The following is a 44,401-nucleotide window of genomic DNA, read 5'->3' on the forward strand; positions in this document are numbered from 1 at the left end:
CTGATCGCCGGCATCGGCCTACGCGTGGCCGCCGCCTCCGGCACCCTGATCATGGCCATGATGTGGCTCGCCGAGTTCCCCCTGGCGCAAACCACCGCCGCCGGCCAGCCGTCCGGGTCGACGAACCCGATCACCGACTACCACCTCATCTACGCCGTCGTCCTGATCGTCCTGGCCGCCGGCTACGCCGGACACACCTGGGGCCTCGGCCGGATCTGGGCCCGCCTACCCCTCGTCCAACACAACCGCTGGATGATCTAGATCCCCAGCGTCGAACGTGCCGGACCGCCTCCCAGGCGGCCCGGCACATTCACGTTGTGGGGGGCCGAATGGCCACAAGAGTCTTACCCCCTTGCTGACACCAACCGGAGGCCGTGATGACTCGCAAGCCGCTCTGGCACAAGCATCCCGCTGTCCGATCTGGCGGCCAACTGACCCGAGGCGAGCGGGCCGCGGACCGGCTCCGTAGCGTGATGGGTTCCTGGGCCTTCGTCTTCGGCGCGTTGTTGTTTCTCGCCGGTTGGATGACAGGCAACGGCAGCCACGGCTTCGACCCTTACCCGTTCATTCTGCTCAACCTCGTGTTGTCCTGCCTGGCCGCGCTGCAAGGAGCCATCCTGCTGATAGCGGGCCGCCGCGCCGACCAGATCTCCTCGGAGCTGGCGTTGCACGACTACGAAGCCGACAAACACTCCCAGGAAACCGTCGACGCCATCTACCAGCTGACCGCCGAGATCCACCGAGCAGCCTGCCCATCGGCGATTGATCCGGCTGACCCGGATCGGCCCGCATCGACGCGGCACGCCACGGCATGACGCGACTGACAGACACTTCGCGTTGCGTGACGGCCTGGCTTCGAGCGGCCGCGTCCGTACGCGGTGGCGAGGATGAGCACATTGGCGAAGGTGGGCGCTGAGCCCGCGCCGGTCGCCGGCGCCCACCCCGCCGTCCGCGCTGCCAGGCTGCCGGCGACCGAAGCCCTCAGTGCTCCCTGGTGCCGTCCACACCCGTGGCGAGCGCCTGCTCCACCGCCGCCCGCAGGCTCACCGGTGGGCGGCCGAGCAGCCGCGCGAGGTCGTCGGTCTGGCGCTCCAGGGCGCCGGCGCGGGCCAGCCCCATCAGGAAGCCCATCGGGCCCTCGACGGCGGCCTCCTGGTAGTCGACCGGCTTGCCGCTCACCGCACCGAGCGCGGCGGCCAGCTCCGGATAGGTCCACAGTGGACCGGTCAGGTCGTAGTCGCGGCCCAGATGCTCGTCTGAGGTCAGCACGGTCGCGGCCGCCGCCGCCAGGTCGGACCGCAGCGCCGTGTTGAGGCCGCGGCCGCCGGTCGCGCTTTCCAGCCGGCCCGACGCGACCGCCGCGGCCAGGCCGGCGTTGACGAACGCGTCGGTGTAGAACGGGTGGCGCAGGATCGTGTAGGCGAGCCCGCTGCGGGCCACGGCCTGCTCGGTCTCGTGGTGCGCGGCGTTCATCGGGTCGCCGGCGCGGTCGGCGCCGAGGAAGCTGGTGTAGGCGATGGCGCGTACGCCGTTGTCGGTTGCCGCCTCGATGACCGCGCGGTGTTGCTGGATCCGCCGTTCGGTGGCGAGTTCGGGCGACGAGACGAGCAGCACCCGCTCGGCGCCCCGCAACGCCGACCGCAGCGAGGCCGGGTCGTCATAGTCACCGCGCCGCGCCTGCACCCCCGCCGGGGCCCGGGCCGGGTCCCGGACGGCGGCGACGACGTCCGCACCTCGAGTCTGGAGTTCCGAGACCACCAGCCGGCCGAGCGCACCCGACGCCGCACACACCACGATCATGCGAGCAGGCAACACCGGGCGGTGTCGTTCGCGCCACCCAATATCCCGATGCGAGGGCCGCTCGGGTTAGATGAGGCCATGCGCTATCGCAGGCTCGGATCAACCGGCACCGTCGTCTCGACGCTGTGTCTCGGCACGATGACGTTCGGGAACGAGACCGACGAGGCCGGGTCGCACGCCCAGCTCGACCGCTTCGTCGAGGCCGGCGGCACCTTCCTGGACACCGCCGACGTCTACTCGCGCGGCATCTCCGAGGAGATCGTCGGGCGTTGGCTGCGCGGCCGGCCCGGCGTGCGCGACAACCTGGTGATCGCCACCAAGGGCCGGTTCCCGATGGGCGAGGGCGGCAACGACGCGGGCCTGTCCCGGCTGCACCTGACCAAGGCCCTCGACGCCAGCCTCGGCCGGCTCGGCGTCGACGCGATCGACCTCTACCAGGCGCACGCGTGGGACCCGATGACCCCGATCGAAGAGACACTGCGGTTCTTCGACGATGCGGTACGCGCCGGGAAGATCCGGTATGTCGGCGTGAGCAACTTCGTCGGCTGGCAACTCCAGAAGGCCGTGCTGCTGGCCCGCTTCGCCGGCCTGGCGCCGATCGTGACCGTGCAGCCGCAATACAACCTGCTGGCCCGCGACATCGAGCACGAGGTCATGCCGGTCTGCGTCAACGAGGGCATCGGCATCCTGCCCTGGTCGCCGCTCGGCGGCGGCTGGCTGACCGGCAAATACCGCCGCGACGACCTGCCCACCGGCGCGACCCGGCTGGGCGAGAACCCCAACCGCGGCGTCGAGGCGTACGCCGGCCGCAACGCCGCGGAGCAGACCTGGCAGGTGGTCGACGCGGTCCGCGCGATCGCCGAGTCGCGCGGAGTCTCGATGGCCGCGGTGTCGCTGGCCTGGCTGGTCGATCGGCCCGCGGTCACCTCGGTGATCCTGGGCGCCCGCACCGTCGAGCAACTCGACGACAACCTGACCGCCGCCGACCTGGTGCTCACCGACGACGAGCGCGCGCGTCTCGACGAGGCCAGCGCGCCGCGGGTCGCCGACTACCCCTACGGCCGGGCCGGCGTCGACCAGCAGGCCCGCCGCCTCCCGGCCTGACGGGTGCGCCGCTAGGGTCGAGCTGTGTCGATCTTTCGTTCGCCGCAGGTCATCCTCTTCAGTGCCGACGTGCCGCGGGCGGTCGCGTTCTACACCGGCCTCGGCTTCGCCGAGACGTTCCGGGTGCCGGTGGACGCGGAGCCGATCCACGTCGACCTCGCGCTCGACGGCTACAAGATCGGGATCGCGTCGGTCGCCTCCACCCGCGACGACCACGGCCTGAGCCCGATCGCCGAAGGCCAGCGGGCCGCGGTGATCCTGTGGACCGACGACACGACGCGGGCGTACGAGGATCTCGTCGCCCGCGGTGCGCCCGCGCTCGCCGCCCCGTACGAGTGGCTGGGCCGGTTGTTGATCGCCTGGACCAGTGACCCGGACGGCAACCCGATCCAGATCGTCCAATCCCTGGCCGGCTAGCCGGCCGCACACGGGCATGAACGGCGCCGGACGGGGTATTCGAGACTCACCGACCTAGGGAGGTAGGACATGCTCGGAACCGCTGTCCGGCGGTGGGCGGTCGTCGCGGTCGCCCTGCCCCTGGCCGCCGCCGGTATCCGCAAGGTCACCCAGGTCGTCGAGGCCCGCCGCGGGCCCAGCGGCCTCACCAAGGGCATGCGGCAGTTCGCCGACCTGCTCGGCATGGGCCGCCGCCCCCGGCGCCGGTTCTTCTAGTCACTGTGCGAGCCGGCCGCGCGTCCCCTCGGGGTCCACGCGGCCGAGCGTCGCACGCCTCAGTCGACCCGGCCGCAATAGGCGCCCGAAGTCCGCTGGTGGAGCATGGCGCGGCGGGTGTTGGGTCCATATTCGCCGTCGGCCGCGGTGCCGGACAGCTGCTGGACCCGGCGCAGCGCCCGCTCGGTCTCGGGCCCGAAGTCGCCGTCCACGCCCACGTCCTTGCCCAGCAGGTCCCACATCTGCTGGTGGTAGCAGATGTTCATGTCGTTCTGCAGCTGGCGGACCGCGACCGAGTTGTCGCCCCGGGTCAGCAGGCAGTCGAACGGAGTCCAGGACGGGTAGATGATCGGCACATAGGCGTCGTTGGACTGGCCGACCCGGTTGCAGTGCAGGGTGGCCGCCTGCGACGGTGACTGAAGGACCACCACTGACGTGACGGTGGTGGCGGCCATGGCGGCCAGCCAGAGCCCGATCCGCGCCGCCCGCTTGGTTCGCGTCATCCCCTTTTCCCCTCACGCGGGCCTCGGTCGGGCACCGCACGGGCACCTTGCCGGCCGGACCTATCCGCGGCCTATCCGGCGACCGACCGCGCGGATGGCGCCTCTGCGTGACCGGCCGCTGACCGGTTGCGGGGCTGGCCGGAGCGGCCCCGCGGGTGGATCCTGTCCCGGTGAGTTTCGATCTGGTGGTGGTCGCGATCGATCCGGCGGCGACGCCGGACGACGTGCGCGCGATGGTCGAGCGGTGCCGCGGGCCGTGGCACCCCGACGGCGAACCCGACCCGCGGATCGTCGCCTTCTACACCGACCTGAGGTCCACCTTCCCGGACCGGCCGCCGTTGGACGACGCGTCGCCCTGGACCGGCGTGCCGCTGGATGCCGGGATCGACCACGTCGTGATGTGCATCAGCTACTCACCGGTCGGCACCCGCGCGGTGGAACTGGTCGTCGACCTCGCCGAGAAGCACGGACTGGTCCTCTGGGACCCGCAGCTGGAGGAGGCGTTCGCGTTCGGCGACTGACCGCGGCCGAACGGTTCGGCGCGCTTCGCCGTAGCGGCGATGAACGTCGGATGACCGATCGGCGAGACGGGCTTCGTGACGGTTGGCCGGCCGCCCCGCTGTGAGATCGTCGCAGCGGGAGGTGCGGATGCTTGTCGTCGTGCTGCTCGGCCTGACGGCCGCCGTCCTCCTGTCGGTGGCGGCGGCGTTGCAACAACACGCTGCCCGGCGCGCGGCCGGCGCCGGCCTCGCCGCCGGCGGTCCCCTGCCGTTGCTGAGGGTCGCGCACCGGCTCGTGCGATCGCCGGTCTGGGTTTCCGGCCAACTCACCAGCGCGCTCGGCGCCGGTGTGCAGGCCGCCGCGCTGCATCTGGGTTCGGTCGCGCTCGTGCAGCCGCTGCTGGCCACCCAACTGCTCTTCGCGCTGCCGCTCGGCGCCCGCCGCTCCCGCCGTTGGCCGCGGGCCCGCGACTGGCTGGCCGCCGGCGCGATCGTCGGCGCGCTCACGCTGTTCCTCACCGTCCGCGGCGCGGTGCCGGCGCACGGGCACTGCGACCCCGACCGGTTGCTGGCCGCATTCGCCGCGACGGTCGTGCTCGCCGGCCTGACCGTCGCGGTCGCCACCAGCAAGATCGGGCGCCGAGGGTACGCGACCCTGCTGGCCGTCGGCGGCGCGCTCTGCTCGGCCCTCAGCGCCGTGCTCCTCAAGGTGACGGCCGAGAGCGCGACCGGACGCGGGCTCCTGGCAACGGCGACCCATTGGCCGGCGTACGCCCTGCTTGCCGCGATTCTCGGCGCTCTGCTGCTCGGCCAGCAGGCGTTCGCGTCGGGGTCGCTGGCCGCCGCCGTGACCGCGGGGTCGATCACCAACCCGGTCGCCAGCTACGTGCTGAGCGTGGTGGCCTTCCACGCCGCGCCGCCCCGTGGTGCCGGGCCGCTCGCGGCGCTCGGCGGTGCCGCGCTGCTGCTGCTGGCCGGTGCCTGGGTGCTGGCCCGCTCGGCCGCGGTCGGGCTAGGCGGCGAGCTCGACGCCGGCCCGGGCGACCGGCTCGGTGGCCAGGCCCGCCAGCATCGGCAGGTTCTTGCTGATCACGCCGGTCACGCCGATCGACCGGGCGCGCGCCAGCGCCGCCGGCGAGTCCACCGGCCAGGCGAGCACGGTGTCGGTGGCCCGGTGCAGCTCCTCGACCACGGCCTCGGAGAGCAGCCGGAGCCGGATCGACACGCCGTCCACCCGGCCGCGGCGCAACCGGGCGCGCAGGCGGGCCAGTTGCAGCGGGTCGCTGGCCGAGAGGATGCGCCGCACGTGCGACTGCCCGGCGAACGCGTCGAGCATCGCCCACTGCTTGGTGCACACCGCCACCGGTACGCCCGGCGCGTACAGCCGCAACGCCTCGGCGACCTCGGCGGCGACGTCGAGTGACGGGCCCTTGAGGTCGAGCATCAGGCGGGGGTCGCCGGCGGCGGTGGCGAGCACCTCGCGCAGGTCGGGCACGATCAGGTTGCGGCGGCGGTGCAGCTGCGCCCACCGCTCCCAGTAGAGGTGCGGGCCGAGCGCCTTGCGGTGCCGGACCTCCAGGGCACCCCGGTAGAGGTGCACGTCGGCCTCGACCAGATCGACCCCGGCCGCCAGCGCGGCCTGCAGGTCGAGCAGGGTGTTGCCGGCCCGGTGGGCGACGGCGAGCAGGGGGGTCATGGCCGGAAGGGTAGCTGGCCATGGATGCCAGAAGCGCCGATGTGACACGACCGGCGGTTGAGCACCGGGGAAACAGGGCGAGACCAACCCGTGTGGCAGATGTGAGACGGATTCTCCAGATCCTCATCTTTTGTCCGGCCGTTCGGGCACTATCGGCCGTACGGGCGTGACCGAGCCACATGTCCGGCTCGGGACCGAAGTGACGCGGGTGACTACGGGGGATCAAATGAAGAAACGTGCACGGCTCGGTGCCGTGGCAGTGATGAGCGCGATGGGCCTGCTCGCCCAGGTACCCGCGTTCGCCAGGGTGCAGACGGTGGTGTCCGGCACCGGCACGGACATGTGTGCGGTCACGGACGAGTCCGCATCCGAGTCCGGTGACTGGTCCGACGACTGGTCCGAGCCCAGCGAGGGCGGCGAAGTGTTCCCGGACCCGGCGCCGACCGACGTGCCGGTGCCGCCGCTGGCCGTCGCGCCGCCGGCAATGGCCGAGGCCCCGGCCGCAGCCAAACCGACACCGACGCCGTCGCCGGCCCCCGCGCCGACCGCGACCGCCAAGCCGCCGGCCGCCGCCAGCGGCCCGCTCGCCGCGCCGTCGCCGGGGGTGGCCGCGACCGAACTGCCCAGCGCCGACCCGGCACCGACCGTGACGCCGGACGCCACCGCGCTGCCGCAGGTCGCGCCCTCGGCACCCGACGTCGCGGTCGAGTCCGCACCGCCGTCGCCGCCCAGTGTCGCGGTCGAGTCGGCACCGCCGTCTCCGCCCAGCGTCGCGGTCGAGTCCGCACCGCCCTCGCCGCCCAGCGTCGCGGTCGAGTCGGCACCGCCCTCGCCGCCCGGCGTCGCGGTCGAGTCGGCACCGGCCTCGGTGCCCGGCGTCGCGGTCGAGTCCGCGCCGCCCGCGGTCGAGTCCGCGCCGCCCGCAGTTGAGTCCGCACCGCCCGCGGTCGGGTCCGCGCCGCCCGCAGTTGAGTCCGCACCGCCCGCGGTCGGGTCCGCGCCGCCCGTGGTCGGGTCCGCCGCGCCCGCGATCGCCGAGGCCCAGCCCTCGGCGCCGGGAATCGCGCCGACGGTCAGCCCCACGGCCGACCCGAGCGCCACCCCGGCGGTGCCGGGGATCGCCGCCACCGTCGACCCGACGCCGGCGCCAACGGAGAGCGCGCTGCCGCTCACCGACCCCTATGCGGCACCGGACACCACCGTCGACCCCTACGCCACCACCGACCCCTACCTCGTCCCCGAGGCGTACACGGGCCCGAGCACCGCCGAGTCGACCACCGGCGGTATGGGCGGCGGGCTGGCCGAGCCCGACCCGTTCGCCACCGACCCCTTCGCCACGACCACCGCCGACCCGTTGGCCACCGCCACCCCCGACCCCTGGGCCGCCCCCGACCCCTTCGCCACCGGCACGCCTGACCCGTCCGCGATGCCGGCGCCACCTCCGGTGGCCCTCGTCGATCCCTCCGCCACCCCGTCCGTCGTGGCGGGAACAGTGGCTCCGGTCGGGCCGCCGGACAGCGCCGTCCCCTACGACGCGACCGCGGCGTCGCCGCTGACCGCCGACGAGGGGTTCGTCGACCCCCGCTACGTCGACCCGAGCACGGCCCAGTCCGACTGGACCGGTGCCGAGGACGAGTGGTCGGGCTCGGCCGACGAGAACTGGTGGGGCCAGGACTGGTCCGACAGCTCCGACGGCTGGGGCTGGGCCGGCGAGGACCAGACGAGCACGACCGAGGAATCGGAGCCGTACGCCGATTCCTGGGAGGCGCCGCAGGCCGAGGGCTGCGCGCCGGCCGACGACCGGTCCGGTGAGGACTACACCGAGGGCGGGTGGCATGACGGTTCCTCCTACCAGGAGCCGCAGGCCGAGGAACGCGCGGTCGAGGAGCCGCACTACACCGAGCCGGTCCGGGAGGAGCCGCACTACTACGAGCCGGCACCGCAGCAGGCCGAGCCCCAGCGCTACGACCCGCGCCCCGCCGACCCGGCGCCACATGCCGCCGACCCCGCGCCACATGCCGCCGACCCCGCGCCGCAGGCCGCCAAACCCGCGCCGCAGGCCGTCGACCCGGCGCCGGTCGTACCCGAACCGGTCCTGCCTGAGCCCGTCGCACCCGCGCAGACCGATCCGGCACCGATCGACGCCGGCCCCTGGGGTCCGGGCGCGTCCACCTCGCTGAACGCGGTGCCGGTGGACCCGGACGTCGAACCCACCCGCACCGAGGAGCCGGCCACCACGAGCTGGATGCCCGGCGCCGCCGCCTCGACCGAGGGGACCGCGAAGCCGGATACGAAGGCGGCCAAGCCCAAGGCCACCAGCACCGCGTCGGCCAAGCCCAAGGCCACCAAGGCCGCCAAGGCCACCAAGGCGGCCAAGGCGGCCAAGCCGAAAGCCACCAAGGCCGCCACCGCGACGCCCACGAAGTAAGAGCCCCACACCCGCCGCCCGCAGCCGCCACCAGGCGCTGCGGGCGGCGCGCGTCCCCTGTTACCTTGGAACGGTCAGGTTCCCCGGTTTGCCGCTTCAGCCGACCCGAGGGAATGTGGCATGGGCACCTATCTGGAGACCGACAACAAGACCAGCACGGCCGCCGACGGCGTCACCTACGCCTACCGCGAGAGCGGCCAGGGCAACATGCCCCTGGTGCTGCTCCAGCACTATCGCGGCAATCTCGACTTCTGGGATCCGGCCCTGATCGACGCGCTGTCGGCCACCCGCCGGGTGATCACATTCGACTACGCCGGCGTCGGTGGCAGCACCGGCACCACCGCCGACACCATCGACCAGATGGCGCGGGAAACGGTCGCGTTCATCACCTCGCTCGGCCTCGATCGGGTCGACCTGCTCGGCTTCTCGATCGGCAGCTTCGTCGCGCAGCGGGTCGCGCTCGACCGGCCGAGCCTGGTGCGCCGGCTGGTGCTGGCCTCGACCGCGCCCGAGGGTGCCGAGGGCATGTTCGGTTGGGCACCGGACGTGATCGCCGCGGTCGGTGCCCCCCAGAGCACCCCCGAGGACTACCTGTCGGTGTTCTTCGCGCCCAGTGACAGCAGCCGGGCCGCCGGAGAGCAGGCGCTGCAACGCATTTACGCCCGCGAGGCCGGCCGCGACAAACCGACCACCTGGGACACCCGGCTCAAGCAGTACGACGCCGTCGTGCGCTGGGGCACGCCCAACCATGCCGCGCTGCAACGGCTCAGCGCGATCGACATCCCGGTGTTCGTCGCCAACGGCGACAGCGACCCGATGATGCTGCCCCGCTACAGCCATCTGGTCGCCGGCCTGCTGCCGAACGCCGAGATCAAGATCTATCCGGACTCCGCGCACGGCTTCCTGTTCCAACATTTCCGCGAGTTCGCCGACGACCTGACCCGGTTCCTCGACGGCGAGTTCAGCGTTGCCACCAGCCCGCAGTGATCCCGTCCGGGTCGTAGCGGCGGCGCACCTGGCCGAGCCGCTCCCGGATGTCGTCGGGCCAGCAGGCCGCGACCCGCTCGGCCGTGATCGGCTGGCTCACGACGTTGGGGTTGTTGACGTCGGCGATCCACGGCGCCGCGGTGCGGTCCCAGCGCGCGGCGGCCGCCGGCGCCTCGCTCGCGAACGACTCCGGCGCGGCGGAGACAAACCCGCACGCGAAGCCCGCGCCGCGACCGCCGACGGCCGAACCGCCCGGCACGTCGCGGCCGGTCGCCGCGCCGAGGTGGCGCAGTTCGCCGGCGAAGAACGGCGAGTCGCCGGCACCAGGGCCGACCACGTCGAGGAACGCGGTCCCCAGGCCCTGGTCGACCCGGTCCAGCATGTTCCCGTGCACATAGGCCGGGATCGGATCGGTCGGGTCGTTGTGGATGCGGCCCAACTCGGTGGCCGGGAGTTCGCCGATCATGTCGAGGTAGACCGGTGACGCGGCCCGCAGCGGCGCGATCAGACGTTCGCCCTCGGTGGTGTCGCCCGGGAACGCGAACCGCACGCCGAGCAGGAGCTTGCCGCGCATCGGCTCGGGCACCTCGGGCAGCGGCGGGAACCCGACCACCTGCACGCTGGTGGTGACCCGTTCGTCGGCCCCGGCGGTCCAGTCGATCCAGCCGCGCAGCATCCGCTCGATGTCGGACGTGTCCACGAAGAACGATCCACCGTAGACAGACGTCACCTCGACCAGGCGGACCCGCATCTCGATCACGACACCGAGCCCGAACTTGCCGCCGCGCAACGCCCAGAACAGGTCGGGGTTGGTGTCGGCGTCGGCCTCGACCACCTCGCCCTCGCCGGTGACGACGGTGAACCCGGTCGCGTAGTCGGAGCTGAAGCCGTGGCTGCGGGCCAGCGGGCCGATGCCGCCGCCGAGCAGATAGCCGACCGCGCCCACCGCCGGCGACGAGCCGGTGACCGGGGCCAGCCCGTAAGCGGCGGCGGCGTCGACCACCGGCTTCCAGCGCACCCCGGCGCCGATCGTGGCGGTCCGGGTGTCCGGGTCGACCCGCAGGTGGTCGAGGTGCCGGGTGCTGAGCAGCATCCCGGACTCGATCGGCGCCTCGGCGCCGTGCCCGGTGCTCTGCACGCTGACCCGCATCGCGGCGGACCGGGCGAACCGCACCGCCTCGACGACGTCGTCGACGGAGGTGGCCGTCACGACCAGGTCGGGCCGCGGTGCGAACGACAGGTTGAAGCCGGCGGCCGCGGCGGCGAACCCGTCGTCGCCGGGCTCGTACACGGGTCCGCGTACCCGGTCGGCAAGGGTCCATGTCATGGCGTCACTCCTATCCGTCGTTGTCGGCCGGACCGAGCAACCCGAGTTCGGTGACGTCGAGGGCGGCCTCGAGCTCGCGCATCACGATGTCGTCGATCTCCCGTCGGTCCCGCATGGCGATCACGGCCAGCCGTTCGTGCTCCAGCACGCCCAGCCGCAGCCGGCGCTCGAGCTGCTCGGCGCTGGTCATGCCGGACTCACCGCTGCTACCGCGGGCCTCGCTGGCCGCCGCCTCGTAGTCGGCCCGGACCCGGTCGGTCATCTGCGCAGGCGCGTCCAGCGACCGCGCCACCGCCGGCAGTGCGGCGAGGCCGGCCTCGGCGGCGCGCACCCGGGCGTGCCTGGCCTCGTCGGCGCGGGCGGTGTCGTTGGCCAGGCCGGCCCAGCGGACCACCATCGGCAGGGTCAGCCCCTGCACCAGGATGGTCGTCAGGATCACGACCGAGGTGACGAAGACGATCAGGTCCCGGTCCGGGTACGGGTCGCCGTTGTCGAGAACCGACGGCACGGCCAGGGCCGCGGCGAGCGAGACCGCCCCGCGGAAGCCGGCCCACCCGTACGCCGTGCGCACCTTCCAGTTGAGCCGCCGGGTCCGCTGGATCGCCCGCCGGTCGAAGGTCCGGATCACCAGCGCCATGAAGTGCAGCCAGACGATCCGGGTGGCGATCACCACGGCGGCCGCCGCGAACGCGATACCCACCGCTCGGGCCGTCTGGCCGTTCTCGATCCGCTTGGCTGCCGCCGTGACCTGGAGGCCGACGAGCACGAAGAGGCTGCCGTTGACGATGAAGGTGGCCAGACTCCAGAAGGCGAAGGCCTGCACGCGCGAAGGGGCCCGGATGACCCGCGGCCCGGCGTACGTGATGACCAGGCCCGTCACCACGACCGCGACCACGCCGCTGGCGTGGATCAGCTCACCCAGAAAGAACGCGCCGAACGGGGTGACGATCGACAGTCCGCCCCCGCGCAGCGGGTCGTCGAGGCGGCGCCGGATCCAGATGACGAGACCGCCGCTGACCACGCCGGCGATCACGCCGCCGACGACCGACCAGATCAGGTCGCCGGTGATCGCCAGTTTGCTCGGAACCGACCCGGTCACGACCGCGCCCACCGCGACCGCGAACAGCACGAGCGCCGTACCGTCGTTGATCAGGCTCTCGGCGCGCAGCGTGGTGAGGTTGCGCCGCGGCATCCGTTTCGCGAGTCCGACCACGGCCGCGGCGTCGGTCGGCGCCAGCACCGCTCCCAGGATCCAGGCGGCGCCCGCGGCCACCCCGAGCGCCTGGAGCGAGTACGACAGCGCAGCCATGGTTGCGATGACCAGCCCGATCGCGGACAGCAGGATGACCCGGATGTTGGCTCGGATCTCGCGCAGGCTGGTGTTGAGGCTCTCCCAGTAGAGAATGCCCGGAAGGAAGATCACCAGGACCGCTTCCGGCGGCAGCCGGACGTCGGAAAGCTGGGGAATCAGCGCCAGCAGGCCACCCATGACGATCAGGAGCACGGGTGGGGCGACGCTGTAGCGCCGACCGATGGTGGTGCCGACGATGACCGTCGTGCCCAGCGCGACGATCACCAGCAACCCTTGTTCCACCGCTTCTCCCCCCGGCTCAGCGTGGACCCCATCCAGCATCGCGCGGGTACGACCGTGACCAGGTGTGATCTGGGACCAACCGCAGAGCTATCGGATCCGCGGATGGATCAGCTTCAGTGACAGCCAGGCGGTGGCCACGCCGATGATCACGCCGATCACCGTGTCGGCCAGCCGCAGGATCGGCTGCTGCCACGGCGCCACCGGGCTGATCGCCGACACCACCAGCACCACGGCCGTGGTGATCGCCGCGGTGGTCGCGTCGCCGGGGCGGCCGAGCAGCACCCCGATCCCCGCCGAGACGCCGATCAACAGGCCGAAGGCCCACAGGTGGAACGGGAGGAAGATCAGATAGATCAGGCAGAGTACGAAGCTGACGGCGGTCGCCGACATCCGGGAGATGCCGGCCGTGTAGCTCTCCCGGAACGTCGCCCGGCTGACGAAGATCGTCGACAGCGCCGCCCACATGCCGCCCAGCAGGTCGCTGTCACGGCTGTCGATGTAGAGCCGGGACAGCACGTCGCTGGTCAGCCAGAAGGCCAGCACGCTGGACAGGCCAAGGACCACGCTCTCGGCGACCGCGACCCGCACCTGGCTCGGGGTCGGCGCCCGCCATCCCCGCATGTCCGCAGGCTACCGCCGGGGGTCCGTCAGGACGGCAGGGTTTCCGGGATCTCCACGTCTACTGTGGTCTGCTCGCGCAGCGCGGTGCTGACCGTGCAGTACTTCTCGTGCACCCGCTCGGCGACCGCCCGGAACACCGGCTCGGCCTCGGCGTCGCCCTCGGGCAGCACCACGTCGTACGTCATGGTGATCGTTCCGAGCGTGTTGGGCTTGAGCTTCTCCGCCGTGAGGTCGGCGGCCAGCCGGGTCAGGCGGTGCCCGCGCTGCGCGGTCAGCGGCTCGACGGTGACGATGTTGCAGCCGCCGAGCGCGGCCAGGAGCAGCTCGACCGGGGTGAAGTCGGTGCCCTCCGAGGTGCCGAACCGGATCTCGGCACCACGCCCGTTGCGGGCGATGTAGCCGCCGTCATCCGTGCGCTCGACCGTTACGTGAAAACCCATTCCTTGATCTTCTACCCGTGTGCTTTGCCCCGGCCACCCGGGCCCGTCTTCTTGCGCGGCTTGACGGTGACCGAGATCGGGCTCCCCTCGAAGCCGAACTCCTCGCGCAGCCGCCGCTCGACGAACCGCTGGTAGCCCGGGTCGAGCAGGCCGGTGGTGAAGAGCACGAAACGCGGCGGCCGGGTGCCCGCCTGGGTGGCGAAGAGCACCCGCGGTGCCCGCCCGCCCCGCACCGGGTGCGGGGTCTCCTGCACCAGCGCGGCCAGCCACTGGTTGAGCTGGCCGGTCGGCACCCGGGTCTCCCAGGACTCCAGCGCCTTGCGCAGCGCCGGGGCCAGCTTGTCGACCGCGCGGCCGGTCTTGGCCGAGATGTTGACCCGGATCGCCCACGGGATCCGCTTGAGCTCGCGGTCGATCTCCTTGTCGAGGTAGTAGCGGCGGTCCTCGTCGACCAGGTCCCACTTGTTGAACGCGATGACCAGGGCCCGCCCGGCCTCCACGACCATCGACAGGACCCGCTGGTCCTGTTCGCTGATCGGCTCGGCCGCGTCGAGCAGCACGCACGCCACCTCGGCGGCCTCGATCGCGCCGGCGGTGCGCAGCGAGGCGTAATATTCCGTGCCGCTGGCGTGGCTGACCCGCTTGCGCAGCCCGGCCGTGTCGACCAGTTGCCAGGTCTCGCCGCCGATCTTGACCAGCGAGTCGACGGGGTCGACGGTGGTGCCCGCGACCGAGTCGACGACCGCGCGCTCCTCCTTGGCAAGCTTGTTGAGCAGCGACGACTTGCCGACGTTGGGGCGGCCGACCAGGGCCACCCGGCGCGGGCCGCGCGGACCGTCTTCGACGATCTTGGGCGCCGGTGCGGGCATCGCGGCCAGGATCGTGTCGAGCAGGTCGCCGGCGCCGCGGCCGTGCAGCGCCGAGATCACCTGCGGCTCGCCCAGGCCCAGACCCCAGAGCGAGACCGCTTCCATCTCGATCGCGTTGTTGTCGGCCTTGTTGGCGACCAGGATCACCGGCTTGTTGCTGCGTCGCAGCATCTTCACCGCGGCCTCGTCGACGTCGGTCGAGCCGACCATCGCGTCGACCACGAACAGCACCACGTCGGCGGTCTGCACCGCGATCTCGGCCTGCATCGCGATCGCCTTGGCCCGGTCGCGCGCGTCAGGCTCCCAGCCGCCGGTGTCGACGACGGTGAACTGCCGGCCGTTCCACTGTGCGTCGTAGGGCACCCGGTCGCGGGTCACGCCCGGCGTGTCTTCGACCACGGCCTGGCGCCGGCCGATGATCCGGTTGACCAATGTCGACTTGCCCACGTTGGGGCGCCCGACCACCGCGACGATCGGCACGGGACCGGTGTCTTCGACGTCCAGATCGGACAGTTCCGGGAACGACGAGGAGGCCGTCATGCCGTCACCATGGCGCGCAACCGCGCGACGACGTCGTCGATGCCCAGCGAGGTGGTGTCGAGCACCACCGCGTCGGGCGCCTGCTGCAACGGGTCGACCGCCCGGGTCGAGTCGAGCGTGTCACGGCGCAGCAGGTCGGCCGCGGTGTCGTCGACCGATGCGGCGGTCTCCAGCGACCGGCGCTGGGCCCGGGCGTCGTGCGAGGCGGTCAGGTAGACCTTGAGGTCGGCGTCGGGCGCCACGACCGCGCCGATGTCACGACCCTCGACGACGATCCGCCCGGCCTCCTCGATCAGCTCGCGCTGCCGGGCCACCAGGAGCTGCCGGACCGCGGGCACGGCCGCGACCGCGGAGACCGCGGCGGTCACCTCGGGCCCGCGGATGTCGGCGTCGACGTCGACGCCGTCGGCGCGCACGTGTGGCGCCGCCGGGTCGGTGCCGATCACCAGGTCGAGCCCGCCCGCCACTTTGGCCACTCCCTCGACATCGGCGAGGTCGACGCCGTAGCGCAGGACCGCCCAGGTCACCGCCCGGTACATCGCGCCCGTGTCGAGGTATCGCGCGCCCAGGGCGGCCGCGAGCCGCCGAGACACGGTGGATTTTCCGGAGCCCGACGGGCCGTCCACGGCCACCACACACCGACCGTTAGCCAACTCGTCTGCCACCGTTCCTCCTCGCGCCGTCGACACCTATTCTGCCTGGTCCGCAGAATCAGTCGGCGACGGCCTTGAACAGGGCCGCCACCTCGGCGTTGGTGAGGCGCCTGGTGCGACCCGGTTTGAGGTCACCGAGCCGGATCGGCCCGATGGCGGTGCGGACGAGCCGGTTGACCGGGTGCCCGACCTCGTCGAGCATCCGCCGGACGATCCGGTTGCGCCCCTCGTGGATCACGATCTCGATCTGCGCCGACCGCCCGAACGCGTCGATCAGCCGGAACTTGTCGACCTTGGCGGGCCCGTCTTCGAGCTCGACGCCGGCCAGCAGCTGCCGCCCGACCGAGCGGGGCAGCGGGCCGGGCACCTCACAGACGTAGGTCTTGGGCACCTCGTACGACGGATGCATCAGCTTGTGCGCCAGCGTGCCGTCGTTGGTCAGCAGCAGCAGGCCCTCGCTGTCGGTGTCGAGCCGCCCGACGTGGTAGACCCGCTGGTCGACCCGGTCGAGGAACTCCGCGAGAGCGGTGCGCCCCTTCTCGTCGGCCATCGTCGAGACCACCCCGCGCGGCTTGTTGAGCGCCAGGTAGACCAGGTTCTGGTCGGCGATCACCCGCTGCCCGTCGACGTAGATCTCCGCCTTCTGCGGGTCGACCTTGTCGCCGAGCTGTGCGACCTTGCCGTCGACCGTCACCCGACCCCGGAAGATCAGATCCTCACACGCCCGGCGGGAGCCCACACCGGCGCTGGCCAGCACCTTTTGCAGGCGCTCAGCGTTCGCCATCAGCCACCTCGTCGACGTCATCGGGAAGGAACGGCGCCAGGTCGGGAAGCTGGTCGACCGAGTCGAGGCCGAGCTTCTCCAGAAACAGCGTCGTCGTCCGGTAAAGGTACGCGCCCGTCTCGGGCTCCGTGCCGGTCTCTTCGATCAGACCGCGCGAGGTAAGCGTACGCACCACGCCGTCGCAGTTGACGCCCCGGATGGCCGAGATGCGCGCCCGGGTGACCGGCTGCTTGTAGGCGATCACCGCGAGCGTCTCCAGCGCGGCCTGGGTGAGCCGCACCGACTGCCCGTCGAGCACGAACCGCTCGACGTAGGCGGCGTATCGCGGCCGGGTGTAGAGCCGCCACCCACCGGCGGCCCGGCGCAGCTCGAACCCGTGCCCTTGTTCGGTGTAGCCGGCGGCGATGGCCTCCATGGCGGCCTGCACGCGGTCGGTCGGCTGCTCCAGAACCTGCGCCAGCACGATCTCCTGAACCGGCTCGTCGACGACCAACATGATCGCCTCAAGAGCACCCCGCAGCTCGTCCTCATCGATGACCGCGGGCTCTTCGTGCTGGGCGGTGACCGACGCGGTTGGTTCCCCGTCCGCATCGGGTGCGCGGTCCGGGGCGGGACCGGTGACGTCGGTCGCACTGCCGCCCGCGCTACCGGGATCGGCTTCCTGCGCAAGATCCACCAGGTCGACGTCCGCCGGCGCCTCGGCCAGCTCCGCGGCGACCTCGGGATCCTGCTCCTCCGGGGCGGTCAGGTCCTCGACCTCGCCCACCGCGGCGGCGGCCCTGACGGTTTCGGCCTCCGCCGCCAACTCCGCCTTGGCCTCGGCACCCGGATCGACGTCACCGTCCGCGGCCCGATCGGTCGGGCTGGCGGGCTCCACCTCCGGGGCCGCGTCGGGCTCGACGTCACCGGCCAGGCCGGCCTCGTCGGCCAGCCCGACCTCGTCGATGGCGCGTTCGGCCTCCCCCGCGCCCGCGACCTCGACATCACCGGCGAAGCCGGTCTCGACGGTCGACTCCACGTCGTCGCCGAGGCCGGCGTCGTCCGGGGTCACGATGTCGTCGGCCAGGCCGGCTTCGTCGGCCAGGCCGGCTTCGTCGGCCAAGCCGGCTTCGTCGGCCAAGCCGGCTTCGTCGGCCAAGCCGACCTCGCCAATCGCGGCCTCGGACCCGGCGCCGTCCGCGCGGCCACCTGCGGCCTCGACCTCCGTCGGGGGCTCGACATCGTCGGCCAGGCCGGCTTCGTCGGCCAAGCCGGCCTCGTCGATGCCCGTCTCGGCCTGCGCCTCGTCGGCCGCCTCGGCCGCGCGGGCGCGGTCCCAGGGTGGGATCCAGGCCGCTGCCTGTTCGGCCAGGGACGACTCGCGGCCCGGGTCGGCGCCGCTGCGCTCGGTCACTCCTGCTCCTTCACCGCGTCGGCGGGTGCTTCTTCGGCCGGTTTCTCCGGCGTACCCGCGTATTCGTCGACCTTGATCTCGCCCACCGCGTCGCCGCCGATCCAGCGGACCGTCAGTTCGCCGAGCGCCTGCACCTGTTCGAAGCCGATCAGGTTTTCGCGGTAGAGCTCCAGCAACGCCAGGAACCGGGCGACCACCTCGAGGGTGCTGTCGCAGTCCATGGTCAACACGCGGAACGTCGCCGTGCCGGAGCGGCGGATGCGGTCGCGCAGCAGGATGGCGTGCTCGCGGACGCTGACCTTGACGTCGTGGATGTGCGCGATCGAGACCGTCGGCGGGGCGGCCTTCGGGGTCATGGCCCGGATGGCCAGCTTCAGCAGGCGGTCGGGGCCGATGCCGAGGACCAGTTCGGGCAGCGCCTCCGCGTACCGCGGCTCGAGCGAGACCGCCCGCGGATAGCGCCGGGCGCCTTCCTGCTCCAGCATCGAGATGTGCGCGGCCGCCTCTTTGAACGCCTTGTACTGCAGCAGCCGCGCGAACAGCAGGTCGCGGGCCTCCAGCAGGGCCAGGTCCTCCTCGTTCTCGACCTGGGCGGCGGGCAGCAGCCGGGCCGCCTTGAGGTCGAGCAGCGTCGCGGCCACGACCAGGAACTCGCTGGCCTCGTCGAGCGGCCAGTCGTCGCCCATCGCGCGGATGTAGGCGATGAACTCGTCGGTGACCTTGCTCAGCGACACCTCGGTGACGTCGAGCTTGTGCTTGCCGATCAGCTGCAACAGCAGGTCGAACGGGCCGGTGAAGTTGGCCAGCCGCACGGTGAAGCCGGTCGCCGGGGCGGCGTCGGGCGCCAGGGCGTCGGCCGGGACCGATCCCTCGACGACGACGGGTGACGGCACGGCCGCACCGGGTGGTTCACTCACCGTTCGACCGTAGTCCACCGCCGGAACGGCGCCGCTCACGCCCACCTCACCCGCACCATCAGCACCGGCGATCGCCGGCTGGGAACAGAAGCTCAGCGCTCAGCTTGCGCGGCGATGACCTCTCGGGCGAGCTGGCGGTAGTTGCGGGCGCCGGACGACGCCGGGTCGAGGGTGGTGATCGGCGCGCCGGCCACCGTCGACTCGGGGAACTTGACCGTCTTGGTGATCACGGTCTGGTAGACCTTGTCGCCGAACGCCTCGACCACCCGCTGGAGCACCTGTCGGCAGTGGGTGGTGCGGCTGTCGTACATGGTCGCCAGGATGCCTTCGAGCTCGAGGTCGAAGTTGAGCCGCTCGCGCACCTTGTCGATGGTGTCGAGCAGCAGCGCGACACCGCGGAGGCTGAAGAACTCACATTCCAGCGGGATCAGCACCCCGTGGGCGACGGTCAGCGCGTTGATCGCGAGCAGGCCGAGCGAGGGCTGGCAGTCGATCAGGATGTAGTCGTATTCCTTGCGGACCGAGCGCAGCACCCGGGCCAGCGCCATCTCGCGGGCGACCTCGTTGACGAGCTGGATCTCGGCGGCCGACAGGTCGATGTTGGCCGGCAGCAGGTGGAGCCCGGCGACGTCGGTCTTGATCAGCACGTCTTCGGCCTCGACGTCGTCCTGCATCAGCAGGTTGTAGACCGACAGGTCGAGGTTGTGCGGGTTGACGCCGAGGCCGACCGAGAGCGCGCCCTGCGGGTCGAAGTCGACGAGCAGCACCCGCCGGCCGTATTCGGCCAGGGCCGCACCGAGGTTGATGGTCGACGTGGTCTTGCCGACGCCGCCCTTCTGGTTGGCCAGCGCGATGATCCGGGCCGGGCCGTGCCGGTCGGTGGGCATCGGCTCGGGGATCGGCTTGCGCATCGTGTAGGCGGCCGGGTCGGCCGGACCCAGGTCGGCGCCGAGGTCGAGCGACGACTGCTGCTCGCGGAGCTGCGACGTCCATGTCTCGGCACGATCATTGCCAGCCATGTCCCTGCCAACCCCCTCCCGACGAGCGTCTCCAACGCCGGAGCCCCGACTGTACGCCACGTCCCACCAGCCTCGGGTGCACCATATCGGCGTGTCGACACGCCATGCCGCGGGTGTCAGCTATGCGCCCGCGGGTGGGCTGTGGCGTAGACCTCACGCAGCCGCTCCACCGTGACCAACGTGTATACCTGCGTGGTGGTCACGGACGCGTGCCCGAGCAGTTCCTGCACCACCCGAACGTCGGCGCCGCCGTCGAGCAGATGGGTCGCGTAGGAGTGCCGCAACGTGTGCGGCGACACCGCCCGCGCGCCCTCGACCGGCAGCCCCGCGGCGGTGGCGGCCCGGCGCAGGATCGACCACGCGCTCTGCCGCGACAGCGGCCCGCCGCGGGCGTTGCGGAACACCTCGGGCCCGCCCCGGCCGGCCGCCATCAACAACGGCCGGGCCCGCACCAGGTAGGCCTGGAGCGCGGCCCGGGCATAACCACCGACCGGCACGATGCGGGTACGGCCGCCCTTGCCGTGCAGGGTGACTGCGCCGGCCTCCAGGTCGAGGTCGTCGACGGCGGCACCGACGGCCTCGGAGATCCGCGACCCGGTGCCGTAGAGGAACTCCAGCAGCGCCCGGTCGCGCAACTCGAGCGGCCCGTCGCCGGGCACCGACTCGATCAGCCGGAGCACCTCGTCGACCTCGAGCGCCTTGGGCAGCCGGCGGGGTAGGCTCGGCGGCTTCACGTCGCGGCTGGCGTCGTCGGTGGCCAGCCCCTCGCGTACCGCGAAACGATGTAACCCCCGCACCGCCGACGTGGCGCGCGCCGCGGAGGCCGCCGACAGCGGCGGGTGCCGCTCGTCGCCGTCGCGCAGCGCCGCGACGTGCCCGGCGATCTCGGCCGACGTGGTCGCGGCGAGGTCGTCGACCCCGCGCGCGGCCAGCGTCGCCAGGTAACGATCCAGATCCCGGCGGTACGAGGCCAGCGTGTTGCCGGACAGCCCACGCTCGACGGTGAGGTGGTCGAGGTAGGTGCGGACGGCGCGGCGCAGCGCCGGTGACGGCTCGGGAGCGTCACCGGCGCCAACCATTGCAGCAGGCCCGGTCAGGCCAGGACCTCGGCCAGCGGCAGGTGCTTCATGCCGTGTGCCTCGGCGACCGGGCCGTAGGTGACCTGGCCGTCGAAGGTGTTCAGACCCAGCGCCAGCGCCGGGTCGCGGCGCAGCGCGTCGCGCCAGCCGCGGTTGGCCAACTCCAGCGCGTAGGGCAGCGTGACGTTGGTCAGCGCGTAGGTGCTGGTGTGCGGGACCGCGCCGGGCATGTTGGCCACGCAGTAGAACATCGACTCGTGGACCTTGTAGGTCGGGTCCGCGTGCGTGGTCGGGCGCGAGTCTTCGAAGCAGCCGCCCTGGTCGATCGAGATGTCGACCAGCACGCTGCCCGGCTTCATCCGGCTGACCAACTCGTTGGAGATCAGCGTCGGTGCCTTGGCGCCGGGCACCAGCACCGCACCGATCACCATGTCGGCGTCGAGCACGGCGCGTTCGACCTCGTACGCGTTGGACGCGACGGTCTGCAGGTGGCCCTGGTAGATCGCGTCGGCCTGGCGCAGCTTGTTGATGTTGCGGTCGAGCAGCAGCACCTCGGCCTGCATGCCGAGCGCTATCGCGGCCGCGTTCATGCCGGAGACGCCGGCACCGATCACGACGACCTTGGCCGCGTACACGCCGGAGACGCCGCCCATCAGGATGCCGCGTCCGCCGCCCTGCCGCATCAGCGTGTAGGCGCCGACCTGCGGTGCCAGCCGCCCCGCGACCTCGGACATCGGGGCCAGCAGCGGAAGCGCGCGGTCGGCCGTCTCGACCGTCTCGTACGCGATGCCGGTGACCTTGCGGTCGATCAGCGCGTCGGTGCACTCCTTGGAGGCCGCGAGGTGCAGGTAGGTGAAGAGCACCTGGCCCGCCCGCATCCGGTGGTGTTCCTCGGCGATCGGCTCCTTGACCTTGAGCACCAGGTCAGCCGTGCCCCAGACCTCGTCGGGGCCGGGCAGGATCGTGGCGCCCGCGGCGGCGAACTCGCCGTCGATGATCGACGAGCCGAGCCCGGCACCGGACTCGACGAAGACCTCGTGCCCGGCGCGGACGAACTCGTGGACGCCTGCCGGGGTGATCGCCACGCGGTACTCGTGGTTCTTCACCTCGCGTGGGATTCCGACCTTCACATTGACACCTTCTCTCCCGCGGTCGCCCGGTCACCGTTGACAGGGCGGTCATCGCGTCGGCGGCGAGTCTAGGGCGCCCGGGTCACGGGTCGGCCCCCACCTCGCGCGGACGCGCCTTCAGTATTGCCCGAGGCCCCTGATCAGCACACGCGGCGTGATCTCCCTTGCTCCGCACCCCCTGAACGCTAGTTCAGGCTGCGCCGTGGGCCAGGGCTAGCGGACCAGCGGGGTATGCGCGTCGCGCAGCGGGCGCCACTGCTCGTCGCGGGCCCGGGCCGCCGCGAGCAGCCCGGCCACCGCCGCGGCGTTGGTGATCTCACCGCGGAAGATCATCGCCACCGCGTCGTCGAGCGGCACCCACTGGACGATCAGCTCGGCCTCCTCGTCGGAGCGCTCGAACCGGTCGGCGTCGGCCACCGGCGACAGGCCCCGGGCCAGGAACAGCCGGATCAGCTCGTCGGAGAAGCCCGGCGAGGTGTGCAGGTCGATCAGCAGGTCGAGCCGCTCGCAGCGCAGGTCGGCCTCCTCGGCCAGCTCGCGCCGGGCGGTGTCGGGCGGCGGCTCACCGGCCACGTCGACCAGGCCCGCGGGCAGCTCCCAGAGGACCTTGGCGATCGGGTGCCGGTACTGCCGCACCAGCAGCACGTTGCCGTCGTCGTCGAGCGGGACCACGCCGACGGCACCGACGTGCCGCACGTAGTCCCGGTCGGCCTGGCCACCGCCGGGCATGCTGACCCGGTCGGTGACCACACTGAAGATCGGGCCATGGAACCGCTCGACCCGGTCGAGCACCGCGTACGCGTGCACCGACGTCACGAGGCTGCCGGCGCGCTGCCGTTGCTGGCCAGCTCCGGCTCGTTCGACTCGTCCAGCTGGTCGACCGGGAGCTGGTCGGCCAGCGAGTAGGCCACCGCCGCCTTCACGAACGCCGCGAACAGCGGGTGCGGCCGGGTCGGGCGGCTCTTGAGCTCGGGGTGCGCCTGCGTGGCCACGAAGAACGGGTGCAGCTCGCGGTCGAGCTCGACGAACTCGACCAGCCGGCCGTCCGGCGAGGTGCCGCTGATCTGCAGCCCGGCCTTGGTGAGCGCGTCGCGGTAGGCGTTGTTGACCTCGTACCGGTGGCGGTGTCGCTCCGAGACGTCGGTCGTGCCGTAGGCCTCCGCGACCAGCGAACCCGGGGTCAGCACGGCCGGGTAGGCGCCGAGGCGCATCGTGCCGCCCAGGTCACCCTTGCCGGCGACGATCTGCTCCTGGTCGGCCATCGTCGCGATCACCGGGTGGCCGGCGGTCTCGTCGAACTCCAGCGAGTTGGCGTCGGCCAGGCCGGACAGGTCGCGGGCCACGTCGATCGTCATGCACTGCAGGCCCAGGCACAGGCCCAGCGTCGGGATGCCGTTCTCGCGGGCGAAGTGCGCCGCGCCGATCTTGCCCTCGATGCCCCGGACGCCGAAGCCACCCGGGATCACCACGCCGTCGACGCCGGCCAGCGCGGCCGCCGCACCCGCCGGGGTGGTGCACTCGTCGCTGGGCACCCAGCGGATCTGCACGCGGGACCGGTGGTGGAAGCCGGCCGCGCGGACCGCCTCGGTCACCGACAGGTAGGCGTCGGGCAGGTCGACGTACTTGCCGACGATCGCGACGGTCACCGTGTGCTTGGGGTGGTGCACCCGCTCCAGCAGGTCGTCCCACTTGGCCCAGTCGACGTCGCGGAACGACAGACCGAGGCGGCGTACGACATAGGCGTCCAGCCCCTCGCGGTGCAGCACCTTCGGGATGTCGTAGATGCTCGGGGCGTCCGGCGCGGCGATGACCGCCTCGCGGTCGACGTCACAGTAGAGCGAGAGCTTGTGCTTGAGCTTCTCCGGGATCTCCCGGTCGGAGCGGCAGACCAGCGCGTCGGGCTGGATACCGATGTTGCGCAGCGCCGCGACCGAGTGCTGGGTCGGCTTCGTCTTCAGCTCGCCCGACGGCGCCAGGTAGGGCACCAGCGAGACGTGCAGGTAGAAGCAGTTGTCCCGGCCCACCTCGTGGCGGACCTGGCGGATCGCCTCCAGGAACGGCAGCGACTCGATGTCGCCGACCGTGCCGCCCACCTCGGTGATCACCACGTCGGGGGTACGGCCCTCGTCGTCGGGATCGCCCATCGCCCGGATCCGGGCCTTGATCTCGTTGGTGATGTGCGGGATCACCTGGACCGTGTCGCCCAGGTATTCGCCGCGCCGCTCCTTGGCGATGACCGCCGAGTAGACCTGGCCCGTGGTGACGTTGGCCTTCCCGGACAGGTCACGGTCGAGGAAACGCTCGTAGTGGCCGACGTCGAGGTCGGTCTCCGCGCCGTCGTCGGTGACGAAGACCTCACCGTGCTGGAACGGGTTCATCGTTCCGGGGTCGACGTTGAGGTAGGGGTCCAGCTTCTGCATCACGACCCGCAGGCCGCGCGCGCTCAACAGATTGCCGAGGCTGGAGGCGGTGAGGCCCTTGCCGAGCGAGGAGGCGACACCCCCGGTGACGAAGATGTGTTTGGTCAGCCGTCCTGAAGGGGCCAAGGCCTGCTCCCGTGGTCGTTTGTCAAGGTCGAGATCATGCGATCCACGGGTCTCCACGGTAACACGTCCTCATGGTCACGCCGCGCCGACACCCTTCGCGACCTCGACCGACGCCGGCTCCTCCGGCGGTCGGGTGAAGTCGCTCGCGTGATCGAGCACCCGTAGAGCGGTCAACGCGGCCATCGGCACCGCCACCGCGGCCGCCGCACCGGCCAGGTCCAGTCCCGTGCCGCCGAGCACCCCGCCCAGCAGCACGGCCACCCCGACGCCGACGGCGCCGGCCCGGACCGAGGGGTAGAGCCCGTACGCCCGGCGCAGGCCACCCCAGTTGCGCAGCAACGCCAGCCACAGCAACGCGACGCCCACCAGGGCCAGCAGGGTCAGCGGGCTGCCGACCAGCGCGTCCAGGCTGGCCTTGCTGGTGCGCTGCAGGGTGGTGCCGCCGGTGCCGTCGCCGAGCGCCTCGACGAACCGGCCCAGGCTGCCGCGCTCCCCGGCCGGCCGGCGCATCTCGATCCAGGCGAACGCGGTCGTCACCGCAACCCCGGCCACCGACGCCGCCGCGAGCCGGCCCAGCGTGAGCCAGCCCCCGGTGCTGAGCGCTGTGGCGATACACACACCGGCGGTCAGCGCGACGGCACCGATCGGGTCGGAACCCAGGTAGGGGCTGCCGACCAGCAGAATGCCGAGGCCGCCGACGACCACCATCACGAGCGGGCGCCAGGGCCGGGCGAACCGCTGGGCCAGCGAGCCGGCACCGAGCAGGACACCGGTGACGAACACCCCAAGACCGACCGTGCCGACACCGGAGTAGCGGTTGCCCTCCAGCACCGAGTAGCCGGCCACACCGTTGAGCTGCAGCGTGCCGCCGGTCAGCAGGTCGAGGCCGACGACCGCGCCGGCGATCGTGACCACCATCGAGACCGGCCCCAGCGTGCGCCGGAAGGCAGGAGCGAACCGGACCGCGGCGGTGCCGGCGGCCAGCACGAAGGCCACCACGGCCGCGAACAGGTAACCGGGGTGCCCTCCCCGCCACCACGGCACCAGGTCGGCGACCAGCGCCGCCGGAATCGCCAGGGCGGAGGCGACCAGCAGCACCTCGACGGTGTCGGTGATCGGCTTGCCGACGGTCTGGTCGTCACCGACATGCCGGCGCGCCCGCCGCAACAGCGGCAGCACGGTCACCGCGAGCCCCAACTGCACCGCCGCGAGGATGCCGAAGAACCAGGTCGCGACCGTCTTCTGGGCGCCGGCCTCCCGGTCGGCGTCGGCCGGGAAGGTCACCGCCTCGGGCAGCTTCTCCGGCCGGCCAGGCACCGAGGTCGCCGGCTGGCCCACGAACAGCCGCTCCGGCATCGGCCGGTCGAGCGTGGCCAGCGCGGTCGGCGCCAGGTCGACCAGTTGCACGTAGCCGTCGCGCCCGGTGCTCGGCGAGGTCAGCCAGCCGCCTTCCCAGCCCGGCCCGTCGGCGATCGCCACGTGCAGCCGGCTGGCCTGGTCGGTGTCGGCCAGCCCGGCGACCATGATTAGCGAGTTGTCGGGCCGGGCGGCGAGCACCCGGGCCAGGGTGGCGTCGGCGCGGGCCGCGGCCGTCTGCCTCTCCGTGGGATCCTCGCCGGTCACCGACCCGAGGTCGACCATGCTGAGCACGCACTGGCCGAGCAGCTTCCTCGGGTCGGCCGGCAGCTCGGGCTGGTAGGTGTCGACCCGCCCGTAGGGCCGCGCGGCGGCGACGGCGGCACCGGGCCCGACGGCGACCGTGCAGCGCACCGACTCGGGCAGCGCGCCCGGCACCGCGCCCCAGGTCAGCGTCTGCTGGTTGTATTGCACGGCCTGCCGGTCGAGGTCGGGCAGGAAGGCGCCGATCTTGTCAGGCCGCTGCACGTCGACATTCAGCGGCGGGCAGGCCCCGTCAACCGGCGTGGTCCGCTTCCACCCGGCGAAGTTGCCCGCGCCGAGGGTCAGCCAACCGTCGACCGGGCAGGTCGGCTTGAGTGCCGAACGCACCGACAGCGAGCCGATCGAGCCGTGCTCGGCCAGCCGCCACAGGTTGGGCGTGCCCGTCTCGGTGACGTCTTCCCAGCGCAGCCCCGGGATGCCCACCAGCACCACGTAGTCCGCGGACCGCTTGACCTCCGCGGTGGCCGGGCGCATCGAGAGCGCGGCCAGGCCGCCGGCGAGGGTCAGGACCACGAGGAGGTACGGGGTGAGCCGGCGGATCATGTCGGCGCGAACTCTGCGTAGATCCCGGCGATCTGGGCGACGGTGGCGGCCTCGGTCGGCCACGTCTTGGCGCGCAGGAGCCCGCGCGCCCGGTATTCGGCGCGCTTCGCCTCGTCACCCAGCAGGTCTCGCACCGCCTCCGCCACGGCCGCGACGTTACCCGGCGGAACCAGCAGGGCCGCGTCGCCGACCAGGTCGGGCAGCCCACCGACAGCGGTGGCGACCAGCGGCACACCGGCCCGCAGCGCCTCCTGCGCGAACAGTTGGCGGGCCTCCCAGTCGCTGGTGACCACGGCGACGTCGGCCGCCTCGAGCAGGTCGGCCACATCACCGCGGTGCCCGAGCAGGGTGACCGGAGCGTGCGCGGCGGAGATCAACGCGGCCAGCGGCAGGTAGGCCGGCCCGGAGCCGGCGACCAGCACGGCCGGGACCGGCCGGATGTCGCGCCAGGTGGCGGCGGCCTCGACCAGCACGTCGTAGCGTTTCTGCGGGTGCAGCCGGCCGACCGAGAGCACCACGGCCTGGTCACGGTGCAGCCCGAACTCGGCCCGGACGGCGGCCCGCCCCCGGCGCGGCTCGGGCAATTCCGGCGCGGCGACCGGCGCGAGCCGGGCATCCCGGGCGCCGAGCGCTTCGGCCCGCTCGACCAGGTCTTCGGAGGCGCCGAGGCAGACGTCGGCGTTGCGGGCCACCATCCGCTCCGCCAGCCGGCTGGCGTAGCCACGCAGCCGGCGGGCCAGGACGGCGTTGTGCCAGGTGACGACCAGCGGCTGGCGCGGCTTGGCCAGCACGGCGACCAGCCCGGCGCGCAGCCCGTGCGCGTGGACGACGTCGACGTCGCCGGCCAGCACCTTGCGCAGAGCACCGACCGCACGGCCGTCGTTGAGGGTCGGGTTGGGCGGGATCTCGACCGGCACGAACCGGGCCGCGCCGGCGGCGACGAAGTGGAACTGCGCCTCGGTGGCCGCGGGCCCGGCGACGGTCACGGTGGCGCCGGCCGCGGTGAGCCCGCGGACGAGCGAGGTGACGTGCTGGCCCACACCGCCGGTGCTGGAGGCCAACACGAGGCAGACGGCGCCGGCCCAGCCGTTCCCCCGTTTGGCGTCGGTCACGCCACCATCCCCCTCCCCCGTGCACCGCGACCCTTGGCCAGCGCGGCCACCCGGGTCGTGCGGCGATGCTATCGGGACCTTGGCTGCTCCCGGTGCCGATGAAGCCGGTCCACCGGGTCGTTGTCGTTGTTCGGTCACTCCCGCGCCGCGCGGAGTTCATTCTCGGTGATGCCCTCCCGGCGGGACGAAGTGGACCCATCCATCGACGCATCTCATGCTCATGACCACCGTCACCACCCGTAAGGCATCCTAGGACGGTAGTCCTTGCTCTGCACCCTTATGGGCAGCACCTGACCGCTTCTCCGGGTTGCCACCACACCGCGCCGCCCGCAGGGTGGCCTGCGACTCCCACTCGCTCTGCCACCGTCTCGCCGGGCGCCGCCGCCGTATCCCGGCTCGCCGCACCGCCGTATCCCGACTCGCCGCACCGCCGTGTCCCGACTCGCCGCACCCCGGGACCGCCGCCGTATCCCGGCTCGCCGCACCGCCGTGTCCCGACTCGCCGCACCCCGGGACCGCCGCCGTATCCCGGCTCGCCGCACCGCCGTATCCCGGCTCGCCGCGTCGCCGTGTCCCGACTCGCCGCACCCCGGCACCGCCGCCGTATCCCGGCTCGCCGCACCCTGCGAGCCCGCCGCACCCGCGGCTCAGCCCCCGCCCGCCCGCCGCTGCGAGCGGCAGCCCGCGCCAGCCCTCCCAACGCCGCGTCACGCCAGCGGCCGGGCCGACATGCCCGCCCTTCGAGTCCGACCGCGGATCGAGGAAACGTCGCTATAGGTGCAACCTCTTACCAAGATCTCGCAATGAGGCCGCTCGCGCACTGGCATCGACGTCCGTGCGGCGACCGCCGTCAGGCCCGCGAGACAAGGAGATCGCGAAGCACAGGCAGAATCGGTTCCACACACCACCGAACGAGCGTTCAAACGCTGCCCATGAGGGTGCAGAGCAAGCGGCAAACCGCCCGCCTACCCCGCCGCACCCGCCGACCGCCGGCGGCGCACCCGGCGGCGGACAGACGCCACGCCGGGACGGACGTCATGCCGGTCGAGCGGATACGCGACAACCAGGAAGACCAGCACCACCACGACCCCGGCGACCGCGCCGTGCCAGAGGGCGTCGGGCTTGCTCGCCGGATGGCCGCCGCTCAACGCGTCGGCCACCGCCCACCCCGCCGCCGCGGCAGCCACCCCCGCGGTCAGGCCGACGAGCAGCGCCCGGGAGAAGCCGGCCAGCGCCGCCGCGCCGGCCCGGCGGTGCACCGCCAGCACCAGCAGCGCCCCGAGCACCAGCATCCCGATCGAGTTGGCCAGCGTCAGGGCCAGCAGCCGGCGGTCCGTGGCCAGCCCGGCCGCCAGTACGAACGCGGCCACCGACACCGTCGCCCAGCCGATCGCCGTGGCGGTGGCGGCGGGGCGGGGCAGGCCGCGGGCGTACAACGCTCGGGTGAGCATCGCGAACAGCCCATAGCCGATCAGCCCCGGCGCGAAACCGGCCACCGCGCCGCCCAGGCCGGGGAGCGCGAAGAACCCGGCCACCGGCTCGGCCACCGCGAACAGCGCCGCCGCACCGAGACAGCTCAGCAGCAGCACACCGCGCGCCGCCGGGGCGAGCCGCGATCGATAGCCGGCGTCGTCGCCGGTGCTGTGCGCCGTCGCCAGGGCCGGATACGCCGCCGTCGCCACCGGCACGGCCAGGATCGCCCACGGCAGCAGGTAGACCGCCTGGGCCACGGTGAAGACGACCACGGTCCCTTCCGGGCCCTGGTTGGCCAGCCGCAGCGTGACCACGACCGCGATCTGCTGCAGGCCGACGGTGACCACTCCGGCGCCCGCCAGCCGCAGCGCCGACCGGCCCGCACCGCCGGGGAACCGGTAGCTCGGTCGGAGCCGCACCCCGAGCCGGCGCACCGGGATCACCAGGCAGAGCGACAGCACGACCACGCCCAGGGTGGTGCCGACCGCGAGGATGAGCTGACCGCCGACACCGACACCGGGCACGTCGGCGCGGGCCCCCTCGACCGCCGCGAACACGCCGTAGCTGGCCGCCACCACCACGCTCGACATCAGCGGCGCCAGCACCGGCCAGGCGAATCGCCGGTGGGCCTGGAGCACGCCGGTCAGCACGATGCCCACCCCGTACAGCGGGAGTTGGGGTGCGAAGACCCGCAGCATGAGGACACCGGCGTCGCGGGCGGCGGCCGGCGGGTGGGAGGCGAGGCCGTCGACGATCGGGCCGGCCAGCAGCGCCACCGCCACGGCCAGCGGCACCAGCACCGTAAGGGTCCAGGTGAGCAGCGCGGAGACCGTCGCGGTCTCGGTGCGCCGGTCGCCCAACGACACCGCGCCGGCCAGCAAGGGCACCACCAGGGCCGCGAGCGCGCCGCCGGCGACGATCTCGAAGATGATGTTGGGGACGGTGTTGGCAGTGACGTAGGCGCTGCCCAGCAGGGTGGAACCGACACAGAACGCGAGCACGGCGGTACGCCCGAAGCCGGCGACCCGGCTCAACACGGTGAGCCCGGAGATCAGTCCGGCGTTGCGGGCGACGCGCGAATCACCGGCGGCCGGGGTCGGGCCGTCGGGGGTGGCGGTGCTGGGAGGGGTGGTCACGCTCACGTGGTCAGGGGCGGCGTCCGAGCGCGTCGAGCTCGCGCAGCACCGGCGTCCGCTGGATGACCTGGGTGAAGCTGACCCGCTCGCTTGCCGCGGTCAGGCCGGCCAGGCCGGCCAGCAACGCGGCCCGGCCGGCCGGGCCGGTGCGGGCGGCCAGCGCCACCCCGAGCAGCGCTCCGAACGCGTTGGCGCCGGCGTCACCGAGCATCGCCCGCTCGCCGAGATCGTCGGGCAGGACCCCGGCCGCGGCGCCGAGCGGCCCGGCGACCAGACCGCGGGAGCGCCCGGCGGCCAACGGCGCGGCGACCAGGGCGCCCGCCTTGATGGCCCGTCCCGGCCGCAGGTCGAGCAGGTTGAACAGGTTGGCGGTGCCGGAGATGACCCCCGCGCCGAGCGCGACGTCGGCCACGGTGCCGAACCGACCTCGGCCCGGACGGGAAGCGGCGAGCAGCGCACTGGCCGCCAGCGCCGCCGTGCCGACCCCTGCGATCTTGACGAGGCCGCTGGTCACCCGCCCCTCGCGGAGCGCGCCCAGATGGCCCTTGAAGCCCTTGGCCTTGTGCTCGGGGCGACCGCCGACGACGTCGTCGTAGAAGCCGACCGCGCCCGACCCGAGCCCGGCGACCAGGGCCGCCCCGGCCGCGGGCGCGCTGCCGGCGCCGGCCGCCGCGCTGACCGAAGCCCCGATGGCCAGCGCCGGGCCGGCGGCCAGGCTCACCGTGTTGCCCCGGAAGTTGGTGCGGTCGAGCCCACCGACGCCCGCCAGGGCGCGCAGCACCGCGCGGGCGGTCATGCTCCCGAGGGTGGCCAGGGCCAGCGTGCGGCTCATTGCGGCGGCTGCGGCATCATCGAGCCGGCGCCGGCGCCCATGCCGTACTGGCCGGCCTTGCCCTGGTTGACCATCTCGGCGGTGGCCAGCGCGGTGACCAACTGGCCCTGCGTGGTGTTGGCGTTGTCGACCGTGCTGATCGTCTTGACCAGCGCGCCGTCGCCGCGGACCGCCGCGACCACGTTGCCGTCGCTGGCGCCGTTGCCGGCCACCACGACCGCGCCCATCTTGTCGAACTGGCTGACCATCGTCACGACGGCCTGGTCCTTCTGGGCCGACTCCTTGTCGACGTAGGGCAGGCCGGTCACGATCACCACGGCCTCGGCCGGCTCGGTGACCTTGTCCTTGCCCGCGTCGGCGTAGCTGATGTATTTGGCCTTCTCGTAGGCCGTCAGCAGCGCGGTCAGGTCGGCGGCGCTGGGCGGCGCGGTGCCCAGGGCGCGGTCGAGGACCGCGCTGGCCAGCAACGCGCTCGCCGTCTCGACGCCGTCGCTGTTGCTCGGCAGGCCGGTCGCCGGGATGGTCGGCTGTGCCGCCGAGGACGCCAGGTAGAGCAGTTCCTGGGCGTTGTCGGGCACGAAGAACGAGTCCTGCATGTCGATCCGGCCGGTGACCGTCGCGCCCGCGGTGGTCAGCATCTGGCGCACCGGGTCAGCCTGGTCCCGGCCGCTCGGCAGGGTGACCATGAGGATCTTGCGACCGGTGAGCTTGCCGGGGAGGACGACCTGGGCCATCTCAGCCGCGAAATCTTCCTCGCGCTTGACCTCTTCCTGAAGGCTGGAGAACGAGTCCCGTAGCTGGGTGTTGTCTTTGCGCAGCTCGGAGACGCGTTGGTTGAGCGAGTCGGCAACCGGGCCGTTGAGCGCCGCGGTGCCGACGACCAGCCCGATGGCCAGTGCGAGGAACACCGCGGTGAGTGACACCACGTGGTACCGGAAATTGATCACGCTTATGTATGCCTTCTGATTCGGTCGGGAACACCCGCTCCTTAGCTGAAGAGCTGTCCCAGTTGGAAGACCAAATTGTTCCACCACTCGGAAAGCACACCGAGGTAGGCCTTCCCCACAGTGGAGACGGCCACTGCCGAAGCCATGGCGGAAACGGCGCTGAGCACCAACAACAGCAACGAGGAGCCGGAGATGCTCTGCCGGTAGAGGCGGCTGACGCCCTTGGCGTCGACCACCTTGCCACCGACCTTGAGGCGGGTGAGGAAGGTCGACGCCATCCCGCCGCGACCCTTGTCGAGGAACTCGATCAGGTTGTTGTGGGTGCCCACCGCGACGATGAGGGTGGCGCCCTTCTCGTCGGCGAGCAGCATCGCGACGTCTTCGCTGGTCGCGGCGGCCGGGAAGGTCAGCGCGGAGAGCCCGAGCTGGTGCACCCGGGCCAGGCCCGGAGCGCGACCGTCGGGGTAGGCGTGGACGATCACCTCGGCACCGCACCGGAGCACGTCGTCGGTGACCGAGTCCATGTCACCGATGATCATGTCGGGGGTGTAACCGGCCTCGACCAGCGCGTCCGCACCGCCGTCGACACCGATCAACACCGGCTTGAACTCACGGATGTAGGGGCGCAGGACGTCGAGGTCGTCCTTGTATTCGTAGCCGCGCACCACGATCAGGCAATGACGCCCGGCGATGCTGGTCTCGACGTCGGGCACCCCGACCCCGTCGAGCAGCAGGTCACGTTCCTGCTTGAGGTATTCCATCGTGTTGGCGGCGAACGCCTCGAGTTGCACCGACAGCCCCTCGCGGGCATCCGCCATCGCTTTGGCGACGGTGTCGGTGTCCTGCCGGGTGCCGTGTGCGATCGGCTCGCCGCCGACGAACACGGTGTTGCCGTCGATCCGCAGCGCGTCGCCTTCGCGGATCTGCTGGAAGACGCTCTCACCGAGGTCGTCGATCAATGGGATGCCGGCCTTGACCAGGACCTCTGGCCCGAGGTTGGGGTAACGGCCGGAGATCGAGGGCTTGGCGTTGAGCACCGCGGTGACGCCGACCGCCACGAGGGAGTCGGCGGCCACCCGGTCGAGGTCGACGTGGTCGATGACGGCGACGTCGCCCGGCCGCAACCGGCCGACCAGACGCTTGGTCCGGCGGTCGAGGCGCGCGGTGCCGGTGATTGTGCCCGGTTCGGCGCTCCGGGTCCGGCGCAAGGTGGGTAGACGCATCGTGACCATCCTGGCATGTCCGGCGAACTAATTCTGTCCGCGACATGCCTGAGCAGGGGTGCTAGCTGTGGCACGCGTCGCTGTGGCGCGTGCGCCACTGCTCAGCGAACCATGCGGGCGCCACCCGCGGCGGTGGCCCGCGTCACACCTTGCCCTTCCGCGGCTCCCTTCACCCGCCCACGATGTGCGACAGCCGCTGGCTAGCTGCGGCGTTCCCTGGCCGCCACCGCGAGCAGTTCCTCCGCGTGGGCGATACCCAGATCGGAGTCGGGCAAACCCGCCAGCATGCGCGCCAGCTCGCGGGCCCGCTCGGTGTCTTCGACGACCCGCACGCCGCTGGTGGTGACCGCGCCGCCGGTATCTTTCGCGACCACCAGGTGGCGGTCGGCGAACGCGGCGACCTGGGGCAGGTGGGTCACGACGAGCACCTGGTGGGTGCGGGCGAGCCGGGCCAACCGGCGACCGATCTCGACCGCCGCCCGGCCGCCGACCCCGGCGTCGACCTCGTCGAAGACCAGCGTCGGCGGGCCGCCCGCCCCGGCGAAGACCACCTCGATGGCGAGCATCACCCGGGACAGCTCACCACCGGAGGCGCCCTTCTGCAGCGGCAGGCTGGGCGCGCCCGGGTGGGCCAGCAGCCGCAGCTCGACCTCGTCGGCACCCTCGGGACCGATCCCCGCGCCGGCCAGCGACGGCTCGCCCTTGCTGGGCAGCACCGCGACCTCGACCCGGGAATGTGGCATCGCGAGCCCGGCCAGCTCGACGCTGACCTGCTCGGAGAAGCGGCCGGCGGCCTCCTTGCGGGCCGCGGTGACCCGGGCGGCCAGCGCCGCGGTCTCGTCTTCGAGCCGCTGCCGCTCGCGGTCGAGCTCGTCGAGCAGGTCGTCGGAGGTGTCGAGCTCGCCCAGCCGGCCGCGGGCCCGGTCGGCCCAGGCGATCACCCCGTCGACGTCGTCGGCGTATTTGCGGGTCAGCGCCCGCAGCTCGGCCCGACGCTCGTAGATGGTCTGCAGGCGGTCGGGGTCGGCGTCGAGGCTGTCGAGATAGGACGACAGCTCGGCGGTCACGTCACCGATCAGGGTGGCCGCCTCGTCGAGCCGCGCGGCCAGGTCGCCCAGCTTGGCGTCGACGCCGGCCTGCCCCTCCAGCGAGCGCTTGGCCGCGCCGAGCAGGCCGGTCGCGTGTGGCGCCTCGTCGGCACCGTCGCCGGCGACGGCCTGGTAGGCCGCGATCGCCGCGACCCGCAGCCCCTCGGCGTGCTCGAGCCGCTGCGCCTCGGCCTTGAGGTCGTCGTCTTCGCCCGGCTGCGGGTCGACCCGGGTGATCTCGTCGAGCCCGAGCCGCAGCAGGTCGGCCTCCTGGTTGCGCTCGCGGGCATTGCGTCGCCGATCGGCCAGGTCGTCGGCCACCGCGCGCCAGCGGGTGTAGGTCTCCCGCATCGCGCCGAGCAGCTTCTCGTGGTCGGCGCCGGCGAACCGGTCGAGGGCCGCCCGCTGCTCGGCCGGGCGCAGCAGCCGCAACTGGTCGGACTGGCCGTGCACGGCGACCACCTGCTCGCCGATCTCCGACAGCGTCGAGACCGGCATCGACCGGCCACCCACGTGGGCGCGGGACCGGCCCTCGGCGGTGACGGTGCGGCTGAGCAGCAGCGAACCGTCGTCGTCGGGCTCCGCACCGGCGTCGCTGACGCGGGTGTGGACGGTGGTCGCCAGCGGCTCGGCGAGCCGCAGCCGCCCCTCGACGACCGCACGGCCCGGGTCGGCACGCACCCGGCCGGCGTCGGCCCGCCCACCGAAGAGCAGGCCCAGGCCGGTGACCACCATGGTCTTGCCGGCGCCGGTCTCACCGGTGATCACGTTCATGCCACCCGCGAGCGGCAGCGTCGAGTCGTCGATGACCCCGAGACCGGTTATCCGCAACTCTTCCAGCACAGGACACGACAGTAGTGGCGGGGTCCGACAGTTGACCAGCCGTGCCCGCCGCCAGCCCAAACTGACCACCCCCTTTCCCGGAAAACCTGTTCGCCCGCCGGCCGCTCAACCGCCATTTCCAGGAAACGGGGCTCGCATCGCGGGCCGCGACCCGCTGGCGTACTTTTTGCGGGTGAACGAGCAGCGCCGGGCCTTCGGTTGATCTCCGCGGAGTTCAAGGCCGCCGCGCCCGAACGACTGGCCGGCGCGGTCGGCACCCGGGTGGTCCGGCTCGGCGACAGCGCGCTGGTCGTCGCCGGCTCAACCGACCACCTGCGCGACGTCGCGGCCGGCCCGTTCGCCGCCGAGCCGACCCGCCGGGTCCGCATCGTGGTCGCCTACTGGCGGCACACGCCCTGGTCGGCACCGGTCGCACCGGCACCCCACCTGGTCCGGCACCGGGTCGCCCGGCCTCACCTGCGCCGCGGCACGGCCGTCGTCACACTGCGCTACGCGCGTCCGGTGCCCCTCGGCGACGCCGTCCGCAGCGCGCTGACCGCCCTGGCGCCCACCCACCCGCGGGTGCCGGTGCGGACCCATCGCACCAGCTTCGACGCCACCCGGATCAACCCCCGCGGCCGCCGCCCGGCCGCCTACCGGCCCGACGCGCCACGGCTCGTGCTGGACTCCCCCGGCTTCGACGCCACGACCCTGGCCCGGCTACGCGACACGAGGACCGTCACCGTCGGCGCCGGCACCGGTCCGGCCGCCCTGGCCGCCCTCTGCGCGACCGGCGTGCTGGTCGACGCCGCGGCCGTGCCGCCAAGCACCCGCGCCGCACTGCACCCCGACCTGCTGACCCTGCTCGACGCCCCGGCGCCCGCCGGCGACCCCCTCGCGATCGAGGCGCGCAGCGTGCGGCAGCGCCGGGCCGCGCTGCGCCACCACGCGGCCGGGCTGGCGGCCACCGAACCGCCGCCGGTCAGCGCGATCCTGGCCACCCGCCGCCCCGAACTGCTCGGGCCGGCGCTGGCGATGCTGGCCGGGCAGACGTACCCCCGTCTGGAGATCGTGCTCTGCCTGCACGGCGTCGCCGCGCCGCCGGGCCTGGCCGCCGCGCTGGGTGGGCGCCCGCACCAGATCGTGGAGGTGCCGGCGGAGGCCAGCTTCGGCACCGCCCTCGGCCTGGCCACCGCGCGCGCCGGCGGCACGCTGGTCACCAAGGTCGACGACGACGACACCTACGGGCCGGAGCACCTCTGGGACCTGGTGCTGGCCCGCCACTATTCCGGCGCGACGCTGGTCGGCAAGGGCAGCGAACTGGTCTTCCTGGAAAGCCGCGGCACCGTCCTGCGCCGCCGCTCGGGCGTCCCCGAAGCGTTCGGCGAGATGGTCTCCGGCGGCACCATGCTGCTCGCGAAGGCCGACGTCACGGCGGTCGGCGGCTGGCGCCCGGTGCCCCGCTCGGTCGACCTTGGTCTCATCCAGCGGCTGGTGCGCGCGGGCGGCACGATCTACCGAACCCATCCCCTCGGGTACGTCTACCACCGCCGCGCCACCGGTCACACCTGGGACCCGGGCGTGGACTATTTCCTCCAGAACGCCTCGGCCACCTGGCCCTCGATCCCGCCCGACGCGCTGGCCTAGACGCGGCCGCCGCGCCAGCCGCCGACCGGCAGGCCGAACTTGGCCACCAGGCGATCGGTGAACGGGCGCGGGCGCAGCCGGACGATCCGCACGGGAAGCGTGCCGCGGTTGACCGTGACCCGCGCGCCGGGCGGCAGGTCGTAGACCCGCCGGCCGTCGCAGCAGAGCACCGCCAGCGTGGTGAACGGGTCGACGGTGATCGAGAACGTCGAGGTCGGCGCCGTCACCAGCGGCCGGCTGAACAGCGCGTGGGCGCTGATCGGCACCAGCAGCAGCGCCTCGACCTCGGGCCAGACCACCGGGCCGCCGGCCGAGAACGCGTAGGCCGTGGAGCCCGTTGGCGTCGCGCAGACCACGCCGTCGCAGCCGTAGCGGGACAGCGGCCGGCCGTCGACGTCGACCAGCAACTCGAGCATCTGGGCCCGCTGTCCTTTTTCGACGCTGACCTCGTTGAGCGCCCACGACTCGACCACCTGGCCGCCGGGGGTCAACTCGGCCCGCACGTCGAGGGTGAGCCGCTCGTCCACCGTGTAGTCGCGGTTGACCACGTCGCGGACGGCCTGGTCGAGGTCGTCGATCTCCGCTTCGGCCAGGAAGCCGACCTTGCCGAGGTTTATCCCGAGCAGCGGCGCCTTGGCCGGGCGGGCCAGTTCGGCGGCGCGCAGGAACGTGCCGTCACCGCCGAGCGCGAACACGATCTCGGCGCCGTCGGCGGCGTCCTGGTCGCTGCGCGGCACGACGCCGGGCACCTCGAGGTCGTCGGCCTCGTCGGCCACCACCCGCACCTCGAAACCGGCCCGGATCAGATCGGCGGCCACCGTACGCGCGTGCTCGGTGCTCCGCCGCCGCCCCGTATGGGTGACCAACAAAGCTATGCGGCTCATGCGCGTGCCTCGCTTCGCGGCGCGGGGCATGAGCCCGACCGACTGAGCTGGCTGATTCGCTCGCTGCGCTCGCTCATGCCGCCTCCTCGGGGACCGCCGTGGGGCCGGCGGCGACGACGGCGCGCACCTCGTCGGGGTCGACCGGTGGCGCGTCACGCCGGAACCAGATGAAGAACTCGACGTTGCCGCTCGGGCCGGGCAACGGGCTGGCGACCACGCCGGCCACGCCCAGCCCCAGATCGGCGCCGGCGGCGGCGACGTCGAGCACCGCTTCGGCCCGCAACTCCGGCTCGCGGACGACGCCGCCGGCGCCGACCCGTTCCTTGCCAACCTCGAACTGCGGCTTGACCATCAGGGCCAGGTCGCCGTCCTGTTCGGTGCAGCCGGCCAGCGCCGGCAACACCAGCCGCAGCGAGATGAACGAGAGGTCCGCGACGGTCAACGAGACGGGACCACCGATCAGACCCGGTTCGAGGGTACGGACATTGGTGCGCTCGAAGACGCGTACCCGCGGATCGGTCCGCAGTGACCACGCGAGCTGCCCGTAGCCGACGTCGACCGCGACCACCTCCGCCGCCCCCGCACCGAGCAGCACCTCGGTGAAACCGCCGGTGGAGGCGCCCGCGTCGAGGCAACGGCGGCCACCGACGGTCAGCCCGCGCGGGCCGAAACCGGCCAGCGCGCCGAGCAGCTTGTGTGCGCCGCGCGAGACGTAGGTCGGGTCGTCGCCGGTGACCAGCACCGGGTCGGCCGGGTCCACCATCGCGGCGGCCTTGCGGGCCACCACGCCGTGCACCTTGACCCGGCCGGCGTCGACGAGTTCGCCGGCCTGCTCGCGCGACCGGGCCAGCCCGCGGCGGACCAACTCGGTGTCGAGACGGTTTCGACGAGCCATGGCCAGTGCGGCTCAGGCCTGGTCGATGGTCGCGAGGGTCTCCCGCAGGGTGCGGTAGGCCGCCTCGTACTCGGCGATCTGATCGGCCGGCGACAGGTCCGCCGCGTTGGTCATCGAGCGGATCGCCGCGTCGACCGCCGGGTGCCCGGACAGCCCGTCGCCGGCCGGCTGCGGCTCGACCGGGGCCGGCCGGGCGAATATCGCCGGGCTCGGTGCGCCGGAACCGGGCGGGTTCGCGGCGCCGCCGGAAAACGTCATGCCGCTCCGCCCGCCTTCTTCGCCGGTGCCTTCTTCGCGACCTTGCGGGGCGCGGTGGCCGGCTTTTTCGCCGGGGTGGCGATCGGCTCGGCGGAGCCCAGGTCGTCGGCGATAGCGGCCGCGGACGGCGGCGTCGTCTTCTTCACCGCGGTCTTCTTGGCGACGGCCTTCTTAGCCGGTGCCGCCTTCTTCGCCGGCCCGGACGCGGCGCTCGCGGGTGCGGTCTTCTTCGCCGGCCCGGACGCCGCGCTGGCCGGTGCGGTCTTCCTGGCCGGTGCCGTCTTGGCCGGTGCGGCCTTGGCCGCTACCGGCTCGGTCGTCGCGGCGGTCCCGGCCGCGGTGGCCTTCTCGGCCGCGGTGGCCTTCTCGGCCGCGTCGGCGCGGGCCCGCTCGGCCCGCAGTTCGACCTCGAGGTCACGGAGTCGGGTGTTGAGCTCGGCCACCTCGTCGGCGGTGGCCAGACCGACCCGCCCGAGTGCCTTGTCGACCTCGAACCGGACCAGCTTGGTCAGCGCCGCACGGTTGGCCGCGCTGGTGGTGACCATCTCCTCGGCCATCGCCGTGAGCTGTGCCGCCGTCGCGCCGCTCTTGCCGACGAGCTTGCGGGCGACCTTCTCGGCCTTCTTGCGCGACGTCTCCGTCGCGCCCAGGGCCAGCTCCAGGTATGCCCGCCACGCGTCCTGCATCGTTCGATCCTCTCCCACGGAGTAAGGGCCACTCACGATGGATCCGCCGGAAATCCGCCGGCTCGGGCTCCACGCTACCGGGCGCCCATCGGGGTCTTGTGCGGTACCGTGCCGGGAGATCACGTGGCGCGGAGAGGAGCGGCAGTTTGGCCACCGTCGACGAGTGCCGGGACGCGATGCACGAGCTGGCGGCGAGGCTGGCCGGCAACGCCGAGGCGCAGAGCCGGCTCGACCTCGAACGCTCCGTGGCCTGCCGGCTGACCGACCTCGGCACCGCTTTCCACGGCCGGTTGCACAACGGGCAACTGGTCGACATCACCGACGGCGACGACCCCAAGGCGAAGATCGCGCTGACCCTCAAGAGCGACGATTTCCTCGCCCTGGTCCGCGGCAAGCTCGACCTCACCCGCGCGCTGGCCAGCGGTCAGATGCGCATCAAGGCCAACCCGTTCGACCTGCTCAAGCTGCGCAAGCTGCTCTAGAGTCCCAGCGCCCGCAATGCGCTCGTGGCCTGGTCGTCCGCCCCGCGAAGCGTGCTGACGTCGGTGCCGTTCCACGCGGCTGCGGCGATGGTGCGCAGGGCGGCGATCGGGTCGCCGTGGCCGTGCAGCTTGCCGTCGGCGACCTGCCAGCTGCCGCCTTCCGCGATCGCCAGCGTCTCGACATCCTCGAACAGCCCCGCCAGGTCCGGCGCGACGTAGGTCGGCCGCTGGTGCGGTGGCGCCGCGATCAGGTCGCGGGGCTGGCTCACGCCGGTCAGCACGAGCAGGCTGTCGAGCCCGGCGCCGACCGCGCCCTCGATGTCGGTGTCGAGCCGGTCGCCGACGACGATCGGCCGGTCGGCGGCGTCGCGCTTGACCGCTTCTTCGAAGAGCACCGGCTGCGGCTTGCCGATCACCTCGTCGGGCTCCCGGTCGAGGGCCGTGCGCAGCACGGCGACCAGCGAGCCGTTGCCCGGCAGCGGACCGCGCGGGCTGGGCAGGGTGCGGTCGGTGTTGGTGGCGATCCAGAGCGCGCCGGCCCGCACCGCGAGCGCGGCCTCGGCCAGGATGACCCAGCCGACCTCGCGCCCGTAGCCCTGCACCACCGCGACCGGCTGGTCGTCGGCGCTGCCGACCGGGGTCAGCCCGGCCTCGACGACCTCCTGGCGCAGCGCCTCGGCGCCGACCACCAGCACCCGGGCCCCGGGTTCGAGGCGGTCACCGAGCCGCCGGGCCGCGGCCGCCGCCGAGGTCAGCACCTCGTCGGCGGCGGCCGGCACACCGAGCCCGGTGAGCAGGTCGGCCACCTCCGACGCGCGCCGGCTGGCGTTGTTGGTCGCGTAGGCGATCGACCGGCCCGCGTCGTGCAGCCGCTTGACCGCCTCCACGGCGCCCGCGACCGCCTTGTCGGACAGGTAGATGACCCCGTCCAAATCGAAGATCACCAGGTCGTACGCGTCGGCGAGCCGACCCCGCGGCGGTGTGCTCATGGCTTGTCGTCGTCGACCTCGGGCAGGACCTTGCGGTCGTCGTCGAGCCCGTCGTCGCCCGGTTCGGAGTCGATCTCGGCGTCGACCGGGACCTCTTCGTCCTCGTGGCCTTCGGCGTCGAGCTCGACCGGCTCGTCGTCGGCCTCGTCGTCGACGGTCTCGACCGGCACGTCGTCGGGGGCGACCTCGGACGGCAGCGCGGCGGTCACGACCTCGACCGGCTGGTCGTCGTCGGTCCCGTCGCCCTCGTTCTCGTCGACGTCGTTGGCCAGGTCCTCGTCGATCTCGGCGTCGACGGCCGCGTCGTCGTCGGCCTGACCCTCGGCGTCGAGCTCGGCGTCGTCCTCGTCTTCGTCGTCCTCTTCGGACTCGTCCAGCTCGGCTTCGAGGGCGGCCTCGTTCTCCTGGGCGTCCTCGTCGAGCTCGGCTTCGACGGCGGCGCCGTTGCCCTCGGCGTCCTCGTCGTCGTCCTCGTCCTCGTCCTCGTCGAGCTCGGCTTCGAGAGCGGCCTCGTTCTCCTCGGCGTCCTCGTCGTCGTCCTCGTCCTCGTCCTTGTCGAGCTCGGCTTCGAGAGCGGCCTCGTTCTCCTCGGCGTCCTCGTCGTCGTCCTCGTCCTCGTCCTTGTCGAGCTCGGCTTCGACGGCCTCGTTCTCGTCTTCGTCGTCCTCGTCGCCCTCGATGAGCACGCCGTCGAGTTCGAGCAGCCGCTCGGCCGCGTCGGTCTCGCCGTCTTCGTCGGCCTCGGCGGCGCGGGCGAACCACTCGCGTGCCTCGTCGCGCCGGTCGGCGGCCAGCAGGGCGTCGGCGTAGGCGTAGCGCAGCCGCCCCGCCCACGGCTCCTCGTTGCCGCTGGTCAGCTCGCGGACCTGGAGCATCGCCACGGCCGCGTCCTTCTGCCCGAGGTCACCCCGCGCGCCGGCGGCGACGATGAGCAACTCGACGGCGTCGGCCGAGCCGAGCGCGGCCCGGTCGGCACCCCGGTAGAGGTCGATCGCCCGCTCCGGCCGGCCCAGCGCGCGCTCGCAGTCGGCGAGGACGGCCAGGTGGTCCTGCCGCCCGGTCATCCGGTGGTAGGTGCGCAGTTCGCCGATCGCGACCTGCCACTCACCGGCGTGGTAAGCAGCCAGCCCGACCGCTTCCCGCACCGCCGCGATCCGCGACGCGAGCCGGCGGGCGGCCAGCGCGTGCGCCAGCGCCTCGTCGGGGTCGTCGTCGATCAGTTGCCCGGTCGCGACCAGGTGCCGCGCCACGATCTCGGCGACGGGCTTGTTCAGCCCGAGCAACTCGGCACGGACCTCCTTGTCGAGGTCGGCGGCCGTGATGCCCTCGGGGATCTGCGGACCGGTCGGCGTCGCCGGCCGCTCCTCGAAACCCTCGCGCGGCCCGCGGTCGTCGCGGAAGCCACCGTCACGCTGCGCCGGCCGGTGGGTCCGGTCACCGCCACGGTCGTCCCGGTCGCGGTAGGGACGGTCGCCACCGTCACGCTGGCCCGGGCGGAAACCACCCCGGTCGTCGCGCGGACCCGAGCGGAAACCACCCCGGTCGTCGCGCGGCCCGGACCGGAAGCCACGGTTGTCGCGGTCGCCGTAGGTACGGCCAGCCCGGTCGCCGCCACCGGACTCACGTGGCCCGGAGCGGAATCCACCCCGGTCGCCGCCGCCGTCCCGGGGCCCGGAGCGGAAACCACCCCGGTCGCCGCCGGACTCGCCGGGGCCGGACCGGAAACCGCCTCGTTCACCGCCACCGTCCCGGGGACCGGACCGGTAGCCGCCCCGATCGCCACCGCGGTCGTCACGCGGGCCGGACCGGAATCCACCCCGGTCGCCGCCGCGGTCGTCGCGCGGCCCGGAGCGGTAACCACCACGGTCGTCGCGCGGCGGACCCGAGCGGAACCCACCCCGGTCGCCGCTGTCCCGGTTGGGACGGTCGCCACCGCGGTAGCCGCCGCGATCGCCACTGTCGCGGTAGGGACGATCGCCACCACGCTGGTCGCCACCGCGGTAACCGCCACGGTCGCCACTGTCTCGATAGGGACGGTCGCCACCGCGGTCGTCACGCGGCCCGGACCGGAAACCACCACGGTCGCCGCCACCGTCACGGGGCCCGGAGCGATAACCGCCCCGGTCGTCGCGCGGACCCGAGCGGAAGCCGCCACGATCGTCACGCGGCCCGGACCGGAAGCCACCGCGGTCGCCACCACGGTCGTCACGCGGCGGACCCGAGCGGAACCCACCGCGGTCACCACCGCGGTCGTCACGCGGCGGACCCGAGCGGTAGCCGCCCCGGTCACCAGCGCGGTCGTCACGCGGCGGACCCGAGCGGAACCCACCACGGTCACCACCGCGGTCGTCACGCGGACCCGAGCGGAACCCACCCCGGTCACCACCACGATCGTCGCGCGGCGGACCCGACCGGAAGCCGCCACGGTCAGCACCGCGGTCGTCGCGCGGACCCGAGCGGTAACCGCCGCGGTCATCGCGGGGCGGACCCGAGCGGTAGCCGCCCCGGTCTCCACCGCGGTCGTCGCGGTAGGGGCGGTCGCCGGAACCACGCCGGTCGCCGCCGTAACCCTGGCGGTCGCCACTCGGGCGGTCGCCGTAGCTGGGCCGGTCGCGGTTGGGCCGGTCGTCACGCGCGCCGGGGCGAAAGCCTCCCCGGTCACCGCCGCCGTAGCCGCCGCGACCACCGGAACTCGATCCGCGGTCGCCGTAGGGGCGCCCGCCGGCGCGGTCGTCGCGGCCGCGGTCGCCGCCGGAGCGGAACCCGCCTCGGTCGCCCTGGGGACGGTCACCGCTGTCGCGACGCGGGCGGTACCCGCGGTCGTCGCGGTTACCCCGGTCGCCTTGGTCGCGCGAACGGCCCTCGCCGCCGCGGTCATCGTCGCGGCGATCGCGAGGGGCGTTGCCGCCCTGGTCTGCACTCACGGGGTACATCCTTCCTCATGCCGGAATTGCCGGCACACGCAGTCGAGGGCCGCCCCTATGGGTCGGCCCTCGACTGGAATGATTGTCCGGCGGTGTCCTACTCTCCCACACCCTCCCGGGTGCAGTACCATCGGCGCTGGAGGGCTTAGCTTCCGGGTTCGGAATGTTACCGGGCGTT

The 44,401-nt window shown here is 72.9% G+C and carries 37 protein-coding genes, 1 rRNA gene and 4 pseudogenes; 11 read left to right on the plus strand and 31 right to left on the minus strand.

Annotated features, from left to right (window positions below):
* Both AB0J74_RS36920 and AB0J74_RS36925 read left to right on the plus strand, forming a co-directional pair.
* Window positions 1–261 (plus strand): annotated as a pseudogene (locus tag AB0J74_RS36920) (hypothetical protein); the annotation flags it as partial.
* A 116-nt stretch (window positions 262–377) separates the two neighbouring features.
* Complete coding sequence (locus AB0J74_RS36925; protein WP_363457300.1) at window positions 378–815, plus strand: DUF1003 domain-containing protein; 438 nt, start codon at window positions 378–380, stop codon at window positions 813–815.
* A 166-nt stretch (window positions 816–981) separates the two neighbouring features.
* Here the strand turns inward: AB0J74_RS36925 and AB0J74_RS36930 are convergent, their stop codons facing one another.
* Entirely contained in the window at window positions 982–1,800 is an 819-nt protein-coding gene (locus AB0J74_RS36930) for an NAD(P)H-binding protein (protein WP_363457303.1), read from the minus strand.
* Between the two features lie 78 nt (window positions 1,801–1,878).
* Here AB0J74_RS36930 and AB0J74_RS36935 point away from each other — a divergent pair, with 78 nt between their 5' ends.
* From AB0J74_RS36935 to AB0J74_RS36945, 3 genes are all read left to right on the plus strand, one after another.
* Complete coding sequence (locus AB0J74_RS36935; RefSeq protein WP_363457306.1) at window positions 1,879–2,904, plus strand: aldo/keto reductase; 1,026 nt, start codon at window positions 1,879–1,881, stop codon at window positions 2,902–2,904.
* Window positions 2,905–2,928: 24 nt separating this feature from the next.
* A complete protein-coding gene (locus tag AB0J74_RS36940) occupies window positions 2,929–3,321 on the plus strand; it encodes a VOC family protein (protein ID WP_363457309.1) in 393 nt (130 codons plus the stop codon).
* A 69-nt stretch (window positions 3,322–3,390) separates the two neighbouring features.
* Complete coding sequence (locus AB0J74_RS36945; RefSeq protein ID WP_363457313.1) at window positions 3,391–3,576, plus strand: hypothetical protein; 186 nt, start codon at window positions 3,391–3,393, stop codon at window positions 3,574–3,576.
* Between the two features lie 59 nt (window positions 3,577–3,635).
* On the opposite strand, the gene AB0J74_RS36950 is transcribed toward AB0J74_RS36945, so the two are convergent.
* Window positions 3,636–4,079 carry a peptidoglycan-binding domain-containing protein gene (locus tag AB0J74_RS36950; RefSeq protein ID WP_363457316.1) on the minus strand — a complete coding sequence of 148 codons (444 nt, stop codon included), beginning with the start codon at window positions 4,077–4,079 and terminating at the stop codon, window positions 3,636–3,638.
* 170 nt (window positions 4,080–4,249) lie between these two features.
* Here AB0J74_RS36950 and AB0J74_RS36955 point away from each other — a divergent pair, with 170 nt between their 5' ends.
* Window positions 4,250–4,600, plus strand: a complete 351-nt coding sequence (locus tag AB0J74_RS36955; RefSeq protein ID WP_363457319.1) for a hypothetical protein — start codon at window positions 4,250–4,252, stop codon at window positions 4,598–4,600.
* Between the two features lie 127 nt (window positions 4,601–4,727).
* Window positions 4,728–5,573 (plus strand): annotated as a pseudogene (locus AB0J74_RS36960) (DMT family transporter); the annotation flags it as partial.
* Between the two features lie 18 nt (window positions 5,574–5,591).
* On the opposite strand, the gene AB0J74_RS36965 reads toward AB0J74_RS36960, so the two are convergent.
* A complete protein-coding gene (locus AB0J74_RS36965; RefSeq protein WP_363457321.1) occupies window positions 5,592–6,275 on the minus strand; it encodes a glycerophosphodiester phosphodiesterase in 684 nt (227 codons plus the stop codon).
* Window positions 6,276–6,501: 226 nt separating this feature from the next.
* On the opposite strand from AB0J74_RS36965, the gene AB0J74_RS36970 reads away from it, so the two are divergent.
* Together AB0J74_RS36970 and AB0J74_RS36975 are read left to right on the plus strand one after the other, a co-directional pair.
* On the plus strand, window positions 6,502–8,703 hold the full coding sequence (locus tag AB0J74_RS36970) for a hypothetical protein (RefSeq protein ID WP_363457324.1): 2,202 nt from the start codon (window positions 6,502–6,504) through the stop codon (window positions 8,701–8,703).
* Window positions 8,704–8,823: 120 nt separating this feature from the next.
* Window positions 8,824–9,690: an alpha/beta hydrolase gene (locus AB0J74_RS36975; RefSeq protein WP_363457327.1), complete on the plus strand. Its 867-nt coding sequence runs from the start codon at window positions 8,824–8,826 to the stop codon at window positions 9,688–9,690.
* On the opposite strand, the gene AB0J74_RS36980 is transcribed toward AB0J74_RS36975, so the two are convergent.
* The 21 genes and pseudogenes from AB0J74_RS36980 to recN form a co-directional block, all read right to left on the minus strand.
* Window positions 9,665–11,017, minus strand: coding sequence for an FAD-binding oxidoreductase (locus AB0J74_RS36980; protein WP_363457330.1), 1,353 nt, complete (start codon window positions 11,015–11,017; stop codon window positions 9,665–9,667). The genes AB0J74_RS36975 and AB0J74_RS36980 overlap by 26 nt on opposite strands.
* 10 nt (window positions 11,018–11,027) lie before the next feature.
* Window positions 11,028–12,611, minus strand: a complete 1,584-nt coding sequence (locus tag AB0J74_RS36985; RefSeq protein WP_363457333.1) for a Na+/H+ antiporter — start codon at window positions 12,609–12,611, stop codon at window positions 11,028–11,030.
* 87 nt (window positions 12,612–12,698) lie between these two features.
* Complete coding sequence (locus tag AB0J74_RS36990) at window positions 12,699–13,232, minus strand: FUSC family protein (RefSeq protein ID WP_363457336.1); 534 nt, start codon at window positions 13,230–13,232, stop codon at window positions 12,699–12,701.
* 26 nt (window positions 13,233–13,258) lie between these two features.
* The gene (locus tag AB0J74_RS36995; RefSeq protein ID WP_363457339.1) at window positions 13,259–13,672 is read right to left on the minus strand and encodes an OsmC family protein; all 414 of its coding nucleotides are present in this window, start codon (window positions 13,670–13,672) and stop codon (window positions 13,259–13,261) included.
* Window positions 13,673–13,683: 11 nt separating this feature from the next.
* Complete coding sequence (gene der, locus AB0J74_RS37000) at window positions 13,684–15,081, minus strand: ribosome biogenesis GTPase Der (RefSeq protein ID WP_363457342.1); 1,398 nt, start codon at window positions 15,079–15,081, stop codon at window positions 13,684–13,686.
* A complete protein-coding gene (cmk, locus tag AB0J74_RS37005) occupies window positions 15,078–15,746 on the minus strand; it encodes a (d)CMP kinase (RefSeq protein WP_363457345.1) in 669 nt (222 codons plus the stop codon). The genes der and cmk overlap by 4 nt, the downstream gene beginning before the upstream one ends.
* Window positions 15,747–15,792: 46 nt before the next feature.
* A complete protein-coding gene (locus AB0J74_RS37010; RefSeq protein ID WP_363457348.1) occupies window positions 15,793–16,518 on the minus strand; it encodes a pseudouridine synthase in 726 nt (241 codons plus the stop codon).
* A pseudogene (gene scpB / locus AB0J74_RS37015) lies at window positions 16,505–17,059 on the minus strand (SMC-Scp complex subunit ScpB); the annotation flags it as partial. The pseudogene scpB and the gene AB0J74_RS37010, both read right to left, overlap by 14 nt.
* An 848-nt stretch (window positions 17,060–17,907) precedes the next feature.
* Complete coding sequence (locus AB0J74_RS37020; protein ID WP_363457404.1) at window positions 17,908–18,759, minus strand: segregation/condensation protein A; 852 nt, start codon at window positions 18,757–18,759, stop codon at window positions 17,908–17,910.
* 161 nt (window positions 18,760–18,920) lie between these two features.
* On the minus strand, window positions 18,921–19,847 hold the full coding sequence (locus tag AB0J74_RS37025) for a ParA family protein (RefSeq protein ID WP_363457351.1): 927 nt from the start codon (window positions 19,845–19,847) through the stop codon (window positions 18,921–18,923).
* 116 nt (window positions 19,848–19,963) lie between these two features.
* Entirely contained in the window at window positions 19,964–20,926 is a 963-nt protein-coding gene (locus AB0J74_RS37030; protein ID WP_363457353.1) for a site-specific tyrosine recombinase XerD, read from the minus strand.
* A 14-nt stretch (window positions 20,927–20,940) separates the two neighbouring features.
* Window positions 20,941–22,056, minus strand: a complete 1,116-nt coding sequence (ald, locus tag AB0J74_RS37035; RefSeq protein WP_363457356.1) for an alanine dehydrogenase — start codon at window positions 22,054–22,056, stop codon at window positions 20,941–20,943.
* Between the two features lie 213 nt (window positions 22,057–22,269).
* The gene (locus AB0J74_RS37040) at window positions 22,270–22,872 is read right to left on the minus strand and encodes an NUDIX hydrolase (protein WP_363457359.1); all 603 of its coding nucleotides are present in this window, start codon (window positions 22,870–22,872) and stop codon (window positions 22,270–22,272) included.
* Entirely contained in the window at window positions 22,869–24,602 is a 1,734-nt protein-coding gene (locus AB0J74_RS37045) for a CTP synthase (RefSeq protein WP_363457362.1), read from the minus strand. The genes AB0J74_RS37040 and AB0J74_RS37045 overlap by 4 nt, the downstream gene beginning before the upstream one ends.
* Window positions 24,603–24,677: 75 nt before the next feature.
* Entirely contained in the window at window positions 24,678–26,825 is a 2,148-nt protein-coding gene (locus tag AB0J74_RS37050) for a hypothetical protein (RefSeq protein ID WP_363457364.1), read from the minus strand.
* Complete coding sequence (locus AB0J74_RS37055) at window positions 26,822–27,937, minus strand: glycosyltransferase family 4 protein (protein ID WP_363457367.1); 1,116 nt, start codon at window positions 27,935–27,937, stop codon at window positions 26,822–26,824. Before AB0J74_RS37055 ends, AB0J74_RS37050 begins: the two co-directional genes overlap by 4 nt.
* A gap of 965 nt (window positions 27,938–28,902) precedes the next feature.
* Entirely contained in the window at window positions 28,903–30,546 is a 1,644-nt protein-coding gene (locus AB0J74_RS37060; RefSeq protein ID WP_363457370.1) for a lipid II flippase MurJ, read from the minus strand.
* 10 nt (window positions 30,547–30,556) lie between these two features.
* Window positions 30,557–31,378: a hypothetical protein gene (locus tag AB0J74_RS37065; RefSeq protein ID WP_363457373.1), complete on the minus strand. Its 822-nt coding sequence runs from the start codon at window positions 31,376–31,378 to the stop codon at window positions 30,557–30,559.
* Window positions 31,375–32,325 carry a copper transporter gene (locus AB0J74_RS37070; protein WP_363457376.1) on the minus strand — a complete coding sequence of 317 codons (951 nt, stop codon included), beginning with the start codon at window positions 32,323–32,325 and terminating at the stop codon, window positions 31,375–31,377. The genes AB0J74_RS37065 and AB0J74_RS37070 overlap by 4 nt, the downstream gene beginning before the upstream one ends.
* Window positions 32,326–32,366: 41 nt before the next feature.
* Complete coding sequence (gene steA / locus AB0J74_RS37075) at window positions 32,367–33,548, minus strand: putative cytokinetic ring protein SteA (RefSeq protein ID WP_363457379.1); 1,182 nt, start codon at window positions 33,546–33,548, stop codon at window positions 32,367–32,369.
* Window positions 33,549–33,748: 200 nt separating this feature from the next.
* A complete protein-coding gene (gene recN / locus AB0J74_RS37080; protein ID WP_363457382.1) occupies window positions 33,749–35,479 on the minus strand; it encodes a DNA repair protein RecN in 1,731 nt (576 codons plus the stop codon).
* Window positions 35,480–35,677: 198 nt separating this feature from the next.
* Here recN and AB0J74_RS37085 point away from each other — a divergent pair, with 198 nt between their 5' ends.
* A complete protein-coding gene (locus AB0J74_RS37085) occupies window positions 35,678–37,105 on the plus strand; it encodes a glycosyltransferase (RefSeq protein ID WP_363457385.1) in 1,428 nt (475 codons plus the stop codon).
* On the opposite strand, the gene AB0J74_RS37090 is transcribed toward AB0J74_RS37085, so the two are convergent.
* The 4 genes from AB0J74_RS37090 to AB0J74_RS37105 all read right to left on the minus strand — a co-directional run bounded on the left by AB0J74_RS37090 (window position 37,102) and on the right by AB0J74_RS37105 (window position 39,828).
* A complete protein-coding gene (locus tag AB0J74_RS37090; RefSeq protein ID WP_363457388.1) occupies window positions 37,102–37,989 on the minus strand; it encodes an NAD kinase in 888 nt (295 codons plus the stop codon). The genes AB0J74_RS37085 and AB0J74_RS37090 overlap by 4 nt on opposite strands.
* A gap of 73 nt (window positions 37,990–38,062) precedes the next feature.
* On the minus strand, window positions 38,063–38,884 hold the full coding sequence (locus AB0J74_RS37095; RefSeq protein ID WP_363457391.1) for a TlyA family RNA methyltransferase: 822 nt from the start codon (window positions 38,882–38,884) through the stop codon (window positions 38,063–38,065).
* A 12-nt stretch (window positions 38,885–38,896) separates the two neighbouring features.
* Window positions 38,897–39,142: a hypothetical protein gene (locus AB0J74_RS37100; RefSeq protein WP_363457393.1), complete on the minus strand. Its 246-nt coding sequence runs from the start codon at window positions 39,140–39,142 to the stop codon at window positions 38,897–38,899.
* Complete coding sequence (locus tag AB0J74_RS37105) at window positions 39,139–39,828, minus strand: hypothetical protein (protein WP_363457395.1); 690 nt, start codon at window positions 39,826–39,828, stop codon at window positions 39,139–39,141. The genes AB0J74_RS37100 and AB0J74_RS37105 overlap by 4 nt, the downstream gene beginning before the upstream one ends.
* Before the next feature lie 146 nt (window positions 39,829–39,974).
* Between AB0J74_RS37105 and AB0J74_RS37110 the strand changes: the two genes are divergently transcribed.
* Window positions 39,975–40,310: an SCP2 sterol-binding domain-containing protein gene (locus AB0J74_RS37110; protein WP_363457397.1), complete on the plus strand. Its 336-nt coding sequence runs from the start codon at window positions 39,975–39,977 to the stop codon at window positions 40,308–40,310.
* On the opposite strand, the gene AB0J74_RS37115 is transcribed toward AB0J74_RS37110, so the two are convergent.
* From AB0J74_RS37115 to rrf, 3 genes and pseudogenes are all read right to left on the minus strand, one after another.
* On the minus strand, window positions 40,307–41,299 hold the full coding sequence (locus AB0J74_RS37115) for an HAD-IIA family hydrolase (protein ID WP_363457401.1): 993 nt from the start codon (window positions 41,297–41,299) through the stop codon (window positions 40,307–40,309). The genes AB0J74_RS37110 and AB0J74_RS37115 overlap by 4 nt on opposite strands.
* Before the next feature lie 575 nt (window positions 41,300–41,874).
* Window positions 41,875–42,549 (minus strand): annotated as a pseudogene (locus AB0J74_RS37120) (Replicase polyprotein 1ab); the annotation flags it as partial.
* 1,758 nt (window positions 42,550–44,307) lie between these two features.
* A 5S ribosomal RNA gene (gene rrf / locus AB0J74_RS37125) occupies window positions 44,308–44,401 on the minus strand; the annotation flags it as partial.

Origin of the sequence: Asanoa sp. NPDC049573, from assembly GCF_040676615.1 — a bacterium.
In the GTDB taxonomy this organism is placed as follows: Bacteria; Actinomycetota; Actinomycetes; order Mycobacteriales; family Micromonosporaceae; genus Asanoa.

Bases quoted from the DNA above. Each gene is read 5' to 3' on its own strand.
- AB0J74_RS36925 (WP_363457300.1), top strand. From the start codon at position 378: ATGACTCGCAAGCCGCTCTGGCACAAGCATCCCGCTGTCCGATCTGGC.
- AB0J74_RS36930 (WP_363457303.1), bottom strand. From the start codon at position 1,800: ATGATCGTGGTGTGTGCGGCGTCGGGTGCGCTCGGCCGGCTGGTGGTC.
- AB0J74_RS36935 (WP_363457306.1), top strand. From the start codon at position 1,879: ATGCGCTATCGCAGGCTCGGATCAACCGGCACCGTCGTCTCGACGCTG.
- AB0J74_RS36945 (WP_363457313.1), top strand. From the start codon at position 3,391: ATGCTCGGAACCGCTGTCCGGCGGTGGGCGGTCGTCGCGGTCGCCCTG.
- AB0J74_RS36950 (WP_363457316.1), bottom strand. From the start codon at position 4,079: ATGACGCGAACCAAGCGGGCGGCGCGGATCGGGCTCTGGCTGGCCGCC.
- AB0J74_RS36965 (WP_363457321.1), bottom strand. From the start codon at position 6,275: ATGACCCCCCTGCTCGCCGTCGCCCACCGGGCCGGCAACACCCTGCTC.
- AB0J74_RS36970 (WP_363457324.1), top strand. From the start codon at position 6,502: ATGAAGAAACGTGCACGGCTCGGTGCCGTGGCAGTGATGAGCGCGATG.
- AB0J74_RS36975 (WP_363457327.1), top strand. From the start codon at position 8,824: ATGGGCACCTATCTGGAGACCGACAACAAGACCAGCACGGCCGCCGAC.
- AB0J74_RS36980 (WP_363457330.1), bottom strand. From the start codon at position 11,017: ATGACATGGACCCTTGCCGACCGGGTACGCGGACCCGTGTACGAGCCC.
- AB0J74_RS36990 (WP_363457336.1), bottom strand. From the start codon at position 13,232: ATGCGGGGATGGCGGGCGCCGACCCCGAGCCAGGTGCGGGTCGCGGTC.
- AB0J74_RS36995 (WP_363457339.1), bottom strand. From the start codon at position 13,672: ATGGGTTTTCACGTAACGGTCGAGCGCACGGATGACGGCGGCTACATC.
- der (WP_363457342.1), bottom strand. From the start codon at position 15,081: ATGACGGCCTCCTCGTCGTTCCCGGAACTGTCCGATCTGGACGTCGAA.
- AB0J74_RS37010 (WP_363457348.1), bottom strand. From the start codon at position 16,518: ATGGCGAACGCTGAGCGCCTGCAAAAGGTGCTGGCCAGCGCCGGTGTG.
- AB0J74_RS37025 (WP_363457351.1), bottom strand. From the start codon at position 19,847: ATGGCTGGCAATGATCGTGCCGAGACATGGACGTCGCAGCTCCGCGAG.
- AB0J74_RS37030 (WP_363457353.1), bottom strand. From the start codon at position 20,926: ATGGTTGGCGCCGGTGACGCTCCCGAGCCGTCACCGGCGCTGCGCCGC.
- AB0J74_RS37050 (WP_363457364.1), bottom strand. From the start codon at position 26,825: ATGATCCGCCGGCTCACCCCGTACCTCCTCGTGGTCCTGACCCTCGCC.
- AB0J74_RS37065 (WP_363457373.1), bottom strand. From the start codon at position 31,378: ATGAGCCGCACGCTGGCCCTGGCCACCCTCGGGAGCATGACCGCCCGC.
- steA (WP_363457379.1), bottom strand. From the start codon at position 33,548: ATGCGTCTACCCACCTTGCGCCGGACCCGGAGCGCCGAACCGGGCACA.
- AB0J74_RS37090 (WP_363457388.1), bottom strand. From the start codon at position 37,989: ATGAGCCGCATAGCTTTGTTGGTCACCCATACGGGGCGGCGGCGGAGC.
- AB0J74_RS37095 (WP_363457391.1), bottom strand. From the start codon at position 38,884: ATGGCTCGTCGAAACCGTCTCGACACCGAGTTGGTCCGCCGCGGGCTG.
- AB0J74_RS37100 (WP_363457393.1), bottom strand. From the start codon at position 39,142: ATGACGTTTTCCGGCGGCGCCGCGAACCCGCCCGGTTCCGGCGCACCG.
- AB0J74_RS37105 (WP_363457395.1), bottom strand. From the start codon at position 39,828: ATGCAGGACGCGTGGCGGGCATACCTGGAGCTGGCCCTGGGCGCGACG.
- AB0J74_RS37115 (WP_363457401.1), bottom strand. From the start codon at position 41,299: ATGAGCACACCGCCGCGGGGTCGGCTCGCCGACGCGTACGACCTGGTG.